This is a genomic window from Amycolatopsis deserti, assembly GCF_014653945.1.
In the GTDB taxonomy this organism is placed as follows: domain Bacteria; phylum Actinomycetota; class Actinomycetes; order Mycobacteriales; family Pseudonocardiaceae; genus Amycolatopsis_E; species Amycolatopsis_E deserti.
Genome location: NZ_BNAU01000004.1, coordinates 1 through 57,671, shown reverse-complemented (window position 1 = coordinate 57,671; position 57,671 = coordinate 1). Strand labels below are relative to the sequence as shown.

General features: G+C 71.4%; 46 protein-coding genes, 1 tRNA gene and 3 pseudogenes (1 of these 50 running past the window's edge). 38 read left to right on the top strand and 12 right to left on the bottom strand.

Going from position 1 to position 57,671, the window contains the following annotated elements:
• The 5 genes in view from IE290_RS18175 to IE290_RS18155 are tightly spaced (at most 55 nt apart) and all read left to right on the top strand, a layout consistent with a single transcriptional unit that may run on beyond the window.
• Positions 1-245: the 3' end of an LLM class flavin-dependent oxidoreductase gene (locus IE290_RS18175; protein WP_191245836.1), read on the top strand. Its footprint begins 685 nt before the window's first position; the window shows 245 of its 930 coding nt (coding positions 686-930); its start codon lies beyond the left edge, outside the window; the stop codon is at positions 243-245.
• A 55-nt stretch (positions 246-300) separates the two neighbouring features.
• Positions 301-3,870 (top strand): transcription-repair coupling factor, encoded by a 3,570-nt coding sequence (mfd, locus tag IE290_RS18170; RefSeq protein WP_373300465.1) that lies wholly within the window; start codon positions 301-303, stop codon positions 3,868-3,870.
• A gap of 8 nt (positions 3,871-3,878) precedes the next feature.
• Positions 3,879-4,163, top strand: a complete 285-nt coding sequence (locus IE290_RS18165) for a GNAT family N-acetyltransferase (RefSeq protein ID WP_191245835.1) — start codon at positions 3,879-3,881, stop codon at positions 4,161-4,163.
• A 51-nt stretch (positions 4,164-4,214) separates the two neighbouring features.
• Positions 4,215-5,195, top strand: coding sequence for a hypothetical protein (locus tag IE290_RS18160; protein ID WP_229874579.1), 981 nt, complete (start codon positions 4,215-4,217; stop codon positions 5,193-5,195).
• The gene (locus tag IE290_RS18155) at positions 5,192-6,148 is read left to right on the top strand and encodes a nucleoside triphosphate pyrophosphohydrolase (protein ID WP_191245833.1); all 957 of its coding nucleotides are present in this window, start codon (positions 5,192-5,194) and stop codon (positions 6,146-6,148) included. The genes IE290_RS18160 and IE290_RS18155 overlap by 4 nt, the downstream gene beginning before the upstream one ends.
• Here the strand turns inward: IE290_RS18155 and efeB are convergent.
• From efeB to efeU, 3 genes are read right to left on the bottom strand one after another with little or no spacing between them, the layout of a single operon-like run.
• Positions 6,121-7,368, bottom strand: a complete 1,248-nt coding sequence (gene efeB, locus IE290_RS18150; protein ID WP_191245832.1) for an iron uptake transporter deferrochelatase/peroxidase subunit — start codon at positions 7,366-7,368, stop codon at positions 6,121-6,123. The genes IE290_RS18155 and efeB overlap by 28 nt on opposite strands.
• Positions 7,365-8,498: an iron uptake system protein EfeO gene (gene efeO / locus IE290_RS18145; RefSeq protein ID WP_191245831.1), complete on the bottom strand. Its 1,134-nt coding sequence runs from the start codon at positions 8,496-8,498 to the stop codon at positions 7,365-7,367. Before efeO ends, efeB begins: the two co-directional genes overlap by 4 nt.
• On the bottom strand, positions 8,495-9,334 hold the full coding sequence (gene efeU, locus IE290_RS18140; protein ID WP_191245830.1) for an iron uptake transporter permease EfeU: 840 nt from the start codon (positions 9,332-9,334) through the stop codon (positions 8,495-8,497). Before efeU ends, efeO begins: the two co-directional genes overlap by 4 nt.
• 200 nt (positions 9,335-9,534) lie before the next feature.
• On the opposite strand from efeU, the gene IE290_RS18135 reads away from it, so the two are divergent.
• On the top strand, positions 9,535-10,200 hold the full coding sequence (locus tag IE290_RS18135; protein ID WP_191245829.1) for a lysozyme family protein: 666 nt from the start codon (positions 9,535-9,537) through the stop codon (positions 10,198-10,200).
• Between the two features lie 151 nt (positions 10,201-10,351).
• Here the strand turns inward: IE290_RS18135 and IE290_RS18130 are convergent, their stop codons facing one another.
• A complete protein-coding gene (locus IE290_RS18130; RefSeq protein WP_191245828.1) occupies positions 10,352-10,756 on the bottom strand; it encodes a tetratricopeptide repeat protein in 405 nt (134 codons plus the stop codon).
• An 84-nt stretch (positions 10,757-10,840) separates the two neighbouring features.
• Between IE290_RS18130 and IE290_RS18125 the strand changes: the two genes are divergently transcribed.
• The 8 genes from IE290_RS18125 (at position 10,841) to IE290_RS18090 (ending at position 20,165) form a co-directional block, all read left to right on the top strand.
• Complete coding sequence (locus IE290_RS18125; RefSeq protein ID WP_191245827.1) at positions 10,841-11,293, top strand: VOC family protein; 453 nt, start codon at positions 10,841-10,843, stop codon at positions 11,291-11,293.
• A gap of 78 nt (positions 11,294-11,371) precedes the next feature.
• Positions 11,372-12,658 carry a phosphopyruvate hydratase gene (gene eno, locus IE290_RS18120; RefSeq protein ID WP_191245826.1) on the top strand — a complete coding sequence of 429 codons (1,287 nt, stop codon included), beginning with the start codon at positions 11,372-11,374 and terminating at the stop codon, positions 12,656-12,658.
• 9 nt (positions 12,659-12,667) lie between these two features.
• Entirely contained in the window at positions 12,668-13,210 is a 543-nt protein-coding gene (locus tag IE290_RS18115; RefSeq protein ID WP_191245825.1) for an FtsB family cell division protein, read from the top strand.
• Positions 13,211-13,352: 142 nt separating this feature from the next.
• Positions 13,353-13,874, top strand: a complete 522-nt coding sequence (locus IE290_RS18110) for a DUF501 domain-containing protein (protein ID WP_191245824.1) — start codon at positions 13,353-13,355, stop codon at positions 13,872-13,874.
• Positions 13,875-14,732: 858 nt separating this feature from the next.
• Positions 14,733-15,818, top strand: coding sequence for a lytic transglycosylase domain-containing protein (locus IE290_RS18105; RefSeq protein WP_229874578.1), 1,086 nt, complete (start codon positions 14,733-14,735; stop codon positions 15,816-15,818).
• A gap of 9 nt (positions 15,819-15,827) precedes the next feature.
• On the top strand, positions 15,828-16,781 hold the full coding sequence (locus IE290_RS18100) for a Ppx/GppA phosphatase family protein (RefSeq protein WP_191245822.1): 954 nt from the start codon (positions 15,828-15,830) through the stop codon (positions 16,779-16,781).
• A gap of 75 nt (positions 16,782-16,856) precedes the next feature.
• Positions 16,857-18,377 (top strand): helicase HerA-like domain-containing protein, encoded by a 1,521-nt coding sequence (locus tag IE290_RS18095; protein WP_191245821.1) that lies wholly within the window; start codon positions 16,857-16,859, stop codon positions 18,375-18,377.
• Between the two features lie 66 nt (positions 18,378-18,443).
• On the top strand, positions 18,444-20,165 hold the full coding sequence (locus IE290_RS18090; protein WP_444541893.1) for a S8 family serine peptidase: 1,722 nt from the start codon (positions 18,444-18,446) through the stop codon (positions 20,163-20,165).
• Between the two features lie 60 nt (positions 20,166-20,225).
• Here IE290_RS18090 and IE290_RS18085 read toward each other — a convergent pair whose 3' ends face one another.
• From IE290_RS18085 to IE290_RS18075, 3 genes are all read right to left on the bottom strand, one after another.
• Entirely contained in the window at positions 20,226-20,435 is a 210-nt protein-coding gene (locus IE290_RS18085) for a hypothetical protein (protein ID WP_191245819.1), read from the bottom strand.
• Between the two features lie 72 nt (positions 20,436-20,507).
• On the bottom strand, positions 20,508-20,771 hold the full coding sequence (locus IE290_RS18080) for a PASTA domain-containing protein (protein WP_229874577.1): 264 nt from the start codon (positions 20,769-20,771) through the stop codon (positions 20,508-20,510).
• Between the two features lie 304 nt (positions 20,772-21,075).
• The gene (locus IE290_RS18075; protein WP_191245818.1) at positions 21,076-22,548 is read right to left on the bottom strand and encodes a S10 family peptidase; all 1,473 of its coding nucleotides are present in this window, start codon (positions 22,546-22,548) and stop codon (positions 21,076-21,078) included.
• On the opposite strand from IE290_RS18075, the gene IE290_RS18070 reads away from it, so the two are divergent.
• The 5 genes from IE290_RS18070 (at position 22,547) to IE290_RS18050 (ending at position 26,442) form a co-directional block, all read left to right on the top strand.
• Positions 22,547-23,287, top strand: a complete 741-nt coding sequence (locus IE290_RS18070) for a uracil-DNA glycosylase (RefSeq protein WP_191245817.1) — start codon at positions 22,547-22,549, stop codon at positions 23,285-23,287. The two genes, IE290_RS18075 and IE290_RS18070, sit on opposite strands and share 2 nt — an antisense overlap.
• 84 nt (positions 23,288-23,371) lie before the next feature.
• The gene (locus tag IE290_RS18065; RefSeq protein WP_191245816.1) at positions 23,372-24,697 is read left to right on the top strand and encodes an NAD(P)/FAD-dependent oxidoreductase; all 1,326 of its coding nucleotides are present in this window, start codon (positions 23,372-23,374) and stop codon (positions 24,695-24,697) included.
• A gap of 69 nt (positions 24,698-24,766) precedes the next feature.
• Positions 24,767-24,840, top strand: a tRNA-Leu gene (locus IE290_RS18060).
• Positions 24,841-24,910: 70 nt separating this feature from the next.
• Positions 24,911-25,657 (top strand): lysyl oxidase family protein, encoded by a 747-nt coding sequence (locus tag IE290_RS18055; protein ID WP_191245815.1) that lies wholly within the window; start codon positions 24,911-24,913, stop codon positions 25,655-25,657.
• 137 nt (positions 25,658-25,794) lie between these two features.
• Positions 25,795-26,442 (top strand): hypothetical protein, encoded by a 648-nt coding sequence (locus IE290_RS18050; RefSeq protein WP_191245814.1) that lies wholly within the window; start codon positions 25,795-25,797, stop codon positions 26,440-26,442.
• Positions 26,443-26,487: 45 nt separating this feature from the next.
• Here IE290_RS18050 and IE290_RS18045 read toward each other — a convergent pair.
• Positions 26,488-26,778 (bottom strand): annotated as a pseudogene (locus IE290_RS18045) (AMP-binding protein); the annotation flags it as partial.
• A 93-nt stretch (positions 26,779-26,871) separates the two neighbouring features.
• Here IE290_RS18045 and IE290_RS38560 point away from each other — a divergent pair.
• The 4 genes and pseudogenes from IE290_RS38560 (at position 26,872) to IE290_RS18025 (ending at position 30,258) form a co-directional block, all read left to right on the top strand.
• Positions 26,872-27,250: pseudogene (locus IE290_RS38560) on the top strand (GlcG/HbpS family heme-binding protein).
• Complete coding sequence (locus tag IE290_RS18035; RefSeq protein WP_191245813.1) at positions 27,247-28,143, top strand: class I SAM-dependent methyltransferase; 897 nt, start codon at positions 27,247-27,249, stop codon at positions 28,141-28,143. The pseudogene IE290_RS38560 and the gene IE290_RS18035 overlap by 4 nt, the downstream one beginning before the upstream one ends.
• Positions 28,144-28,206: 63 nt before the next feature.
• Positions 28,207-28,821 carry a TetR/AcrR family transcriptional regulator gene (locus IE290_RS18030; RefSeq protein WP_191245812.1) on the top strand — a complete coding sequence of 205 codons (615 nt, stop codon included), beginning with the start codon at positions 28,207-28,209 and terminating at the stop codon, positions 28,819-28,821.
• Positions 28,822-28,902: 81 nt separating this feature from the next.
• A complete protein-coding gene (locus IE290_RS18025) occupies positions 28,903-30,258 on the top strand; it encodes a flavin monoamine oxidase family protein (RefSeq protein ID WP_191245811.1) in 1,356 nt (451 codons plus the stop codon).
• Positions 30,259-30,267: 9 nt separating this feature from the next.
• Here the strand turns inward: IE290_RS18025 and IE290_RS18020 are convergent, their stop codons facing one another.
• Positions 30,268-31,446, bottom strand: coding sequence for a PucR family transcriptional regulator (locus IE290_RS18020; RefSeq protein WP_191245810.1), 1,179 nt, complete (start codon positions 31,444-31,446; stop codon positions 30,268-30,270).
• A 177-nt stretch (positions 31,447-31,623) separates the two neighbouring features.
• Here IE290_RS18020 and IE290_RS18015 point away from each other — a divergent pair, with 177 nt between their 5' ends.
• From IE290_RS18015 to IE290_RS17975, 9 genes are all read left to right on the top strand, one after another.
• Positions 31,624-33,606, top strand: a complete 1,983-nt coding sequence (locus tag IE290_RS18015; RefSeq protein ID WP_191245809.1) for an MMPL family transporter — start codon at positions 31,624-31,626, stop codon at positions 33,604-33,606.
• A 32-nt stretch (positions 33,607-33,638) separates the two neighbouring features.
• Positions 33,639-35,213 carry a CocE/NonD family hydrolase gene (locus tag IE290_RS18010; RefSeq protein WP_191245808.1) on the top strand — a complete coding sequence of 525 codons (1,575 nt, stop codon included), beginning with the start codon at positions 33,639-33,641 and terminating at the stop codon, positions 35,211-35,213.
• Positions 35,214-36,146 carry a R2-like ligand-binding oxidase gene (locus IE290_RS18005; RefSeq protein WP_191245807.1) on the top strand — a complete coding sequence of 311 codons (933 nt, stop codon included), beginning with the start codon at positions 35,214-35,216 and terminating at the stop codon, positions 36,144-36,146.
• Positions 36,147-36,152: 6 nt separating this feature from the next.
• A complete protein-coding gene (locus tag IE290_RS18000; RefSeq protein ID WP_191245806.1) occupies positions 36,153-37,574 on the top strand; it encodes an MFS transporter in 1,422 nt (473 codons plus the stop codon).
• Between the two features lie 88 nt (positions 37,575-37,662).
• Positions 37,663-39,336 carry a fatty acyl-AMP ligase gene (locus tag IE290_RS17995; RefSeq protein WP_191245805.1) on the top strand — a complete coding sequence of 558 codons (1,674 nt, stop codon included), beginning with the start codon at positions 37,663-37,665 and terminating at the stop codon, positions 39,334-39,336.
• Positions 39,333-45,470 (top strand): type I polyketide synthase, encoded by a 6,138-nt coding sequence (locus IE290_RS17990; RefSeq protein ID WP_191245804.1) that lies wholly within the window; start codon positions 39,333-39,335, stop codon positions 45,468-45,470. Before IE290_RS17995 ends, IE290_RS17990 begins: the two co-directional genes overlap by 4 nt.
• Positions 45,467-47,059 (top strand): acyl-CoA carboxylase subunit beta, encoded by a 1,593-nt coding sequence (locus IE290_RS17985; RefSeq protein ID WP_229874576.1) that lies wholly within the window; start codon positions 45,467-45,469, stop codon positions 47,057-47,059. Before IE290_RS17990 ends, IE290_RS17985 begins: the two co-directional genes overlap by 4 nt.
• 20 nt (positions 47,060-47,079) lie before the next feature.
• Positions 47,080-48,072 (top strand): alpha/beta hydrolase, encoded by a 993-nt coding sequence (locus IE290_RS17980; protein WP_191245803.1) that lies wholly within the window; start codon positions 47,080-47,082, stop codon positions 48,070-48,072.
• Positions 48,073-48,083: 11 nt separating this feature from the next.
• Positions 48,084-49,301 (top strand): lipase family protein, encoded by a 1,218-nt coding sequence (locus IE290_RS17975; protein WP_229874575.1) that lies wholly within the window; start codon positions 48,084-48,086, stop codon positions 49,299-49,301.
• 1,506 nt (positions 49,302-50,807) lie between these two features.
• On the opposite strand, the gene IE290_RS17970 is transcribed toward IE290_RS17975, so the two are convergent.
• Both IE290_RS17970 and IE290_RS17965 read right to left on the bottom strand, forming a co-directional pair.
• Positions 50,808-51,134 carry a hypothetical protein gene (locus IE290_RS17970; RefSeq protein ID WP_191245802.1) on the bottom strand — a complete coding sequence of 109 codons (327 nt, stop codon included), beginning with the start codon at positions 51,132-51,134 and terminating at the stop codon, positions 50,808-50,810.
• Between the two features lie 155 nt (positions 51,135-51,289).
• Positions 51,290-51,958: an ANTAR domain-containing response regulator gene (locus IE290_RS17965; protein ID WP_191245801.1), complete on the bottom strand. Its 669-nt coding sequence runs from the start codon at positions 51,956-51,958 to the stop codon at positions 51,290-51,292.
• A 176-nt stretch (positions 51,959-52,134) separates the two neighbouring features.
• Between IE290_RS17965 and IE290_RS17960 the strand changes: the two genes are divergently transcribed.
• Positions 52,135-53,160, top strand: a complete 1,026-nt coding sequence (locus IE290_RS17960) for a hypothetical protein (RefSeq protein WP_191245800.1) — start codon at positions 52,135-52,137, stop codon at positions 53,158-53,160.
• A gap of 4 nt (positions 53,161-53,164) precedes the next feature.
• Here IE290_RS17960 and IE290_RS17955 read toward each other — a convergent pair whose 3' ends face one another.
• Positions 53,165-54,739, bottom strand: a complete 1,575-nt coding sequence (locus IE290_RS17955; protein ID WP_191246295.1) for a putative glycoside hydrolase — start codon at positions 54,737-54,739, stop codon at positions 53,165-53,167.
• Positions 54,740-54,866: 127 nt separating this feature from the next.
• Here IE290_RS17955 and IE290_RS17950 point away from each other — a divergent pair, with 127 nt between their 5' ends.
• The 5 genes and pseudogenes from IE290_RS17950 to IE290_RS38555 all read left to right on the top strand — a co-directional run bounded on the left by IE290_RS17950 (position 54,867) and on the right by IE290_RS38555 (position 57,550).
• Complete coding sequence (locus tag IE290_RS17950; RefSeq protein WP_191245799.1) at positions 54,867-55,895, top strand: polysaccharide deacetylase family protein; 1,029 nt, start codon at positions 54,867-54,869, stop codon at positions 55,893-55,895.
• A 24-nt stretch (positions 55,896-55,919) separates the two neighbouring features.
• Positions 55,920-56,627: pseudogene (lepB, locus tag IE290_RS17945) on the top strand (signal peptidase I); the annotation flags it as partial.
• Between the two features lie 59 nt (positions 56,628-56,686).
• Positions 56,687-57,097 carry an IS5 family transposase gene (locus IE290_RS38265; protein ID WP_268246365.1) on the top strand — a complete coding sequence of 137 codons (411 nt, stop codon included), beginning with the start codon at positions 56,687-56,689 and terminating at the stop codon, positions 57,095-57,097.
• 17 nt (positions 57,098-57,114) lie between these two features.
• Complete coding sequence (locus tag IE290_RS38260) at positions 57,115-57,330, top strand: transposase (protein ID WP_268246364.1); 216 nt, start codon at positions 57,115-57,117, stop codon at positions 57,328-57,330.
• A complete protein-coding gene (locus tag IE290_RS38555) occupies positions 57,302-57,550 on the top strand; it encodes a hypothetical protein (RefSeq protein WP_373300464.1) in 249 nt (82 codons plus the stop codon). Before IE290_RS38260 ends, IE290_RS38555 begins: the two co-directional genes overlap by 29 nt.
• The last annotated feature ends 121 nt before the right edge of the window (positions 57,551-57,671 follow it).

Sequence of the window (57,671 nt, the reverse complement as noted above, 5' to 3'; positions counted from 1 at the left end):
CGCTGGAGGAGTACTGCCAGGCGACCTACCAGGCATCACTCGACTGGGTGGGCCGGATCCAGGTGATGATCGCCGGCGGCCCGGACGAGGTGATCGCCCAGCTCAGGCGCTTCGCCGACGCCGGGGCGCGGCACATCCTGCTGCGCATCGCGGCCCTCGACCCGCACGAGATCGACCACCAGCTCGCGGGACTCGCCGAAATTTTGTCGCCCCTGCGACGTACCCTGGAACCCGAGAGCCCCTGATCCCTCCGTGAACCCGGGCAGGGGTGTGCCCGCGTGCTCCAGGGAGATCGTTTCCGTGACCGACCCGCAGTTGTCCGGCCTGCTCTCCGCCGTCCTGCCCGACCCCGCCCTGCGCGCGGTGGTCGAGCGGGCCGGCGCGCCCCTGCTGGAACTGTCCGGCGCCACGGCCACCCGCCAGCTGGTGGTCGCGGCTCTGGCCGCCGACGCCGGTGCGGGCCGCCCGGTGCTGGCCGTCACCGCGACCGGCCGCGAGGCCGAGGAGCTGACGGCCGCGCTGGCGAGCCTGATCGGCGCGGACGCGGTGGCCGACTTCCCGTCCTGGGAGACGCTGCCGCACGAGCGCCTGTCCCCGCGCGCGGACACCGTCGGCCGCCGCCTGGACGTGCTGCACCGCCTGCACACCGACCGCGCCCCGCGCGTGGTGGTGGCCACGGTCCGCAGCCTGATCCAGCCGATGGCGCCGGGCCTGGGCAGCCTCGCGCCGGTCGAGCTGCGCGTCGGCGAGGAGGAGGAGTTCGAGGGTCTGCTGGACCGGCTGGTCGAACTGGCCTACACGCGCGTGGACATGGTGGAGAAGCGCGGCGAGTTCGCCGTGCGCGGCGGCATCCTGGACGTCTTCCCGCCGACGGCCGACCACCCGTACCGCGTCGAGTTCTGGGGCGACGAGGTCAGCGAGGTCCGCGCGTTCGCGGTGTCGGACCAGCGGTCGCTGCCCGGCGAACTGTCCTACGTCTACGCCCCGCCGTGCCGCGAGCTGCTGCTCACGCCGGACGTGAAGGCGCGCGCCGGTGAGCTGGCCGAGCAGTACGCGGCCGACGCGCAGCTGGCCGAGATGCTCACCAAGCTGGCCGGCGGCATCCCGGTCGAGGGCATGGAGGCCCTCATCCCGGTGCTGTGCGAGGGCGAGCTGGAGCTGCTCACCGACGCCATGCCCGAAGGCACCCACGTCGTGCTGGCCGATCCGGAGAAGATCCGCGCCCGCGCCGCCGATCTGGTGCGCACCGGCCAGGAGTTCCTCGAAGCGTCCTGGATGTCGGCCGCCGGCGGGGGCCAGGCCCCGATCGACCTGGGCGCCTCCGCCTACCGCAACCTGGAAGAGGTCGCCAAGCACGCCGGCGAGACCGGCCGCCCGTGGTGGACGCTGTCGCAGCTGACCAGCGAGGACGCCGACGTCATCCAGATCGGCGTGGAGGCCTCGCCCGCCTACCGCGGTGACCTGGAGCGCGCGGTCACCGACCTGCGCGCCCACCTCGCCGCGGGCGGCACCGCGGTGCTGGTGGTGGCCGGGCACGGCACCGCCACCCGCGCGGTCGAGCAGCTGTCCACGGCCGGGATCTCCGCCACGCACGCTGCCGACGGCCTCCACGACCAACCCGCGCCGGGCATCGTGACGGTCGCCTGCGGTGGCCTCGCCGAGGGGTTCGTCGCACCCGAGCTGCGGCTGGTCGTGCTCACCGAGGCCGACCTGACCGGCCGCGGCGCCACGGCCGGATCGGCGACCCGCGACCTGGGCGCGAAGATGCCCTCGCGCCGCCGCAACGCCGTCGACCCGCTGGCGCTCAAGCCGGGCGACTACGTGGTGCACGACCAGCACGGCATCGGCCGGTTCGTGGAGATGGTGCAGCGCACCGTCGGCGGCGCCACCCGCGAGTACCTGGTGCTGGAGTACGCCTCGTCCAAGCGCGGCCACCCGGGCGACCGGCTGTACGTGCCGAGCGACCAGCTCGACGAGGTGTCCCGCTACGTCGGCGGTGAGCTGCCCACGCTGAACAAGCTGGGCGGCTCGGACTGGAAGAACACCAAGGCCAAGGCGCGCAAGGCGGTCAAGGAGATCGCCGCCGAGCTGGTGCAGCTCTACGCCGCCCGCCAGGCCTCGCCGGGCCACCCGTTCGGCCCGGACACGCCGTGGCAGCGCGAGCTGGAGGACGCGTTCCCGTTCACCGAGACCAACGACCAGCTCGCCGCGATCGACGAGGTCAAGGCGGACATGGAGCGCGGAGTGCCGATGGACCGCGTGATCTGCGGTGACGTCGGCTACGGCAAGACCGAGATCGCGGTGCGCGCGGCGTTCAAGGCGGTGCAGGACGGCAAGCAGGTCGCCGTGCTGGTGCCCACCACCCTGCTGGCCCAGCAGCACCTCAACACGTTCAGCCAGCGCATGGCGTCGTTCCCGGTGACGATCAAGGGCCTGTCCCGGTTCACCGACAAGATCGAGGCGGAGGCGACGCTGGCCGGGCTGGCCGACGGCACGGTGGACATCGTGATCGGCACGCACCGCCTGCTGCAGACCGGCATCCGCTACAAGGACCTCGGCCTGGTCATCGTCGACGAGGAGCAGCGGTTCGGCGTCGAGCACAAGGAGCACATCAAGGCGCTGCGCACGCACGTCGACGTGCTGACCATGTCGGCCACGCCGATCCCGCGGACGCTGGAGATGTCGCTGGCCGGTATCCGCGAGATGTCCACGATCCTGACCCCGCCGGAGGACCGGCACCCAATCCTGACCTACGTCGGCGCCTACGACGACAAGCAGGTCGGTGCCGCCATCCGGCGTGAGCTGCTGCGCGACGGCCAGGTGTTCTACGTGCACAACCGGGTGTCCTCGATCGAGAAGGCCGCGCGCCGCATCCGCGAGCTGGTGCCCGAGGCGCGGGTGGTCACCGCGCACGGCCAGATGAACGAGGAGAAGCTCGAAAAGATCATCCAGGGCTTCTGGGAGCGCGAGTACGACGTGCTGGTCTGCACCACGATCGTGGAGACCGGCCTGGACATCTCGAACGCGAACACGCTGATCGTCGAGCGCGGCGACCTGCTCGGGCTGGCGCAGCTGCACCAGCTCCGCGGTCGCGTCGGCCGGGGGCGGGAGCGCGGGTACGCCTACTTCCTGTACCCGCCGGAGACCCCGCTGACCGAGACGGCGCACGACCGGCTCGCGACGATCGCGCAGAACACCGAGCTGGGCGCGGGCATGGCGGTCGCGATGAAGGACCTGGAGATCCGCGGCGCGGGCAACATCCTGGGCGCCGAGCAGTCCGGGCACATCGCGGGCGTCGGCTTCGACCTGTACGTGCGGCTGGTCGGCGAGGCGGTGGACGTGTTCCGCCGCAGCGCCGGTGACGCGCCGGCCGAGGAGGAGGAGCTGCGCGAGGTCCGCGTGGACCTGCCGGTGGACGCGCACATCCCGCACGACTACGTCCCCGGCGAGCGGCTGCGGCTGGAGGCCTACCGCAAGATCGCGGCCGCGGTGGACGACGACGAGCTGCGCGCGGTCGAGGAGGAGCTGATCGACCGCTACGGCCAGCCGCCCGCCCCGGTGCAGCGGCTGCTCGCGGTCGCGCGGTTCCGGCACGTCTGCCGTTCGGCGGGTGTCACGGAAGTTTCCGCGCAGGGCAACAACATCCGGTTCGCGCCGCTGGAGCTGATGGACTCCCAGATGGTCCGGCTCAACCGCCTGTACCCGAAGGCGAACTACAAGGCCGCGATGCGGATGGTGTCGGTGCCCAAGCCGACCGAGGGGCCGGCCGGCGGCCGCATGGGCGCACCCGCGTTGCGTGACGAAGCGTTGCTGGACTGGTGCACCAAGCTACTGATCAACTTGACCAAGAAGCCCGCCCCCGTCGGTTAGGAGAACCCGTGGTCACGCGGAACGAAGAGAAGAGCCGCTACGAGATCTTCGTCGAGGACAAGCTGGGCGGGTTCGCCGAGTACCGCGAGCGCGGCGACAACGTGATCTTCACCCACACCGAGATCGACGACGCGTTCTCCGGGCAGGGGCTCGGTTCGAAGCTGGCGTCCGCGGCGATCGAGGACGCGGTGCGGCGCGGGAAGACCATCGTGCCGCTATGCCCGTTCATCGCGGCCTACCTGCGCAAGCACCCCGAGCACGACGCGCACGTGCGATGGCCGGACGGGCAGTGAGGTTCGCCCGTTCGGGTCGGGTATGAGAGGGTACGCGGTGTGATGCGGATCATGGGTCGCTCCCGGTCGGTGCTCGCCGCGCTCGCTGCCTGCCTGCTGCTCGCCGGGTGCGGGTCCGGGCCGAGCCAGGTGGGCGCCGCGGTGATCTTCAGCGACCGCGAGATCGCCGTCGACCAGGTGCAGGACCTGCTGGACAAGGCCGTGCTGGAGCAGCCGGCCGCGCAGCAGCTGTCCCAGCAGCACAAGCTGGACCTGCTCGGCCGCGAGCTCGTGCGCCAGATGGTGGTCCACGACGTCCTCGCCCGCGCCGCCCAGCGCGAGGGCCTGGCGATCGACCCGCGGCTGCTCGACCAGTTCCTCGCCGACGATCCGCTGGCCGACCCGGTGTCGACGGCCGGCGCGGATCCGTCCCAGCTGGCGCAGCAGATCGCCAACCGTGTGCGCGACCACCGCGAGGTGATCACCGACAGCCTCCTGCTGCAGGCGCTGGGCCAGAAGTACCTCGACCGCATGTCGGTCACCTTCGACTACACCTCGGTGTCCTCCGACCTCGGCGGCGCCCAGCCGCTCGACCGGCGGGAGCGGGCGATCGCCAAGGCGGAGCAGATGGCCGCGAGCCCGACCGCGGCCGCCGAGGTCATCCGCGCCGACGCGGCGGCCGGGGTCCGGACGAGCGTCGGTGAAGCGGTTCCCGCCGCGCAGGCCCCGGACCTCGCCACGCTGGTCCTGTTCGGGGTGCCGCCGGGCACGGTGGTCGCGTTCCAGCCGAGCCAGGAACAGGCGGTGTGGATCGTCGCGATCGTGCGCGAGCGGAACCTGAACGCGCCGTCGTCGGGCGAGCAGGCCGTGCAGCCGTCGCCGGCGCAGCTCGCGGCGATCGGGCAGCGGCTGCTCCAGCCGTACGTCGAGGAGGCCGGCGTTCGCATCAACCCGCGCTACGGCGTGTGGGATCCTGTGGCCATGAACCTCGCTCCGAGCAGCGCCGAGACCACCGGCGTCGTGGTGCCGGTGAAGGGTGCCGCGCAGCCGTGACGGTCGTGCTCCTGCCCTACCCGGACGCCGGGATCCCGCCGGCGGCCGTGCCGTTCCTGCGTGGCGCGCACGCGGTGTACGCGTCGGGCATCGACACTGAGCTGGCCGATCTGCTGGGCGCGAAGCCGGCTCCGGACGACCTGGCCGCCGAGCCCGGTCCGGTGGTGCTGTTCGCCGCGGACGCCGCGGATCCCGCGGTGGAAGCGCTGGTGCGGGCCGGTTCGCGGGTGATCGCGCAGCCGTCGGGGGCGGGCCTGGTCGAGGCCGCGAAGGTGATGGACCGGCTGCGCTCGCCGGGCGGTTGCCCGTGGGACGCCGAGCAGACGCACGACTCGCTGCGGCAGTACCTGGTCGAGGAGACCTACGAGCTGCTGGACGCGATCGAGGAGGGTGACCGCGCCGCGCTGCGCGAGGAGCTGGGCGACGTGCTGCTCCAGGTGCTCTTCCACGCGCGCGTCGCGGCCGAGGACGCCGCCGACCCGTTCGACATCGACGCGGTGGCCGCCGCGCTGGTCGCCAAGCTGGTCGGCAGGCATCCGCACGTGTTCACCGACGCCGAGCGCGTGCACACCGCCGCGCACCAGCAGGTGCGCTGGGAGGAGCTGAAGCAGGCCGAGAAGCGGCGTGAGTCCAGTGTGGACGGTGTGGCGCTCGGTCAGCCCGCGGTGGCGCTGGCGGGCAAGCTGGGGCAGCGCACCGGCCGCGCCGGGCTGCCCGCGGACCTGTTCCCCGGCGGCGACTCGTCCGCCGAGCAGCTGTTCCGGCTGGCCGCTTCCGCACGGCGCTCCGGCGTCGACCCGGAGGGCGAGCTGCGCGCGGTGGCGAAGCGGTTCGCGGCGGACGTGCGCGCGGCGGAGAAGTCGGCCCGCGCGGCCGGCCTGGACCCGGCGGCGATGGACGCCGACGCGTGGCGCGCCCACTGGCCTCAGCCGAACAGCGACTCGCCCCAGTAGCCGGTCTCGGTCACGCCGGGCGGCACAGCGAACAGCGCCGAGCCGGTGTGCTCGATGTACTCCATCATCGCGTCCTTCGCCGACAACGCCTTCTGCATCGGCACGAACTGCGTGCGCGGGTCGCGGTTGAAGCAGATGAAGAACAGCCCCGCCTCGAGGTGCCCGACGCCGTCCGAGCCGTCGACGAAGTTGTAGCCGCGCCGCAGGATCCGCGCGCCGTTCAGGTTCTCCGCGGACGCCAGCCGGATGTGGGCGTCCGTCGCGATCAGCGGTTCGCCGTTCGCGCCGCCGACGTGCAGGTCCACCGGGTCGAACTCGGCGGATTGCCCGAGCGGCGCCCCGGTGCCCTTCGCGCGGCCGACGACCTGCTCCTGCTCGTCCAGCGATGTCCGGTCCCACGTCTCGATGTGCATCCGGATCCGCCGCGCGACCAGGTAGCTCCCGCCGGTCATCCAGTCCGGCCCGTCACCCGGCGCGACCCACACGTGCTGCGCGAGCGCCGCCGGGTCCTCGGCCTTGAGGTTGTTCGTCCCGTCCTTGAAGCCGAACAGGTTCCGCGGCGTCGCTTGCGACGTCGACGTCGAAGCGCTGCGCCCGAACCCGAGCTGCGACCACCGCACCTCGGTCGTGCCGAACCCGATCCGCACCAGGTTCCGCACGGCGTGCACGGCCACCTGCGGGTCGTTCGCGCACGCCTGGATGCACAGGTCGCCGCCGCTGCGCGCGGGGTCGAGGTTGTCCTTCGGGAACGCCGGCAGGTCGGCCAGCGCGGCGGGACGCCGGTCCGCGAGCCCGAACCGGTCGTCGAACAGCGACGGGCCGAACCCGATGGTCAGGGTCAGCGACGCCGCGGGCAGGTCGAGCGCCTCCCCGGTGTCGCCGGGCGGGGCGGCACCCGCGCCACCCACCGCGCCGCCCGGGACGACCTCCTGTCCGCCGGTCATGCGGCGCGCGGCGTCGGTCCACTTGCGCAGCAAGGAAACCAGCTTCGCCCGGTCCTTCGTGGTCACGTCGAGCGCGGCGAAGTGCAGGTGCTCCTGCGCGGGCGTGACGATCCCGGCCTGGTGCTCGCCGTGGAACGGCACGATGTCCGGCGTGGCCTGCGCTTCGGAGGTGGACAGCTCGTGGTCGATCCCGGCGCCGGCCGCCGCGCCGGCTCCGGCGAGAGCGACGCCGGCACCCGCGATCCCCAGCAGCCGGCGCCGGGACACCCGCGTCATCGCGCCACGACCTCCGCGGTCTTGCTCAGCGGCTCGCTCAGCGCGTCCACGGCGGAGGCGAGCTCGCGGATCTGGTCCTGCGTCAGGTCGGTGTAGTACTTGAACCCGTCACCGGCGCGCTGCGCGTCCAGCAGGGTCTGCACGTTCTTGAACTGGGCGTCCACTTCGGACACCAGCTGCGGGTCGCGCTCCTGCAGGACCGGTCGCAGCGCCTGGATCGCGGCCTCGGAGCCGTCCAGGTTGGCCTGGAAGTCCCACAGATCGGTGTGCGAGAAGGTCTCCTCCTCGCCGGTGATCTTGCCGGTGGCGACCTCGTCGAGCAGTTCCTTGGCGCCGTTGGCGAGGTCGAGCGGGGACAGCTCGATCGTCTTGGCCTGCGTCACGAGGGTGGTCACGTCGGCGACGAGCTTGTCGGCGATCTGCGCGCTGTCGGCCTGCAGCCCGGTGACCCACAGGTCCTTCTCCAGCCGGTGGAAGCCGGTGAACTGCTGGCCCTCCTCGAGGTCGGCCTCGCGGACGTCGATGGCCGGGTCGAGGTCGCCGAACTTTTCCGCGACCGGCTCGATGCGCTCGTAGTACACGCGGGTCGGGGCGTAGCGGGCCTTGGCGTCGGCGACGTTGCCGGACTTGACGGCGTCGGCGAACTTCTGCGTCTCGGTCAGCAGCGCGTCGCTCTGGCCGGCGACGTAGGTGGCGTAGCTCTTGGCGGCGTCACCCAGCTTCGTGTTCGCGTCGGCCTGGCGCGTGGCGCCGCCGGTGACGGTGAACGCGCCGCGGATGCCGTCGCCGGACATGCCCGGCTTGCACGCGGTCTGGTAGGTGCCGGCGTCGGGCACCTCGACGGTCAGCTTCCGGGTCAGACCGGGGGCGATGTTCTCGACCTCGCCCATGATCCGGTCGCCCTCGGCGTAGAGGTAGAACTCGGTGACCTTGGTGCCCTTGTTGGTCACCTCGAACGTCAGGTGGCCGGCGTTCGCGGTCGTCGCCGACACGGTGCACGCGGTGTCGGTGGCGTCGACGGTGATCGGGCCGCCCGCGGCGGTGGTGTTCTGGGCACCGCCGGAGCAGGCGGACAGCGCGAGCAGCGCGCCGAGTCCCGCGGCGGCGAGGGGGGTCTTGCGCAAGGTCACTCCTTGGAACCGGCCACCACGGGGGTGGTCTTGGCAGCGGGCCGCCGCAGGAACAGCGGCAGCACGATCACGACGTAGGCGATCCAGGCGATGGCCTGGAGCACGGTCGTCTGTTGCGAGTAGTTGAAGACGCCCTTGAGCAGCGCGCCGTACCACGAGGTCTCCGGGACGGCGGCGGACGCGTCGAAGGCGAGGGTGTGCAGGCCGGGCAGGAAACCGGCCTCCTGCAGGTCGTGCAGGCCGTAGCCGAGGACACCGGCGGCGACGAACACCAGCAGCACGCCGGTGATCGTGAAGAACTTGCCGAGGTCGAAGCGGATCGCGCCGCGGTAGAGGCCGTAGGCGATGGCGACCGCGATGGCGATGCCGACGGCGAACCCGATCAGCGGCTGCGTGGTGCCGCCCTGCGCGGTCTGCACGGCGGCGTAGAAGAAGACGGCGGTCTCCAGGCCCTCGCGCCCCACCGCGAGGAAGGACAGCAGCAGGACCGCGAGCGGGCCGACCGCGAGCGCCTCGTCCATCTTGCCGCGCAGCTCGGCGGCGATGCTCTTCGACGCCTTGCGCATCCAGAAGATCATCGCGGTGACGAACCCGACCGCCACGATCGACAGGCTCCCGCCGAGCAGCTCCTGCTGCTCGAACGACAGCTGGGCCGTGGTGAAGGTCAGGATCGCGCCGACGCCGATCGAGAGGACCACGGCCGCGGCGATGCCCGGCCAGACCCAGCGCAGCGCCGGACGCCGGTCGGTCTTCACGAGGAAGGCGACGAGGATGCTCACCACGAGCGCGGCTTCCAGGCCTTCCCGGAGGCCGATGAGCAAACTCGAGAACAGCAACGGGGCCTCCCTGTACGCATCGGACGGCTTAGGTTTAGGTAAGCCTCACCTGATTGTCCATCCCGATCTTGGCCGGCTGAACGGAGTTACCTCGCAAATCGGGCGCTACTTTCCGTGTTTGCGCAGCTAGCCGCCATGGGAACGGGTCGATAACGAAGTTGTGTGATCCGTTCGGCAGTGCGACTGGATAACCTGTTCGGGTGGCAGAACCCACTCAGCCGGGGGACGCCCGGATCCGGCGGTTTTCACTGCGTGTCCTGATCGGGGCGGCGGTCGCCGGGACCGGGCTGGTGCTCATCCTGACCATCGGCGTGACGCGCCCCGGCGAGGACCCGCAGCCGGTCCAGCCGGCGGTGGCCGCGCGGACCTCGGAGCCGCCGGTGGGCGCGACGGCGCCGCCGCCGGCCCGGCTCGCCCCGGAGGACCGGCCGCGGGAGTCGGACCTGAAGGCGCTGGACACCTGGTCGAACGAGGTCGCCGCGGCGACGAAGCTGCCGGCCCGCTTGATCGCCGGTTACGGCCGGGCGGAGATGTGGATGCGCGCGGAGTGGTCCGGATGCCACCTGTCGTGGGCCACGCTCGCCGCGATCGGCCAGGTGGAAGCGGTCGGCACCGGCCCGCTCCCGGTTCCGGAGGAGACGTGGAAGCAGTGGTCGGCCCGCGCCACGGCCGATGGGAAGCAGCCGGACCCGAAGGACATCGACGACGCGGCGCTGACCGTGGCGAGATCCCTCTGCTCGACGGGCGCCGACCTGGCCACGCCGCAGGGCTGGTGGGCCGCGATCACCAGCGCCCCACCCCTGGCCCCCGACGCGCAGCGAATTTTCGACACCGCCACCACGATCGCCAAGGCCGCCCCCCGCTAGCGGCGCGCCAGCGCCGTGCTTTGCACCCAGCGACCACCCACCCGAGGTGACGTGCCTGCATTCCCCGTCATCCCGGAGCCTGCCCGTCCGGCGAGGACATCTCTTGATCTTTGAACCGCCGCCCAACACGGCGAACAAACCAGCCGGAAGATCAACTCTCCTGAAGACGAACCCGAGCATTCACCTCGGACAACGCGTCCTGGTACTCCGGCACCGGATTCATCGCCCACGCCATGCGCAGCTGTCCCAGAGCTTCGACCAGCCGTCCCAACCTTTGGAGCGTGCGTCCCAGCACGAACCGCGCGTAGTGATCGGACGGATCGAGCTCCAGCACCCGCGTCAGAGCCTGCTCGGCGCGGTTGAGCTGCGCGGAGTGGAAGTAGGCGCGCCCGGCCAGCAGTTGGACGCTCGGCTTGTCCGGTTCGCTTTCCAGCACCGGTTGCAGCGCCTTGAGCGCGTCCAGCGGACGGCGCTTCTCGACGAGATCCTCGGCCTCGCGAAACGCGTGCAGCGGGTGCCGGCCTGCTGTTCCCCGCGGGGTCTCTGAGTCATCCATCTTCTGATCGACGTTACCCCCGACAAGCGGGTTTCGGCAGGGGCGAAGAGGGTGGCTCGGGGCGGCATGATGCACTAACCGGTCATGAGCGAAGAACCGCGGTATCTGGGACTCTCGCCCTACCTGTACTACACGGATGCCACGGAGGCGCTGGACTGGCTGGTGCGCGTCTTCGGCTTCACCGAGAAGGTCCGCTACGTGGACGCCTCCGGCCAGGTCTTCCAGGCCGTGGTGGCCGCCGGTGACGCCGAGATCCTGCTCGCCGCCGTCGGCGCCGACTACTGGGAGGCCAAGGGCGTGGACCGTCCGGTGGGGCAGCTCAACGTCGTGTACGTGCCCGACGCCGACGCGCAGTACGAGCACGTCTGCGCGGCCCTGGGCGAGGGCTGCGACGTGCCGCCGCCGCAGGACCAGCCCTACGGCGCGCGCGTGTTCACCGTGCTGGACTGCGGGGGCAACAGCTGGACGTTCTGGCAGCAGATCTCCGACACCGCGGATCTGCCGTCCGGGTGGCAGGAGGTCCGGGCCGCCGAGTGACGCGTGCCTCCACCGGGTGAACGGCGATGGCGGCTACCCTGGTCGCGTCTTCGCTGGACAAACCGATGAGGAGCAGTTGTGGCGGTCATTGAGCAGGTAGGCGCGCGCGAGATCCTGGATTCGCGTGGCAACCCGACCGTTGAGGTGGAGGTGGCTCTCGACGACGGCACGCTGGCGCGGGCCGCCGTTCCGTCGGGCGCGTCCACCGGCGAACACGAGGCCGTCGAGCTGCGCGACGGTGACCCCAAGCGGTACAACGGCAAGGGTGTCGAGCGCGCGGTCGCCGCGGTGCTCGACGAGATCGGCCCGGAGCTGGCCGGGGTCGACGCCGTCGACCAGCGGATCGTGGACCAGAAGCTGGTCGACCTGGACGGCACCCCGGACAAGTCCCGCCTCGGCGCGAACGCGCTGCTGGGCGTTTCCCTCGCGGTGGCGAAGGCCGCCGCGGAGTCGGCCGAGCTGGAGCTGTTCCGCTACCTGGGCGGCCCGAACGCGCACGTGCTGCCGGTGCCGATGATGAACATCCTCAACGGTGGCGCGCACGCCGACACCGACGTGGACATCCAGGAGTTCATGATCGCCCCGATCGGCGCGGAGTCCTTCCGCGAGGCGCTGCGCTGGGGCACCGAGGTGTACCACTCGCTCAAGTCGGTGCTGAAGGGCCGCGGCCTGGCCACCGGTCTCGGTGACGAGGGCGGGTTCGCGCCGAGCCTGTCCAGCAACCGCGAGGCGCTGGACCTGATCACCACGGCCATCGAGAAGGCCGGTTACGCTCCGGGCCGCGACATCGCGCTGGCGCTGGACGTCGCCGCCACCGAGTTCTTCTCCGCCGGCTCCTACACCTTCGAGGGCAGCAAGCGGACCGCCGAGCAGCTGGGCGCCTACTACCGCGAGCTGGTGGACGCCTACCCGCTCGTGTCGATCGAGGACCCGCTGGCCGAGGACGACTGGGACGGCTGGGTCGCGCTGACCCAGCAGATCGGCGACCGCGTCCAGCTCGTCGGCGACGACCTGTTCGTCACCAACCCGGACCGCCTCGAGGACGGCATCAACCGCGGCGCCGCGAACGCGCTGCTGGTCAAGGTGAACCAGATCGGCACGCTGTCGGAGACCCTCGACGCGATCGCGCTGGCGACCTCCAGCGGCTACAAGTCGATGATGAGCCACCGCTCGGGCGAGACCGAGGACACCACGATCGCCGACCTCGCGGTCGCGACGGGAGTCGGCCAGATCAAGACCGGCGCCCCGGCGCGCAGCGAGCGCGTGGCGAAGTACAACCAGCTGCTGCGCATCGAGGAGACCCTCGGCGACGCCGCCCGCTACGCCGGTGAGCTGGCGTTCCCGCGGTTCTCGACGGAGAGCTGACCGGGGTAGATGACGCAACGCGGAACCCAGCGCGCGAGGCGCCCCCGCCGCACGGAGGGCTCATCGGCCCGGCGTGCGGAGGGTGCGCCCGCGCGCCGTCCGCAGCTGGCCCGGCGGGTCGCCGCCGGGAAGGCGCGCCTGCGCCGGAGCCAGGGGAAGCCCGGTGCCGGCGCGGCGCGCGTGCTGGGGATGTCCACGACGCGGCGGGCCGCGGTGCTCGCGATCGTGGTGTGCGCGCTGGCGTTCACGGTCGCCGTGCCGTTGCGCACGTACCTCGCGCAGCGCGCCGAGGTGACCGAACAGGAGCAGCGGCAGGCGCAGCTGCAGCACGACGTCGCGCTGCTGGAGCAGCGCAAGGCCGCGGTGTCCGACCCGGCGCAGGTGGAGGCGGAGGCACGGCGGCGGCTGCGGTACGTGATGCCGGGGGAGACGCCGTACATGGTGCAGCTGCCCGAGGACGCGCCCAAGGCGGCGGAGGAGGCGCGACCGGACCCGGTGTCCTCCGGCGACGGTGCGTGGTACCAGCAGTTGTGGAGCACCGTCGGCGGTTGAGCCGGCGGTGGTTGCGGGAGGTCGCGCCCGGGACGCGGAAGCTGGTGGGGCTGGACCCGGTGGCCTCCGGTGACGGCGCGTGGTGTCCGCGGTTGTGGAGCACCGTCGGCGGTGAGCGGTCGGTGGCTGCGACAATGGGTTCGTGAGCAAGACGGACCTGCCCTCGTTCGAACCGGTCACCGAGGCCGACCGGATCATCATCTCCGAGCAGCTCGGACGGCCCGCGCGTGCGCTGCGGGCGGTCGCGGCGCGCTGCCCGAGCGGGCACCCGTCCGTCGTGCAGACCAACCCGCGGCTGGAGAACGGCACCCCGTTCCCGACGCTGTACTACTTGACGTGCCCTCGGCTGACGTCGCTGGTCGGGCGGCTCGAGGCGTCCGGGATCATGAAGGAGATGACCGACCGGCTCGCGGTGGACGAGGAGCTCGCCGCGGCCTACCGCCGGGCGCACGAGTCGTACCTCGCCCAGCGGGACGCGCTGGAGCCGCTGGGGCACGAGGTCACGGCGGGCGGCATGCCGGGGCGGGTCAAGTGCCTGCACGTGCACCTCGCGCACAGCCTAGCGATGGGCCCAGGAGTGAACCCCTTCGGCGACGAGACGCTGGAGCTGCTCAAGGAGGACTGGCCCAGCGGCGACTGCGCGGCCGACGCTGCGGAGGGGTAGCGCGCGGATGGACCGCTCGTGTCTGCACGAGGTGACCACTCGCGCCCGCACGAGGTGACCACTCGCGCCCGCGGGAGTGGTTCCGCGCGCGGATGGACCGCTCGCACTCGCATGACCTGACCGTTCGCGCCCGCGTGAACTGGCCGCTCGCGGATGGACCACTCGCACCGGCGCGAGTTGACCATTCGCATGCTCGCGGGTGGACCGCTCGCACCCGCGCGAGGTGACCGCTCGCGCCTGCGTGACCTGACCATTCGCACCTGCGCGAGTTGATCACTCGCGCCTGCGCGACCTGACCGCTCGCACCCGCGCGACCTGACCGCCCGCGCCTGCGTGAGCTGACCGTTCGCGCCCGCGTGAACTGGCCGCTCGCGGATGGACCACTCGCACCGGCGCGAGTTGACCACTTGCACGCTCGCGGGTGCACCGCTCGCACCCGCGCGACCCGGCCACTCGCACCCGCGTGACCTGACCATTCGCACCCGCGCGACCGGCCGGCTCGCACACCGCCGAACGGCCCAACCACCGCACCACTTGAAAGGACCGTTCAACGGCACACCACCGGCAGACCGAGGCTCCACGAGATTCCCACTCGCACCCGCACCAATGGTCCGTTCGTACCAACCAAAACCCGCACCCGGCCGATAAAAAACCCCACCTACTGCGGAACTTCCGGCTAACACTTCCGCCCCCTCTACGCGATGCACCTTTCGGTAACACGGACTTCACATCCCGCGGTTCAGCATCGGATGTGTCGTCTGCTCGGGGAGGGAAGAGAATGTGCGCCGGACTCGTGTGAGGGCCGCCCGCCGCAAGGCGCGAAGAATCGGCCTCGCCCACAAGACCACCCTCGCCGCGATGGGGGGCGTCCTCGCCGTCATCCCGGCCGGCCTGGCAAGCGGGGGCACCGAAACCTGGTCGACCACCACGCCGGTCGACCAGAGCCGCGCGGTCGGTCCGGTCCAGGGGTCACCGCCGGAGATCCTGCGCGTCAGCGTCAACGGCGAACTGCCCAAACCGCCGGAACCGGTGCCGCCCGAGGACCTCCCCACCGGCCCCCTCGGCATCCCCGGCACCGCCCTCAAGGCCTACCGCAACGCGGCCGACCTGATGACCCGAGAACGCCCGGAGTGCCACATCGACTGGGCCCTGATCGCGAGCATCGGCCGCATCGAGTCCAACCACGCGCGCGGCGGGTACGTCGACGCGAACGGCACCACCCGCGAGCCGATCCTCGGCCCGCAGCTCAACGGCGTCGGCCCGGTGGCCGCGATCCCGGACAGCGACGGCGGCCGCTGGGACCGCGACACGGTGTGGGACCGCGCGGTCGGCCCCACCCAGTTCATCCCGACCACCTGGAACTTCTACGCCGCCGACGGCAACCACGACGGCGTCGCCGACCCGAACAACATCTACGACGCCACCCTGGCCACCGCCCGCTACCTGTGCTCCGGAGGTCTGGACCTCGCCGACCCGGCCCAGCTGCGCGCCGCCATCTACCGCTACAACAACTCCGACGCCTACGTGGAAACCGTGATCCGCTGGGCCGAGGCCTACCGCAGCGGCGTCGCCCTGCTGCCGGACAGCGAGGTGCCGATCGGCGCGCCCTCCGCGACCGCCGTCCCCACCCCGCCCCCGGTGGCGCCGCCGCCGTCGATCCTCGCGGCCCCACCGGTCACCACGCTGCCCTCACCGGCCGGGCGCACCGACCTGAACACGACCACGACCACCGGCGGCACCACGACGACGACCACCACCACAACCACCACCACGACGACCACGACACCACCGGAAACCTCGCCGACCTGCGAGACCACCACGTCGCCGACCTCGACCACGACCACCACGACACCCCCGGCCTCGGAGACGCCGTCCCCGTGCGGGCCGCCGGAGACGGAGGCGGAGACCTCGACCACGGGATCGACGACCCGGCCCACCCCGTAGGGTGGGCGCATGCCCCGTGTTGCCGCGATCGACTGTGGAACGAACTCCATCCGTCTGCTGGTGGCCGAGCTGACCGAGCGTCACGACGGCACCTTCGACCTGCGTGACCTGCATCGGGAGATGCGGATCGTGCGGCTCGGGCAGGGTGTGGACGCGACCGGCCGGCTGGCCCCCGAGGCGCTGGAGCGCACCCGCGACGCGCTCAAGGACTACACCATCGCCGCGCGCCGCAAGGGCGTGGAGAAGGTGCGCATGGTCGCCACCTCCGCGACCCGCGACGCGAGCAACCGCGACGAGTTCTTCGCCATGACGCGCGAGGTGCTGGGCGTCGAGGCCGAGGTGATCTCCGGCGACGAGGAGGCCCGGCTCTCGTTCCTGGGCGCGGTCGGCGAGCAGGACCCCGACGACGGCCCGTTCCTGGTGGTCGACGTCGGCGGCGGCTCGACCGAGCTGGTGCTCGGCGACTGGGACGGCAAGCGCGCGTCGATCACCGCGGCCAAGTCGGTGGACATCGGCTGCGTGCGGATCACCGAGCGGGCGCTGAAGTCGGACCCGCCCACCTCCAACGAGATCGTCGCCGCGCGCGAGTTCGCGACCGGCGTGCTGGCCGAGGCGTTCGACGTGGTGGACGTGTCGAAGGCCCGGACGTGGATCGGCGTCGCGGGCACGGTGACCACGCTGTCGGCGGTGGCCCAGGGCCTGCCCGAGTACGACTCGGAGCGGACGCACCTGTCGCGGCTCACCCCGGTCGACATCACCCGCGTGTCCGGCCAGCTGCTGGAGGCCGACCACGAGGCGCGCGCCGCGAACCCGGTGATCCACCCCGGCCGGGTCGACGTCATCGGCGGCGGCGGGCTGATCGTGCAGATCCTCGCCGAGGAGATCGGCCGCCGCGGCGGACCGGCCGAACTGGTGGTCAGCGAGCACGACATCCTCGACGGGATCGCCCTCTCGCTCGCCTGAACCGCGGATTGGCCTGAGCTGCGAATTCGCCGGAACCGGCTTACGCTGGCCGCGCGCAGACGCGGGGAGGCCGGCATGACCAAGGCACAGGAGATCGCGGCGGGGTACGCGACCGACGGCAAGGCCCTCGAACTCGGCGCCGTCATGATCGACGGCACGCCCGATCCGGGCGCCGCGGTCCGGCTGCCGCTGGCGATGCTCAACCGCCACGGGCTGGTCGCCGGCGCCACCGGGTCCGGCAAGACCAAGACGCTCCAGCTGCTGGCCGAGCAGCTGTCCGCGGCGGGGGTGCCGGTGGTGCTCGCCGACGTCAAGGGCGACCTGTCCGGCCTCGCCGAACCCGGGGCCGGGGCGGCGGGCGACCGCGTCACGAAACGGTCGGAGCAGACCGGGGACGACTGGCGGCCCGAGGCGTTCCCGGTCCAGTTCCTGTCGCTCGGCACCGGCGGCAAGGGCGTGCCGATCCGCGCGACGATCACCAGCTTCGGCCCGATCCTGCTGTCCAAGGTGCTCGGTCTCAACGAGACGCAGGAGTCGACGCTCGGCCTGATCTTCCACTGGGCCGACCAGCGCGGACTGGCGCTACTGGACCTCAAGGACCTGCGGTCGGTGATCACGCACCTGACCAGCGACGAGGGCAAGGACGACCTCAAGGGCATCGGCGGGGTCGCCCCGGCCACCGCCGGGGTCATCCTGCGCGCGCTGTCCAACCTGGAGGCCCAGGGCGGCGCGGAGTTCTTCGGCGAGCCGGAGCTCGACGTGCGGGACCTGACCCGGCAGGTGGACGGGCGCGGCGTGCTCAACCTGCTCGAGCTGGACGAGTTGCAGTCCAAGCCGGCGTTGTTCTCCACGTTCCTGATGTGGCTGCTCGCGGAGCTGTTCGAGGAGTTCCCCGAGGAAGGCGACCTGGACGCGCCCAAACTGGTGTTCTTCTTCGACGAGGCGCACCTGCTCTTCGACGGCGCGTCCAGTGCGTTCCTGGACCGGATCGAGCAGACCGTGAAGCTGATCCGCTCCAAGGGCATCGGGGTGTTCTTCTGCACCCAGCTGCCCACCGACGTGCCGAACGCGGTGCTGTCCCAGCTCGGCGCGCGGATCCAGCACGCGCTGCGCGCCTTCACCCCGGACGACCAGAAGGCGCTGAGCCGGACCGTCAAGACCTATCCGGTCACCGACGCCTACGACCTGGAGAAGGCCCTGACCAGCCTGGGGATCGGCGAAGCGATCGTGACCGTGCTGTCCGAGCGCGGGGTGCCCACGCCGGTGGCCTGGACCTTGCTGCGCGCGCCGCGGTCGAAGATGGGCTCGATCGGGGCGGAGGCGGTGCGAGCCGCGGCCGGCGCCTCGCAGCTGTGGGCGAAGTACGGGGAGACGATCGACCGGGAGTCCGCCTACGAGCGCCTCGCGGCCCGGGTCGCACCGGCTGAGCCGGAGCGGGCACCCGAGCGGGCACCCGAGCGGGAACCGGAGAAGGCCGAACCCGGGTTCCTGCGGCAGGCGATGGACAACCCGGCCGTCCGCTCGTTCGTCCGCTCCGCGGCGAGTTCGCTCGGCCGGGAGATCACGCGCGGCCTGTTCGGGACCCGACGAAGGTAGGGTTTTCGTACCGGTTCGCCCGTTCGCGGAGGTAACTTCCTCTTCACCCGGATGAGGAGGAGTTCCTTGAGACGAACCAGGTTGCTCATCGCGGCGCTCGCGGTCCCGCTGATCGGCGGGGCCGTCGTTCTTCCCAGCGCGAGTGCCCAACCCGCCGCGCTGTCCGGGCCGGCCACGGAGTTCACCGTGCTGGCCGCCGGTGAACAGAGCGTCGCCGCCGCCGAGCAGGCCATCCGCGAGGCCGGCGGAACCGTGTTGCGCACCAACGAAGCGGTCGGCCTGATCACCGCGAGCGCCCCGGCGAACGGTTTCGTGCAGCGCGTGTCGGCCGACGAGGACGTCTACGGCGCGGCGAAGGCGATCGCGATCGGCCAGGCGCCCACGGGGAAGGTCGCACCGAAGCGGTCCGACGTGGAGAAGGAAGGCCGCCAGGCGCCGAAGAGCAGCGGCGCGACCACCGGCGCCACCGGCACCGATCCGCTGGACGACCAGCTGTGGGGCCTGAAGTCGGTGCGCTCGGACATGGCGCGCACCGTGCAGCCGGGCGACAAGCGCGTCAAGGTCGGCATCATCGACACCGGTGTCGACGGTTCGCACCCCGACATCGCCCCCAACTTCGACCGCGCCGCGTCCCGCAACTTCACCCGCGACATCCCGACCGACCCGACCGGCGCGGTCGTGGACGGGCCGTGCGAGTTCCGCGGCTGCGTCGACCCCGCCGACCACGACGACAACGGGCACGGCACGCACGTCGCCGGCACGATCGCCGCGGCCGCGGACGGGTTCGGCATCTCCGGCGTCGCCCCGAACGTGACGATCGTGAACCTGCGCGCTGGCCAGGACTACGGGCTCTTCTTCCTCCAGCCGGTCGTCGACGCGCTGACCTACGCCGGCGACGCGGGCATCGACGTGGTCAACATGAGCTTCTACGTGGACCCGTGGCTCTACAACTGCGCGTCGAACCCGGCCGACTCGGCCGAGCAGCAGATCGAGCAGCGCACGATCACCGAGGCCATGACGCGGGCGATGAACTACGCCTACCGCAAGGGCGTCACCGAGGTCGCGGCGCTGGGCAACCAGCACACCGACCTGGGCGCGCCGCAGCCGGACACGACGAGCCCGGACTACCCGGCGTCGTCGGCGCACCCGCGCACGATCGACAACGCGACCTGCCTGTCGTTGCCGGTCGAGGGTCCGCACACCATCGGGGTCTCCGCGTTCGGCCCGTCCGGCGCGAAGGCGGACTACTCGAACTACGGTCTGGAGCAGATCTCGGTGTCCGCGCCGGGCGGCTTCTTCCGCGACGGGTTCGGCACGGACTGGTACCGCACCAACGAGAACATGATCCTGTCCGCGTACCCGCGCAACGTCGGTGTCGCGGAGGGCATGATCGACGCGGACGGCAACGTGACGCCGGATGGTGTGGCCGCGGGCGTGCAGAAGGCGGTCACGAAGGACGGCCGGGTCGCGTACTACCAGTTCCTGCAGGGCACGTCGATGGCCACCCCGCACGCGACGGGCGTGGCGGCGCTGATCGTGTCCGAGTACGGCCGGGCGGGCCGCGGCGGGATCACGATGAGCCCCGACGCGGTGCAGCGGGTGATCGAGGGCACGGCGGCTGAGATGGCGTGCCCGGTGCCGCCGACGGTGGACTACCTGGACGAGGGCCGCGACGCCACGTACACGGCGACCTGCCAGGGGACGCCGTCGTTCAACGGCTTCTACGGCCACGGCGCGGTGGACGCGTACGCCGCGGTGACGCGAGGAGGCGCCTACCTGCGCGGCTGAGGTGCGGAGCTGCGCCGCTGAGTTGTGGAGGGGCCGCTCCCGCGGTGGGAGCGGCCTTTCTCATGCCGAGCGGCTCTGCGCGTACTGCCACCAGCCGATGCCGGCTCCGACAGCGAGACCCGCGATAGGAGCGGCGGCCGCGGAGATGCTCACCCAGCCGATGGCGACGGCCAGCACCGCTGCGAGCAGAGCGACCGTCACCAGGGTCGAGCCCACGCGGAGGCGGTGTCGCATCGAAGCGAGCACCGCTGGGTCCGGCTTCTCCGTCATGCCTGTCGGATTCCCCGTCCGGCGGTGGCTCACTGCTCCGAACGGAGCATTCTCAACGATTGTTGCCCCTGTTCAGCGGTCGGTGTACTTGATCGCGGTCAGGGTGATCACCGTGTCGGCGGTGACCTTCGTGCCCGCGGGTGGGTCCTGGCCGACCTGAACCCAGTTGCTGTCGACGACGAGCACCCGGCCCAGGCCCTTCCCGTCGACTTCGCGCAGGTTGTACAGGCCCGCGGCCTGCATCGTGTCTTGGGCCTGCTGGTGGTTCAGCCCGGACACGTCGGGCACGGTGATCAGCTCCGCCGAGGTGCGTGCCGCGGAACTCGGCGCGCTCACCGGAGCCACCGAACTGCTCGCGGTCTGCCTACCCGGCGTTGTCGGCGAGGTTCCGGTTCCGCACGCACCGACGGCCGCCAGGAGCACCACCGCTCCGGGCGCGGTCGCCCACCGCCACGTTCTCCTGCTGCGCTGCCGCATGTCCGCCTCTTCGGGTTGATCAACGTTCACCCACGGGATATCGGCGCGGCCAGAACGGTCGTTTCGAGAACGTTCACTGGCGTGAGTTGCGAAAGCTGATCGCGCGACGAGAACCGCCATAGCGGTGATCCGCCGGCCCCGCCCGGGCCGGCGGATCACCCGTCTAACGGTTGCTGCTCGACCGCACGAAGTCGGCCAAGTCCTTCGCCTGCTGGAGCCGCGACGGCTCGTGCACGTACATCATGTGCCCGGCCGGGTAGTAGGCCGACTCGATGTTGCCCCGCAGGTTCTCCGGGATCTGCAGGTGCGCCAGCACGTGTTCGGCCGCGTAGTAGGGCGTCGCGCCGTCGTAGTAGCCCAGTGCGACGTGCACCTTCAGGTGCGGGTTCGCCCGCATCGCCGCGCTGAGCGCCTCCACCGCCGACACCGCGCGCCCCTCGAACTCCGAGTACGACCAGTTCCGCACCACGTCCATCGACAGGACCTCGTACGGCAGGTCGTTCTCGTACCCCAGCTCGGACCGGACGTAGTGGTTGAAACCAGCCGAATACGCCCCGATGATCCGCGACACCGACGCGTCGTCGCTCATCAGCTCGCGTCCGCCGTCCGGCTCCCACGTCGTGAAGCGGCCGTCCATCCGGCCCGTGGTCAGCCCGCGCTCCCGCAGCAGCTCGGTGAAGAACCGCACGTGCTCGATCCGCAGGTTCACCCGGTCCACATAGGACTCATCGAGCCCGGTCAGCGACGCCAGCTTCCGCACCGCCGCGGCCTTCTCCTCCGGCGTCAGCCGCGCACCCCGCTGCAGCGCCCACGGCAGCTCGCGCGCGGCGAACTCCTCCGCCTCGGCCAGCACGTCCGCCAGCTTCCGCTTGCCGTGCTTGCCGTGGTAGTGCGCGATCGCCGCGTACGTCGGCACGAACAGCGGGTACGGCTGGTCGTTGCCCTCGGTGAAGCGGATCGTGCCCATGTCCAGCACGGAACTGATGAGCATCAGCCCGTTCAGGTAGAACCCGTGCCGCTCCTGCAGGTGCCCGGCCAGCGCCGCCGCGCGCAGTGTGCCGTACGACTCGCCGGCCAGGTACTTCGGCGACAGCCACCGGCCGTTGCGCGACGTCCACAGCCGGATGATCTCGGCGACCGCCTCCACGTCCGCGGTGAACCCGTGGAAGTCCTTGGCGCTCTCGCCCTTCTTCGGCCGCGAGTAACCGGTGGACACCGGGTCGATGAACACCAGGTCGCTGTGCACCAGCAGCGTCTCCGGGTTGTCGACCACCCGGTACGGCGGCGGCTCGGGCGAGTCGACGTCGCCGGAGACGACCCGGCGCGGCCCCAGCACGCCCATGTGCAGCCACACGCTCGCCGAGCCAGGGCCGCCGTTGAACGCGAACGTCACCGGCCGCGATCCCGGCTCCGCGCCGTCGAGCGTGTAGGAGGTGAGGAACACCTCGGCCTTGGCGGTGTAACCGTCGAACTTGCCGTCGGTGTGCACTTCCTTGCGCAGCACGATTCGTCCGGTCTGGGCGGTGTACGCGAGTTTGCGCCGCTTGACGGTGAGAGTGTGCTGCGTGGTGACGAGGTCGTCGCTCGGTTCGGGCGCGGCCTCGGTCTTCGTCTCCTCTTCGGGGGTTTCCGGCATGATCGCCAACCTAGCGGAGCACACTGACACCGTGACCCGACGAAAGCCCCGCACCCTGGCCGAACTGGACACCGCGGTCACCGGTTGCCGCCGCTGCCCGCGCCTGGTCGCCTGGCGCGAGGAGGTCGCCGCGACCAAACGGGCCGCCTTCGCCGACTGGACGTACTGGGGACGGCCGGTGCCCGGGTTCGGGCCGGCGGACGCGTCGCTGGCCATCGTCGGGCTCGCGCCGGCCGCCCACGGCGCCAACCGCACCGGCCGCATGTTCACCGGCGACCGCTCGGGCGACTTCCTCTACCAGGCGCTTCACGACCTCGGCCTGGCGTCCCAGCCGACGTCGACCCACATCGGCGACGGCCTGGAGCTCAAGGGCGTCCGGATCACCGCGCCGGTCAAGTGCGCGCCGCCGGCCAACAAGCCGCTGCCTTCCGAGCGGGACAACTGCCGTCCCTGGCTGGTGGGGGAGTTCGAGCTGTTACTTCCGACACTCCGCGCGGTCGTGGTGCTCGGCGCGTTCGGCTGGCAGGCCCTGCTGCCGGTGCTCGCGCAGACCTGGACGGTGCCGAAACCGGCGCCCAAGTTCGGCCACGGCGCTCACATCGTCCTGCCGGGAAGCCCGGATCTTCACCTTTTTGGGTCATTTCACGTCTCGCAGCAGAACACTTTCACCGGACGCCTCACCCCGGCCATGTTGCGCGACGTGCTGGGCCGTGCGGCCGCGGTGGCCGGGCTGCTCTGAATCGTTTCGCGCAGGTCCGCGACCCTGGTCACAGGTGGGGAGGGTCTACGAGCGCCCGGCTGGTGGGAGTGGGAAGATGTGCCCATGGCCGCAGCGAAGTCGGAACCGACTCGGATCCTCATTCTGGGTGGCGGTTACGTCGGGCTCTACACCGCGTTGGGACTCCAGAAGAAGCTCCGCGCCAACGAAGCCTCCGTGACGATCGTCGACCCTCAGCCGCACATGACCTATCAGCCGTTCCTGCCGGAAGCGGCGGCTGGGGCCATCGAACCGCGCCACGTCGTGGTGCCGCTGCGGCGCGTGCTCAAGCGTTGCCACGTGCTCACGGCGCGGGTCAACAAGATCGAGCACGAGCGCAAGACCGTCACGGTCGAGGCCGCCGACGGGCACATCGAGCAGCTGAACTACGACGTGCTCGTGGTCGCGCTCGGCGCCGTCCCGCGGCTGCTGCCGATCCCCGGCCTGGCCGAAGAGGGCATCGGCATCAAGACCATCGGTGAGGCCATCTACCTGCGCAACCACGTGCTGACCAAGCTCGACGAGGCGGCCAGCACGCTGGATCCGGAGCTGCGCAAGCGCTTGCTCACCTTCACCGTCGTCGGCGGCGGGTTCGCGGGCATCGAGGCGCTGGCCGAGCTCGAGGACATGACCCGGTTCGCGACGCGGTACTACGAGAACATCCAGCCGGAGGACATCCGCTGGGTGCTGGTCGAGGCCGCCGGCCGGATCCTGCCCGAGGTCCGCGAGACCCTCGGCGTGTGGACGGTCGAGCAGCTGGAGAAGCGCGGCATCGAGGTCTACTTGTCGACCGCGGCGAAGTCGTTCGAGAACGGCCGCGTGGTCCTCTCGGACGGCACCGAGTTCGACAGCGACACGATCATCTGGACCGCGGGCGTGAAGGCCAACCCGGTGCTGGCCAACTCGGACCTGCCGATCGACAAGCGCGGCCGCGTCGAGGCGACCGCCGCGCTGCAGGTCGTCGGCCACCCGGACGTCTGGACCGCCGGTGACAACGCCGCCGTGCCGGACCTGTCGCGCACCGAGTCCGACCCGACGGCCACCTGCCCGCCGAACGCGCAGCACGCGGTCCGGCAGGCGCGGCACCTGGCGAAGAACATCATCAAGGTGCTGCGCGGCGGTCAGCCGACGGACTACTTCCACAAGAACCTGGGTGCGGTGGCCGGGCTGGGCCTGCACAAGGGCGTGGCCGACGCGCTGAACCTCAAGATCAAGGGCTTCCCGGCCTGGCTGTTCCACCGGGGCTACCACCTCAAGGCGATGCCGACGTTCAACCGCAAGGTGCGCATCCTGCTGGACTGGATGCTGGGCGGCCTGTTCCGCCGCGAGGTCGTGTCGCTGGGGCAGATCAACAACCCGAAGGAAGAGTTCGCGCGGGCTTCGAAGTCCTGACCCGCGCGGCCGGCTGTGAAGTGCTGACCTGTGCTGGGGTCGCGGGCGCCGTTCGCCTAGGCTGACGGTGCCCCCGTAGCCCAACCGGCAGAGGCAGTCGACTTAAAATCGATTCAGTGCGGGTTCGAACCCCGTCGGGGGCACTCGGTTTCCCGAGGTGCCCAGCGCTGGGGTTGAGTCTCCGGCGACCACTGACTGTTGCCGGAGGTAACCGTGCTCCGCCGGATCGGGCCGCTCGCGATGGCGGCCGTTCTGCTCATCCTCGCCCCGGGGGTCGCCGGCGCGGCCGAAGAGCTGCGCCCGGACCTCGGCATGGCGCCGCTCACCGACGTGAAGGTCACGACGGGCCCGTCGGGGCAGCGGCAGCTCCGGTTCTCGGCGACGATCGTCAACGTGGGGCGGGGGCCGTTCGAGGTCGAGGCCGCGCGGGCGTCGGTGGACGCGCCGTTCCGGGTCGTGCAGCGGGTGCCGCGGGCGGACGGTTCGCGGGCGGACGTGGGGGTGCCGGCCGGGCTCGTGTACGGCGGTGACGGGCACGACCACTGGCACATCCGCGACCTCGAGACCTACCAGCTCGTGCGGCTGGACGGCGGCGTGGTCAGCGTGTCCGCGAAGGCCGGTTTCTGCTTCTACGACACCAATTCCTACCGGCGGTCCCTGCAGGGCGCCCCGCGGTCCAAAGTGTACCCGGCGAGCGGTTGCGGGAAGCGGGACTGGTTGTCGGTGTCGATGGGGTTGTCGGTCGGCTGGGCGGACCGGTACGCATGGACGCTGCCGGACCAGTTCGTGGACATCACCGGCCTCCCCGATGGCCACTACAGACTCCTCGCCACAGCCGACGCGCAGGGCCTGTTCGTGGAAAGCGACCGCACCAACAACGCCACGTGGGTGGACGTCGCGCTGACGAGCCGGAAGGGCCGGACGTCGGTGCAGGTCCTCGGCCGCGGACCCGCGGCCTGAGCGGTTCGCCGGCCAGGGCAGCTGGTCGTCGGTAGGGACCTCCGCCGCGCGACCCGGTCGTGATGGGCCGGCCGGTGGCCCGGCACCTCCGGTGCGTACCTGTGCGCCCGGCGGTGGCCGATGGTTACCCTTCCGGTGTGGACGGAAGCGGCGGCTGGCAACCGGTGGTGCGGGTCGGCGACCACGGGCTGGTCCTCGGCCTCGCTGGTGACGGGCGGTGGGTCCTCGGCCGCGCCGCGGAGGATTCCCGGCCGCTGGAACAGTACCCGAGGGAACTGCTCCCCGTCCTCGAACAGCGCTACTCCGACGTCGCACGGCTGACCGCCGGGGCGCCGACTCCGCCACCCTGGGACCGGCTCCTCAGGCTCGCGCTGGAGTGGGGTGGCCAGTTCTGGCCGGAACGCGCGCTGGATTGGCTGGATGATGGCTACCCGACCGCCGGGCTGATCGACCTCCTGGAACACCTCGCCAAGGCCGGGGCAACCCAGCGGATCCGGCATCGCGCACGGCGACTTGGCAAGGGTGTCCGCGCGAAGCCGCCGCCGCGGGATGACGCGATCATCCAGCTGCTCCGGCAGCGCGACGGCGTCCTGACGCACGTCGTGCTGCGGGACGGGAAGCGGCTGGACGTGTGGAACATCGCCTGGGGGTACGACCTCGGCGACGAGTACGCCCACGTCACGACCAACATCAGCCCGGACATCGACAGGCAGATCGACTTCTTCTGGACCGTGGACATCACCGCGATCGTGGATCCGGCGACCGGCGAATCCCTACGTCCCTGACAGCACCTCGCGCAGCTTGTCCAGCACCGCGGGGTCCTCGATCGTCGACGGGGCGGCTCTTGGCGGCCCTTCGGGATTCCCGGATCGCGGCAACCGGATGCACACCGCGCCCTCCGACCCGCGCGGCAACTCCGCACCGGACTCCGACAGGATCCGCACGTCGTATCCCGGCATCGGCACGCTCGGCGAACCCGGCTTCAGCGGCAGCGGCTCCAGGCCGCGCGGATTCGCCGCGATCGCTTAGCCCGTTTCCGTCTGCCACCAGTGGTCCACCACCGGCACGCTCAGCGACGCCGAAGCCCACTGGTACGTCTCGGGATCCAGCCGCTCCCCGGCCGCCGCAACCTCCACACAGGACACCGGCGAAGCAGTCGCCATCAACGAGTTCCAGTCGTGCTCCCGCGCGAAGGCGAGGAGATCGGGCAGCCGATGAACGTGGCCGTCGTCGACGACGGCGGGCACCTGATCGCGTTCGCCCGGCAGGACGGCGCGATCCTGGGCAGCATCGACATCGCGATCCGCAAGGCGCGGACGGCGGCGCTGCTGAAGATGACGACGGCCCAGCTGGGGGAGGCGGCCGCGCCCGGTGACCAACGGCGGCCTGGTCATCTTCGGCGGCGGGATCCCGCTGGTCCGGGGCCGGGAGGTGATCGGGGCCATCGGGGTAAGCGCCGGTTCGGTCGAGCAGGACACCGCGGGCGGGGAGGCGGGCGTGGCGGCCTTGCCGAAGCGGGGCGCCGCTGACAGAGTGCGGGCCATGACGGTCTGGCCGATCCGGCGCCCGCCGACCTCTGGGGGTGACCGGTGACCCGCGAGATCCGCTCGGCCGAGGACGTGCTGCGCCTGCTCGACGGGATGGTCGCGCCCGGCGTTTCCCCCGACCGAAGTGGGCCGTTCCTCGTGGACAAGCCGGACGAGAACCTGGTGTCCTGGGTCGAGCGCGGGCTGATCCAGCCGGGGCGGGCGCTGGACGTCGGGTGCGGGGCGGGGCGCAACGCGCGGTGGCTGGCCGCGCGGGGCTTCGACGTGGACGCGGTCGACATGTCGGCCGAGGCGATCTCATGGGCGCGGGAGCGCACGCCGGCGGGCGCTGCGGTGACGTTCCATCGCGGGAACGTGTTCGAGATGTCGTTGCGCGGCGGCTACGACCTGGTCTACGACTCCGGCTGCTTCCACCACCTGGCGCCGCACCGGCGGCTGAGCTACGTGGAGATGCTGCGGCGCGCGCTGGCCCCGGGCGGGCACTTCGGGCTGGTCACCTTCGGCGACGGCGGGTCCGCGTTGTCCGATTCCGAGGTGTACGCGCAAGGCAGCCTCGGCGGCGGCCTGGCCTATTCGGCGGAGGACCTGCGCGAAATCTTCGCCGGGTTCGACCTGGTGGAGCAGCGCGTCATGGCGGACCAGCCGGAGGACTCGGAGCTGTTCGGGAAGTCCATCCTGCGCACGGCGCTCTTCCGCTCCCGGGCGAGCCGGGCGCGGGAGGACCGCGCCACGGTGCTGCGCGGACTGCTGGCGGTCTACGAGCGGCGCCGCGAACTGGTGGACGCCCTGTGGGAGTCGACGGATCCGGCGTCGGCGCAGGCGGCGGTGGAGCGGGTGCTCGGCGTCAGCGAACTGCAGGCGCGCGCGGTGCTGGACCTGCAGTTGCGCCGTCTGACGCCGTGGCAGCGGGAGCTGATCCGCGAGCAGCTCGAGGAGTAGTCGCAGCGGGCGGCGAGGCGGTGTGGCACGATTTCGGTCGCCTGACCGAACCGAGGGGTTGCCGTGGCACATGTCGAGTCGTCCGTTCGTCGTGCGCAACTGATCGCCGCGGCCCGTAGCGCACTCGCGCGCGACGGTGTCGCGAAAACCTCGCTGCGCGCCGTCGCCGCGGAGGCGGGCGTGCCGCTGGGCACGATGCAGTACGTCTTCCGCACCAAGGAACAGCTGCTGCGTGCGGTGATCGAGGACGTGGTCCACGAGATCGCCCAGGTGCTCGAGGAATCCGCGCAGCTCGAGGACGGGCTGGCGCACGCGATCCGCGAGGGGGTCGCCGGCTTCTGGTCCCGGCTGGTCTCCGGCCACACCGGCCTTCAGCTCATGCAGTACGAACTGACCACCTACGCCCTGCGGGCGGCCGGCCAGGAGAGCCTGGCCCGCTGGCAGTACGAGCGCTACGGCGGCGTCGTCGCCGAGTGGTGCCGGCAGGCGGCCGGCCGGGCCGGGGAGACCTGCGCGGTGCCGTTCGACCAGCTCGCCCGGGTCATCGTGGCCGGGATCGACGGGCTGATCCTGCAGCACGTCTGCGACCCCGACGACGCCCGCTCGCGCGGTGACCTCGACGTGATGATCGAGACGTGGGTGTCGCTGGCCGGCGTGCGGCGCGAAAAATCCAGCTGACCCCTTGTCGGTGGCTCGTCGCCGCCCTACTCTCCATGAAACCAGTCATACGACTGACTCGACCTCGAGAGGGTGAGCTGGATGCCGGACGTCGACGTCATCGTGGTGGGCGGGGGCCTGGCCGGCCTCAGCGCCGCGCGCAAGCTGGCTGCCGCCGGCCGGACCGCGACCGTGCTGGAGGCGCGCGACCGCGTGGGCGGCCGCACCGAGGGCGGGGAGATCGAGGGCGCGCCGATCGAGCTGGGCGGCACCTGGCTCGGCGAGGGCCACGACGAGATGTACGCCCTCGTCGACGAGCTCGGCCTCGAGACGTTCCCGACGTGGAACGACGAGGGCGAACTGCTGCTCCAGCTGGGCGGCAAGCGGTCCCGCCTGGCCAGCCACAAGGGCGCGACCCCCAAGTTGCACCCGTTCGCGCTCGCCGACCTCGCCCAGGGACTGCTCCGGTGGCAGCGGCTCGCCCGCAGCATCGACCTCGAGAAGCCCTGGACGCACAAGAAGGCAGCCGTCCTCGACGGCCAGACCTACGAGTCGTGGGTCCGGCGCAACCTGCGGACCGCGAGTGGCCGGGCCTACTTCCGGGTGGTGGCCGAGGCGCTGTTCGCCGCCGACGCGCAGGACATTTCGCTGCTCCACGCGCTGTTCTACACGAAGAGCAACGCCGACCTGGAGACGCTCATCTCCGTCGACCAGGGCGCGCAGCGCGACCGCGTGGTCGGAGGCTCGGTGCTCGTCTCCGAGCGGCTCGCGGAGAAGGTCGACGTGCGTCTGGGCTGCCCGGTCGCCACCATCGCCCAGGACGACCAGGGCGTCACGGTCACCACGCGCTCCGGCGAGACGCTGTCCGCCCAGCGCGTGATCGTCGCCGTCCCCCCGACGCTCGCCGGGCGCCTGCACTACGACCCGGTGCTCCCGGCCTGGCGCGACCAACTGACCCAGAAGCTCCCCGCCGGCACCGTGGTCAAGGTCTTCGCTTCGTACCCGACGCCGTTCTGGCGCGATCGGGGGCTCAACGGCCAGGCGATCTCCGACGAGGGGCCGGTGAAGGTGACCTTCGACGTGTCACCGCCCGAGGCCGAGGTCGGCGTGTTGCTCGGTTTCGTCGAAGGCGGCGAGGCGCGTCGCTGGCAGCGGCTCCCGGACGGCGAGCGTCGCCGTTCCGTGCTCGCCTGTTTCGAGAGGTACCTGGGTCCCGAGGCCGCCGCCCCGACCTCCTACGTCGAGAAGGACTGGAGCGCCGAGGAGTTCACCCGCGGCTGCTACGGCGCCCACTTCGCGCCCGGCGTGTGGACCAGCTACGGAGATGTCCTGCGCGAGCCGGTCGGCCGGATCCACTGGGCCGGTGCGGAGTACGCCGTCGAGTGGAACGGCTACATGGAAGGCGCGGTCCGGTCCGGGCGCCGCACCGCCGACGAGGTGCTCGCGGAGCTCTCCTGACCGCACCACCTACTCCGGCCGCGTCCCCAGCAGGTGGTGCGCCTCCAGCGTGATCTGCATCTTCAGCCGCTCCTCCGGGTCGCCCAGGCGGTCCCCGAACAGCTCCCCGAGCTGGGCCACCCGGTACCGCACCGTCTGCGGGTGGATGTCCAGCAGCCGAGCGATGTCGAGTGTGTTTCCGTTGCACTTGACCCACGCCAGCAGCGTCTCGGCCAGCCGGAGCTGCTGCTTCGGCGTCAGCGGGCCGAACGGCGCCAGTACCCGCGCCGACAGCTCGTCCAGCAGGAACCGGTCCTGCAGCAACCACAACGCCGTCAGGTGGTCCGCGCTGTGCACCACCGGCGCGGCCGGGATGACACCCGCTCCCACCAGCTCCAGCGTCCGCCGCGCCCAGTGCAGCGACGTCGCGGCGTCCGACACCCGCACCCGCGGGCCCACCGCCGCTCGCCAATGCGGCATCTCCGCCAGGTCGCGCGCCGGGTCGGGCGTGAGAAGGCACGGTGAGGCGCCTTCCAGGTCCACCAACACGTCCGCGCCGAGGACGGGCGGGAACTGCTCCTCCGCCAACGGTTCCAGCGCCACCACCGTGACCCACTCGGGCACCTCCCACTGCGCCGCCTTCGCCATCGACGCCACGGCCGCCGGTGACGACGGCGGCGTGGCGAGGATCAGCTCCAGCAACCGGCGCCGCCGACGTTCCAGCGTGCCCGTCGCCCGCGCCTGGGCCAGCGTGTAACCCTCCACCGAGTACGACGAAATCTCGTCCACGTAGGCGAAGATCGCCTCCGCGCTCACGCACAGCATCGGCACCGGCAAGCGCATCGACTGGCCGAAGCTCGACACGTACCGCCACGCCGCCTGACCACCAGCGCGGTAGGCGGCCTGCAACGAGTTCAGGCTCCCGCCGTCGTGGTAGACGCGCCTGCCGACCTCGTGGAACATCCGGCCCCAGTGGTCCGATGTGGACCGCGTGTCCTCGATGCTGTCCAGGCAGCTCAGCACGGCCTGCTCGATCGCACGCACGATCACCTCGCCGAACTGCCCCTCCAGCGGTTTGGCGTACTCGGGCACCGCGTGCTGGATCTCGTCGAGGATCTTCGTCGCCAGCCGGTCCGCGTGCGGGCGGAACCGCCGGGCGAGCTCGGCGGGCAGCGAGAACCACAGTCTGCGTGCCTGACTGGTCGCCATGTCCGGAATCAACGCACATCCTCCCGGACCGCGCAACGCTCGCTAGTCGAGACTGTCACGGCCGGACGCACCCGTCGCGGAAAATGTGTCACCGCCAAGCGAAAAACCTCGTCACCCCTGTTCCCGGCGCGGAACCCGTTGCTAGCTTGGCGCTCCGGCCAGGTTGGGAGGAGGTGGATGGCAGGACTCGCGTCGCGGTGCTTCCGGCACGCGCCCTGGGTGATCGCCGGGTGGCTGCTCGCACTCGCCGGTCTCGTGCTCGCCGCGCAGCACACCGGCGCCGCGTACCGGGACACCGTCGCGTTGCCGGCCGCGGACAGCACGCGCGCCGCCGAGCTGCTGCCCAAGGGCGACACCGAACGCGTGGTCATCGCCACGACGGGCACGATCGACACCGCCCGGGACCAGATCGAGCCGCTGCTCCGAAGACTGTCCCGTGTGGACCGCGTCACGCAGGTGGTTTCGCCCTACGCCGCACCGGAACTGGTGTCGGCCGACCGGCGCACCGCGGTGATCCTCGTCAACTTCGACGCCCCCGCCGAGCAACTCGGCCCCGAGCCGGCCCAGGAACTCCTCGAAGCCGCGCAATCCGACAACCTGACCGTCGGCGTCTCGGGACAGCTCGCCGCGATGACCGTCGGCGCGCCCAACCTCGGCAACGCCGGCATCGGCCTGCTCGCGGCCGCGATCGTCCTGCTGATCACGTTCGGCTCGCTCACCTGCGTGGTGCTGCCCGTGGTGACCGCCGCGGTGTCGGTCGGCTCGGCGCTGGCCGTGGTCGTGTTGCTGTCGCACGTGCTGACCGTGCCGAAGATCAGCACGGAGATCGCCGCGCTGCTCGGGCTCGGTGTCGGCGTGGACTACGCGCTGTTCGTGCTCACCCGGTACCGGCAGGGCCTGCGCGAAAGTATGCCACCGGCCGAAGCGCTGCAACGCGCGGCGGAAACGTCCGGCCGCAGCGTGGTCTTCGCCGGTGTCACCGTTTGCGTCTCGCTGGCCGGCATGTTCACCGTCGGCTTGGCGTTCCTCGACGGCATCGCCATCACCTCGGCCGCGGCGGTCGCCCTCACCATGCTCGCGGCGCTCACACTGCTCCCGGCGCTGCTCCGGCTCACCGGCATGCGCAAGCTGCCCAGACATTCCGCACCGGGCCCCGGCTGGGCCGGGCTGGCCCGCTCGGTCACCCGGCGTCCCGCGCCCTACGCGATCGCCGCTGTGCTGGTCATCGCCGTGCTGGCGGCGCCCGCGCTGGTGCTGCGGCTGGGGGTGCCCGGCGCCGGACACGACCCGCCGGGCAGTCCGACGAAGATCGCCGACACGCTGCTCGCCGAGGGTTTCGGCCCGGGCGCCAACGCCCAGCTCGTCCTCGTCACCGATCGAGCCGACGCAGCGGCGACCCAAGCCCTGCGTGAGATCGTCGCCACCAGGGCTGGGGTCAGCCCGCCGCAGGGACCGGTCCTCACCGTGACGCCCCGCACCGGCCCGGACGATCCGGCCACGGCCGAGCTGGTGACCTGGCTGCGCGAGGTCACCGGCCCGGGGTGGCACGTCGGCGGCGCGGTCGCCGTGCAGACCGACTTCTCGGCGGCGGTGACCAGCCGGTTACCGCTCTTCCTCGCCGCCGTCGTGGCGATTTCGGTGCTGTTGCTGGCTCTGGTGTTCCGCAGCGTGCTGATCCCGCTGACCGCGGCGGTGATGAACCTGCTCACCGCGGGCGCGACGCTGGGCGTAGTGGTGGCGGTGTTCGGCGGCCCGATCGAGCCGTACCTGCCGGTGTTCCTGTTCGCCGGCCTGTTCGGACTGTCGATGGACTACGAGGTCTTCCTGATCTCGCGTATCCAGGAAGACTGGCGCCGCACCGGTCACACGCGTACCGCGATCGTCGAGGGACTCGTCTCGACCGGACGGACGATCACCGCGGCCGCGCTGATCATGGCACTGGTGTTCGCGGCGTTCGCGTTCGTGGACAGTCGCGTGGTTCGCGAGGCCGGCGTCGGGCTGACGGTCGCCGTGCTGGTGGACGCGGTCGTGATCCGCTGCCTGCTCGTGCCCGCCGTCATGGTCCGGCTGGGCGCGGCGAACTGGTGGCCCTCGCGCCGGCGTGAGCATCCCGCCGCGCCAGTTCCTACCGCACGTGACAAAGCCGGGCGGATCCGTTGAGCGGCAAGCATTTGATCGTTAGCGTCGGCCGCATGAAACACCGCGTGACCGCTGTCGTTCTCGCGTTGCTCGGGGCGGTCCTCCCCGGAATACCCGCCGCGGCCGAGGGATTCGACACGGAGTTCCTCGACATCCACACCGCCGACGGAGTCGCGCTGGGATCGATGGTGATGAAGCCCGCCTCGCCGGGACCACACCCGCTGGCCGTCCTCATCGGAGCGTGGGGTGGCGGCCGGACGCAGAACATCATCCCGGCCCGCGACCTCGCGAACCGTGGTTACGTCGTGGTTTCCTACGGTGCCCGGGGTTTCGGCGAATCGACCGGCGAGGTTGAGGTCGCCGGGCCGGACGACATCACCGACGTCACGACCGTGATCGACTGGGCCCTGCGCAACACCGAAGCCGACCCGTCCCGCATCGGCGTAGGCGGGGTGTCCTACGGCGCCGGGATCGCGTTGATCGCCTCCGGGTTCGACTCGCGGATCCGCGCGGTGGCCTCGCTCAGCGGCTGGGCGGACCTGGTCGCCTCGCTGAGCACGAACGACACCCGGCACGGGCTGGCCGGACTGGTGCTCTACCTGTCCGGCAAGGCGAACGGCACCCTCAGCGCGGAAACCGACGCGATGCTGCGGACCTACCTGCAACCGCGGATCTCCGATGCCGACTCCGACGCGGTGATCGCGTGGGCCCGGCCCCGCTCACCGGTCACCTACCTCGATCGCATCAACGCGAACCGGCCCGCGGTGCTGGCCATCCAGACCTGGAGCGAGACCATGTTCCCGCCCGGCCAGATGGCCGCCTTCTACCAGCGCCTGACCGGGCCGAAGCGCGCGGAGTTCCTGCCCGGCGACCACGCCGCCGCCGAATCCGGCGGCCTGCTCGGGCTCCCCAGCGACACCTGGACCTCGGTCTACCGCTGGTTCGACGCCCACGTGGCCGGCACCGACACCTCGATCGCGGGCGAACCACCGGTCGTCACCCGTGCCCGCCCCGGCATGCAGCAACCGGCTTACCAGTCCACTTGGGACGAGGTGCTGGGCGAGCCACGTCGGACCTACCTGGGCGCGGACACCCTGCAGGACCAGCCGGCCGTGTGGACCCGCGGCGTAGCGGCCAACCGGGACACGGTCGCCGACGGCGGGCTGCCGCTGGCGACCTACAGCCTCGAGGCGATGACCGGCAACCCGCCGAACATCTTCCTGCCCCAAGTGGACCCCGGCAGCGGCGCGGTGTGGAGCCAGACGTCCAGCGGCCAACCAGTCGAAATCCGCGGCTCGATGCACGCGCACCTCACGGTGGTCCCGCCCGCGGCCACCGGCACCGCGGTCGCCTACGTCTACGACGTCGACCGCTTCGGCCTGGGCAGCCTGATCAGCTACCTGCCCTACAGCTGGAAGACCGCGACGCCCGGGCAACCGCTGCCGGCCGACTTCGTGTTCACCCCCACCGCCTACACCGTCGCCGCGGGACACCACCTCGCGCTCGTCATCGACTCCAAGGACCCGCTGTTCCTGGACTGGAACTCCGGCGGCGGCCGGCTCGGGTTCGCCTCCACCGCCGCCGATCCGGCCTGGCTCGACGTCCCCGTGCACCCCGGGAGGGCTTGAGTGACCACCACCATCCGCGAGGAGTTCACCGCGTTGCGGGCGGGCGGCCTGAACTGGGACGTCCTGCCGCTGCGCCTGTTCGCCAAGGGCAACGCGAAGTTCTGGAACCCCGCCGACATCGACTTCGGCCAGGACGCGCGGGACTGGGCGGCGCTGTCGGACACGCAGCGGTTCGCCGCGACCATGCTGTGCGCGCAGTTCGCCGGTGGCGAGGAGGCGGTCACGCACGACATCCAGCCGTTCCTGTCCGCGATGGCCGCCGAGGGCCGGTTCGCCGACGAGATGTACCTGACCCAGTTCTGCTTCGAGGAGGCCAAGCACACGCAGGGCTTCCGGCTGTGGCTGGACGCCGTCGGGGTCACCGGCAACCTGCACGAGCACGTCGAGGACAACCCCGGCTACCGCGCCATCTTCTACGACGCGTTGCCCACCGCGCTGGAGCGGCTCAAACACGAGCCCAGCCCGGCCAACCAGGTCCGCGCCTCGGTGGTCTACAACCACGTCGTCGAGGGCGTGCTCGCGCTGACCGGCTACTTCGTGTGGAACCGGGCCTGCCGGGCGCACGGGATCCTGCCCGGGATGCAGGAGCTGATCCGCCGCATCGGCGACGACGAACGCCGCCACATGGCGTGGGGCACCTTCACCTGCCGCCGCCACGTCGCCGCCGACGACGCGAACTGGCAGGTGGTGCAGGACGAGATGCAGGCGTTGCTGCCGCACGCCATCGCGCAGATCGAGTGGACCACGAAGAAGCTCGACGGCGACCCGTTCGACCTGCGGCTGGACGGGGTGATGGAATACGCCGCCGACCACGCGATGCGCCGGCTCAAGGCCATCGAGTCGGCGCGCGGCACGCCGGTGGACCGGATCGACCTCGACTACAGCCCGGAGCAGCTGGAAGAGGACTTCCACGACGAAGACGCGGTGCGGTGAGCGGCGGTGAACCCGGGCCGCACGCTGCTGGTCGTCGCGCTCGGCGCGTTCGTGACGACCCTGGACAACACCATCGTCGCCGCCGGGGTGCCCTCGATCGGGCACGACCTCTCGCTGGACCTCGCGACGCTGCAGTGGGTCAGCATCGGCTACATGCTCCCGTTCGCGGGCCTGCTGCTGGTCGCCGGGACGCTGGTGGACCGGTGGGGGCAGCGGGGGACGCTGGGCGGCGGGCTCGTCGCGTTCGGGCTGGGCGCGGCCGCCGGCGGCTTCGCGACCACCGGTGCGCTGCTGATCGCCGCGCGCGTGGTGCAGGGCGTGGCCGCCGCGTTCCTGGTGCCCGCGCTGCTCAGCCTGCTGCGCACCAACCTGGACAGCAGGCAGCGGGCCATCGGCGCGACCCTGTGGACGGCGTGCCTGGCGGTCGCGCTCGCGCTCGGCCCGACGCTGGGCGGACTGCTGTCCGAGTACGTGGGGTGGAGCTGGATCTTCTTCAGCAACCTGCCGTTCGTGCTGGTCATGCTCGTGCTGCTGCCCGCGACCGCGGGTACCGGCCGGGTGCGCGACGCCCGGCGCCCGGCGCTCGCGGCGATGGTGCTGGTGACGGCCGGGCTCGTGCTGGTCGCGGCCGCGCTGGTCGGGCTGGGCGACGACGCCCGGCTGTCCGAGGCGGCGCCGCTGCTCGGCGGGCTGGCTCTGATCGCGTGGTTCGCCATTCGCGAACGCCGGGCGCGGGACCCGCTCGTACCGCGCGATCTGGTGCGGGAGCGGGTGTTCACCGGCGCGCTGGCCGTGCAACTGTTGTGGGGGCTCGGGGTGTCCGGGATCTTCTTCTTCACGCCGTTGCTGCACCAGGACTCGCTCGGCCTGAGCCCGGTGGGGGCGGGGTTGCCGTTGGTGCTGGTCGCGGTCGCGATCATGGCGGTGACCCCGGCGGTCCCGTGGGTCATGGCCCGCCTCGGTCCACATCGGACCGTGTGCGCCGGGCTGCTGGTGGTGGCTCTGGGACTGCTCGCGGTGGCCGCGATCAACCACATCCCCGAGGTGCCGCCGCGCATCCCCGGGCTGCTCCTGATCGGCGCGGGCTCGGCGTTGACCACACCGTTGACCTCGTATTCGCTGGAAATCACCGAAGAACGGCACGCGGGCACGGCATCGGGCCTGCTGACCGCGTCCCGGGAACTGTCCAGCGCGATGGGAGTCGCGTTGATCGGCGCGGTGCTGACCGCCGTGCGTGCCGCTCGGCTCGACGAAGGCGCCCTGGGCGGGCCCGCCCTCGCCACGGGTTACACGGCCGGGCTGCTCGTCGCGGCCGCCCTGGAAATCGCCGGCGCGGTGCTCGCCCTGTGGGTGTTCCGCGCTCCCGCCCGGAAAGTTCTTCCCGCCGTGACAACGAAGTCCGCCGGATCCTCGTCCCGCGGTGAGTAAACCGATACCGGCCGATTGACACGTTGAACAGCCCGAAAATAACCTCCAGCGCACGGATTTTCGGGCACGGATTTCCCCGAGGGACTCGATGACAGAGAATTCTTCGTTCGCCACCATGCTCGGATACTGGTCCCGCGTGCAGGGCGACGAGATCGCCGTGACGTTCCTGGACTACCGCACCAGCGCCGACGGGCACGCGATCTCCCTGACCTGGCGCGAACTCGACGACCGCGTGAGCGCGGTGGCCGAGCACGCCCGCGAGCTGGCCGAGCCGGGTGACCGCGCGGCCGTCCTGGTGAACCAGTCCGTCGACTACGTGGTGGCCTTCCTCGCCGCGATCCGCGCCGGCCTGGTCGCCGTCCCGTTGTTCGCGCCGTCGCTGCCCGGGCACGGCGACCGGCTGGCCACGGTGCTCGACGACTGCTCGCCCGCGCTCGTGCTGACCACCGACGACGAGCGCGACGACGTGAAGGGCCTGGTGGCGGACCCGGAAATCCTGGTGGTGGACACGGTTCCCGCGAGCTCGGGCACGCGGGAGTGGCCGGCCCCGGACCCGGACGACCTGGCGTACCTGCAGTACACCTCGGGGTCCACGCGCAGCCCGGCCGGCGTGATGCTGACGCACCGCAACGTCGTCACCAACGCACAGCAGGCGTTGCGGGCCTACGGCGGGCGGCGCGGCACCACGTCGACCGTGAGCTGGTTGCCGCTGTTCCACGACATGGGCTTGATCCTCGGCGTTGGTGCGCCGGTGGTCGGCGGCCTGACCTCGGTGCTGATGGACCCGCTGGCGTTCCTGGAGCGGCCGGAACGCTGGCTGCGGGCGCTGTCGGCCAGCCCGGGTGCGATCAGCGCCGCGCCGAACTTCGCCTACGCCTACAGCGCGTCCCGGGTGTCCGAACGGGAGAAGAGCTACCTGGAGCTGAGCCGGGTGGTGTCGTTGATCAACGGCAGCGAACCGGTTCTGCCGTCCACGATCGCGAAGTTCCAGGACGCCTTCGGCGAGTGCGGGTTGCGGCCGGAGGTGCACCGCGCGTCCTACGGCCTGGCCGAGGCGACCGTGCTGGTGTCGGTGACCGACGCCGGAACGCCGTCGCGGCAGGTCACCTTCGACCGGGACCGGCTGGCGGCGGGGACCGCGAGCCCGGCCTCCGGCGGGGCCACCACCACGCTGGTGTCCTGCGGCCGCCCGGTCGGCCAGCGGATCCGGATCGTGGATCCGGACGGTGTTCCGGTGCCGGACGGCACGGTCGGCGAGATCTGGGTCAGCGGCCCGAACATCGGCCAGGGGTACTGGGACCGGCCGGACGCGGCCTTCGGCCGTCGGGCGCCGGGCGAGTCCGGGGACTGGCTGGCGACCGGCGACCTCGGGGTGATCTTCGACGGCGAGCTGTTCCTGACCGGCCGGATGAAGGACCTGATCATCGTCGACGGCCGCAACCACTACCCGCAGGACGTCGAGCAGACCGTGGAAGCGCATCCGGTGGTCCGGCCGCACTCCGCCGCCGCGTTCTCGGTGCCCGGTCTGGACGGTGAAGTCGCCGTGGTCGTGTTGGAGCGAGCCCGCGACGCCGAGGCCGACTTCGACGAGGTGGCCGCGTGGCTGCGGGCCGAAGTCTCCGCTGTGCACGGCCTGCGGCTGCGCGACGTGGTGTTCACCGAACCCGGCGAGGTGCCTCGAACGTCGAGCGGCAAGATCAGCCGGGTCCTGACCCGGCAGCGTTACCTGGACGGCTCGCTCGACGCGCGGCGGCTCGCATGACCGACCTGCGTGCCTGGCTGGTGGACCGGGTGTCCACCATGCTCGGAATCCCCGCTGCCGAGGTCGACCCGGCCAAACCGCTGCGGGAAACCGGGTTGTCCTCGCGCGACGCGATGACGTTGACCGGTGACCTGGGGCGGCTCCTCGACCGGTCCCTGCCCGCGACCCTGGTCTGGGAACACCCGACGATCACGGACCTGGTCGCCGCACTGTCCGAAGTGGAACCGGGGTCACCGGCGCGGTGGACCCCCGAGCCGGGTGAGCCGGTCGCTGTCGTCGGCCTCGGCTGCCGGTTGCCGGGCGGCATTTCGTCCCCGGAGGAGTTCTGGCGGCTCCTGGAATTCGGCGGCGACGGGATCGGCGAGGTGCCCGAAGGTCGCTGGGAGTCTTTCGCGACCGCCACCGAGCTGGCCGCGCTGCCCCGCCGGGGCGGGTTCCTCGACGACGCGCTGGGCTTCGACGCCGCCTTCTTCGGCATCACCCCGCGCGAGGCCGAGGCGATGGACCCGCAGCAACGGCTGCTGCTCGAAGTCGCCTGGGAGGCGCTGGAGCACGCGGGCATCCCGCCCTCGTCGCTGCGAGGCACGCGGACGGGCGTGTTCGTCGGGCTGTCGGCGAGCGAGTACGGCTACCTCACGATGACCGACGTGTCGGCGATCGACGCGTGGTCCGGCACCGGCGCCGCCGCGAGCATCGCCGCGAACCGGTTGTCGTACCTGCTCGACCTGCGTGGTCCGAGCCTCACGATCGACACCGCGTGCTCGTCGTCGCTGGTCGCCGTGCACCAGGCGGTGCAGAGCCTGCAGCGCGGCGAGATCGGTACCGCGCTGGTCGGCGGCGTGAACCTGCTGCTGTCGCCGGGGATCACGGCGAACTTCGCCGAGGCCGGGGTGCTCGCCGCGGACGGCCGGTGCAAGCCGTTCGACGCGGGCGCGGACGGGATCGCGCGCGGCGAGGGCTGCGGGGTCGTCGTGCTGAAGCCGCTGCGCGCGGCCCGCCGTGACGGCGACCGGGTGCTGGCGGTGATCCGCGGCAGCGCGGTCAACTCCGACGGCCGGTCGAACGGCATCACGGCGCCCAACCCGGAGGCGCAGGCCGCGCTGCTGCGCGACGCCTACGCGGCGGCCGCGCTGGATCCGTCCGTTGTGGACTACGTGGAGGCGCACGGCACCGGGACTCTGCTCGGCGACCCGATCGAAGCCGGCGCGCTCAAGCGCGTGCTGGGGCGGGACGCGAACCGGCCGCTGCTCCTCGGCTCGGTGAAGAGCAACTTGGGCCACCTGGAGGGCGCGGCCGGCATCACCGGCTTCATCAAGACCGTGCTCGCGCTGTCCCGCCGCCGGGTGCCGCCGAGCCTGCACTTCCGCGACCCGAACCCGCACATCGACTTCGACGGCCTGCGAGTCGTCACCGAGCCGACCCCGTGGCCGCGCTACTCCGGCGTGGCCAGGGCGGGCGTGTCGGCGTTCGGGTTCGGCGGCACCAACGCGCACGTCGTGCTGGAGGAATGGCCCGCCACCCCGCGGTTCGAAGACATCGAGGGCCCGCACGTCTTCGCCGTGTCCGACCGGTCGGCCGACGGGCTGCGGGACCGGGCCGCGGAGCTGGCCCGGTGGGTCGAGTCGTCGGACGTGCCGCTCAGCGCGGTGGCCTCGACGCTGGCCCACCATCGCGACGACCTGCCGGTGCGTGCCGCCGTCGTGGCCTCCTCGCGTGCGGAGCTGGTTGCCGCGCTGCGCGAGGTGGAGCCGGGGCAGGGCCGGCTGGACGGGGTCGTGTTCGTGTTCTCCGGCTACGGCTCGCAGTGGTCCGGCATGGGACGGCGGTTGCTGGCGACCGAGCCCGCGTTCGCGGCCGAGGTGGACCGGCTCGACGCGGTGTTCCGCGCCGAGGCCGGGCTCTCGCTGCGCGAGATGCTGGCCGGGGAACCGCCGGACCTTGCGGCGACGCAGCTGGCGTTGTTCGGGATGCAGGTCGCCCTCGCCGGGCTGTGGCGGGCGCACGGCGTGACCCCGGCGGCGGTGCTCGGGCAGTCGATGGGCGAGGTCGCCGCCGCCGTGGTCGCCGGGGCGCTGGATGTCGCGGACGGGCTGCGGGTGATGACGACCCGTGCCCGGCTGCTCGGCGAGATCGACGCGGCCGGCGCGGGTGCGATGGCCGTGGTCGAGGCGGCGGCCGCGGAGATCGCGCAGTTTCCCGCGGTCGAGGTCGCGGTGTACGCGTCGGCGACGCAGTGCACGGTCACCGGTGCCGTGGACGCGGTCGCGTCGCTGGTGTCGCATGTGGAGGGTCAGGGCCGGTTCGCGAAGCTGCTGCCGGTGAGCGGGGCCGGGCACTCGCCCGCGGTCGACGCGATCCTGGACCGCTTCCGCGCCGGGCTCACGGTGGATCCGGGCAGTCCGGAGGTGCCGTGCTACACCAGCGTGCTGGACGATCCACGGGACAAACCACTGTTCGATGTGGACTACTGGGCGGCGAACCTGCGCCGCCCAGTGCGGTTCGCCCAGGCACTGGCCGCGGCGGTCGAGGACGGGCACGGCACGTTCGTCGAGATCGCGCCGCATCCGGTGGCCCTGGCGGCGATCGAGCAGGCCGGGGGGACCGGGTTGCCGACCGCGAGCCGCAAGACCGACGAGCGGATCGCGTTCCTGACCAGCCTGGCCCGCCTGCACGTCCTCGGCCATCCTTCGGCGTTGCGGACTCGGGAGCCCGCACAACCGGTCGCCGACCTGCCCGGCACGGTGTGGCGGCACGAGCGGTTCTGGGCTCAGCGGCCGGCGCGGACGGCGGGCCACCCGTTCCTGGGCACGCACGCCGAGGTGCCCGGCAGCAACCAGCGGGTGTGGCGCGGCGAAATCGGCACCGACCGGCACCCCTGGCTCGCCGACCACGCCGCCTTCGGCACCCCGATCTTCCCGGCCACCGGGTTCGTCGAGCTGGCCCTGGCCGCGGCCGGGCCGTGCGTCACCGACGTCGAGCTGCGTCAGATCCTGCCGCTGGGCGCGGAGCAGGAGGTCACGACCTCGCTGGCAGATGGCGTGATCAGCGTGCACACCAAACCGGGCGACTGGGTGTGCCACGCGACCGCCCGGGTCGGCGAGCCGGTGCCGTTGCGGCCGCTGGGGGCCGTCGACGGCGCGCCGGTCGACCTCTACCCGGCGCTGGACGCGATGGGCATGAGCTACGGCCCGGCGTTCCGGCTGCTGCGCGACGTCACCGCGGTGGCCGGGCGCGCGTCGGCGGCCGTCGAGATGCCCAAGCCGGCGGGGCACGTGCTGCACCCGGCGCTGGCTGACGCCTGCCTGCACGCCTTGGCCGCGGCGACCGGTCCCGCGCTGCGCGAGGCGGACGGGTTGTTCCTGCCGATGTCGATCGGGGCGGTCACGGTCGCGGGCGATCCGCGGTCCGGGGTGCGGGCCGTCGCGGTGGTCGAGTCGCTGACCGGCGACGACCTGCGCGGCACGGTTCAGCTCGCCGCCGCCGATGGCAGCGTGCTGGTGGAGTTCCGCGACGTGCACGCCCGCCGGTTCCGGCGGGCCGCGCTGCCGGTTCCGTTGTCCGCCAAGCTGTTCGAGGCCAGCTGGGCGCGGACCGACTTGCCCGGTGCGGCCGAGGAGGACCGGACCTGGGTGCTGCTGCACCACGGCGACCCGGGCCTGCGGTTCGGCGACGACCGGGTGGTCGTGGTTCCGCCCGGCGACCGGGAAGCGCTGCGCGCGGCGCTGGCGACCCGCCCGGACGGCGTGGTGTGGTTCGCGCGGGATGCGGACGGTCCGGCGCTCGTGCACGAGGTCACGCGGGTGGTCGCCGAGCTGGCCGAGTCACCCGCCCGGCTGTGGCTGGTGACCGGCTCGGCGGCCGCGGTCGATCCCGATGAGCCAGGGCGTCCGGACCTGGCGTGCCTGCGGGCGCTGGTCCGGGTGCTCGCGTTCGAGCACCCCGAGCTGCACGCGAGCCTGGTCGACGTCGACCCGGAGTCGCTGGACCGGCTGCCGGACGAGCTGCGCGCGGACGGCCCGGACGACGAGATCGCGTGGCGGCGGGGCGTCCGGCACACCCGGTGGCTGACCCGGCCGAGGCTCGGGGCCGCCGAGCGGCCGGCGGTCCGCGACGGCGCGTACGTGATCAGCGGTGGCCTCGGCGGGCTGGGTCTGGTCGCGGCGCGCTGGCTGGCCGAGCGGGGTGCTTCGCGGATCGTCCTGTCTGGACGGACCGCGCGCGAGGTCGATGTCCGCGGCGCGGTCGTGGTGGCGGGGGACATCGCCGAACCCGGTGTGGCGGAACGGCTCGTCGAGGCCGCGACCAGCGGGGGAGTGCCGCTCCGCGGTGTCCTGCACGCGGCGGGTGTGCTCGCCGACGGTGCGGCGATGTCGCTGACCCCCGAGCAGCTGACGACGGCGTGGCGGCCGAAGGCGACGGGCGCCTGGCGGCTGCACGAGGCCACGCTCGGCCACGACCTGGACTGGTGGCTGGTCTACTCGTCGGCGGCCGCGCTGTTCGGCTCACCCGGCCAGACCGCGTACGCGACGGCCAACGCCTACGCCGACGCGCTGGTCACCTGGCGCCGCGCGCAGGGCCTGCCGGCCGAGACGATCAACTGGGGCGCGTGGGGCGAGGCGGGCGCCGCGGTCGGCACCACGAACCCGGTGCTCGAACCGCTCGGCACCGCCGAGGCGCTGGAAGCGCTGGAGGCCGTGCTGACCCGCGACCGCGTGGCGACCGGCGTGGCCCGGCTCGACGCGGAGGCGGTGCTGGAGCTGTTCCCGCGCCTGGCCGACCGGCCGTTCTTCGACCTGCTCGTGCCGCGGCGCACGGCGGCCCCGGCCTGGCCCGGCCTGGACGCGCTGGAACCGGCGACCGGGCACGCGGCCATCGCCGACCACCTCACGTCGCTGGTCGCCGGGCTGATGGGGTTCGCACCGGAGCAGGTCGACCGGCACGTCCCGCTCACCCAGCTCGGCGTGGACTCGCTGCTCGCGATGCGGGCCCGCGGCGCGGTCGAGCGCGACTTCGGCCTACCGCTACCGGTGCCGATGCTGCTGCGCGGCGCGAGCCTCGCCGAACTGGCGGCCCACCTCGCCGAGCAGGCCGGGTTCTCCACCGGCCCCGCCCCGGTCGCCGAGGTGGTCATCGGGCCGCGGGATCCCGCCGAGCGGTGGGTCGCCCGGCACTGGCACGACGTGCTCGGCCGCTTCTCGGGTGTGCACGAGGACTTCCCCGGTGATCCGGAGCAGTTGCGCGCGGCGATGGCGGCGGAACTCCCGGACCTCCCGGACAACCTGTTCGACCGGCCGACGATCGCCGCGATGGCCGACCTGCTTCGTGCGGAGATCGAGGGTACGGGACCGGTGCGCTGCCTGCGTGCCGGAAGCGGGCGGCCGGTGTTCCTGTTCCACCCCGCGGGCGGTCCGGCGAGCGTCTACACGCGACTGGTGCGCGACCTGCCCGGCGAGTTCCCGGTCTACGGCTTCGAGCGTCTGGACGATGTGGACACCGTCGAGGCCAAGGCTGCCCGGTACCTGGAGATGATCCGGGAGATCCAGCCGCACGGGCCGTACCGGCTCGGCGGGTGGTCGTTCGGCGGCTGCCTTGCCTACGAGTGTGCGCGGCAGCTGGACGAACCGGTCGAGCTGGTGTTCCTGATCGACACCATCCTGCCGCTGCCGGCCGAGACGCCCGCCGAGGAGCTGCTGGACCGGTTCGACCGGTTCGCCACGCACATCTCGCGAACCTACGGCGTCACCCTGGACATCCCGCGCGACGACCTGGCCCGGCTCGGCGAGGACGAGCAGATCAGGCTGGTCATGCGGCAGCTGGCGGAGAAGGTGCCCGGGCTGGGGGAGGGCGTGCTGCACCACCAGTACACGTCCTATGTGGATGCCCGGGTGGCAGAGCGGTACACGCCCCGGCGGTACGACGGTCCGGTGGTGCTGTTCCGCGCGCGGGAGCCGCACCCGTTGACGACCGCGCTCGACCCGCGCTACCTGCGCGAGGACGAGTCGCTGGGCTGGGACGAGTTCTGCCCGGCCCTGGAGATCGTGCCGGTGCCCGGCGACCACGTCTCGATGATCGATCCGCCGCACGTGTCCGTCATCGCGGCGGCGCTCGGCGACCGGATGACCGGGAAGAGGTGAGGTCCGCAGTGGACATCCCGTTCGCCCCGACGACGGCCTACCGGATCGCCGATCTGGCCGCCCGTCAGGACGAGGCCGTGCGCATCGCGGAGAAGCGCGCGATCGACCGGCAGCACGCCAAGGGCAAGCTGACCGCTCGCGAGCGCATCGACCTGCTCGTCGACGACGGGTCCTTCGTGGAGCTGGACCAGTTCGCGCGGCACCGCTGCACCGAGTTCGGCATGGACGGCAACCGGCCCTACGGCGACGGCGTGGTGACCGGGCACGCCACTGTGGACGGTCGGCAGGTGTGCCTGTTCTCGCAGGACTTCAGCGTGTTCGGCGGTAGCATGGGCGAGGTCTTCGGCGAGAAGGTCCTCAAGGTGATGGACCTGGCGATGTCGATCGGCTGCCCGGTCATCGGCATCAACGACTCCGGCGGCGCGCGCATCCAGGAGGGTGTGGTGTCGCTGGCCTACTACGCCGAGCTGGGGCGGCGCAACGCCCACGCGTCCGGGGTGATCCCGCAGATCTCGATGATCATGGGGCCGTGCGCGGGCGGTGCGGTGTACTCGCCGGCGATCACCGACTTCACCGTCATGGTCGAGGACACCTCGCACATGTTCGTGACCGGGCCGGACGTCGTGCACGCGGTGACCGGTGAGCGTGTGACCGCGCAGCAGCTCGGCGGCGCGGCGGTGAACAGCGAGATCTCCGGCAACGCGCACCACCGGGCGGCTGACGAGCGCGACGCGATCGACTGGGTGCAGACCCTGCTCGGGTACCTGCCGCTCAACAACCTGGACGTGCCGCCGGAGTACGCGGACGAGACGTCCCGCGAGATCACCCCGGGCGACCTCGAGCTTGACCGGCTGATCCCGGACTCGCTCAACCAGGCCTACGACATGACCGAGGTGATCCGGCGGCTGGTCGACGACGGCGAGTTCACCGAGATCCACGGCGCGTTCGCGCCCAACATGATCTGCGCGTTCGGCCGGATCGAGGGGCGCTCGGTCGGGATCGTCGCCAACCAGCCGCTGCGGCAGGCCGGGGTGATCGACATCGACGCGTCCGAAAAGGCCGCCCGGTTCGTGCGGTTCTGCGACGCGTTCGGCATCCCGATCCTCACGCTGGCCGACGTGCCCGGGTACCTGCCGGGCACCGAGCAGGAGCGGCAGGGCATCATCCGCCGCGGCGCGAAGCTGATCTACGCCTATTCCGAGGCGACCGTGCCGAAGGTGACCGTGGTGACGCGCAAGGCGTACGGCGGCGGGTACGCGGTGATGGGGTCCAAGCACCTGGGTGCGGACGTCAACCTCGCCTGGCCGACCGCGGAGATCGCGGTGATGGGCGCGGAAGGAGCGGTCGGCGTGCTGCACCGGCACGAGCTGGCCCGACTGTCCACTGAGGATAGTGCCGTTGCTGTGCGGCGGCTGACCGAGGAGTACCGCAAGCACCACGCGAGCCCGTACCTGGCGGCCGAGCGCGGATACGTGGACATGGTGGTGCCGCCGTCGCAGACCCGGCTGCAGGTGGCTCGCGCGTTGCGCACCCTGCGCACGAAACGGCAGACGTTGCCGGCGAAGAAGCACGGCAACATCCCGCTGTGAGAAACACCTGAGGAGAACCGATGAGAACCGATCGGGCCGGGCGCCACCGACGCCGCTGGGTCTTGCTGGTGTTGCCCGTCGTCGCCATGGTCACCGGTACCGCGGTGGCCGCGCCGGTGTCGGCCGTCAGCGCCGACGACGGAGCGAAAGTGGTCACCGAAACCTGGATCGACGACCGGACGGTCGACCTGGAGATCGACTCGCCCGCGCTGGGCAAGACCGGCATGGTGCGGTTGATCGTGCCCGCGAGGTGGCGCGCCGAGCCCGCGCGGACCTGGCCCACGCTGTGGCTGCTGCACGGGTGCTGCGAGCCGGCGGACTACCAGTCGTGGGACCGGTTCACCGACGTGAAGGCGTTCATCGCGGACAAGGACGCGATCGTCGTCATGCCCTCCGACGGCGAGGCCGGCATGTACACGAAGTGGTGGAACTTCGGGCTGAAGTCCACACCGGACTGGGACAAGTTTCACACGGAAGAGGTTCGGCAGATCGTCGAACGCGGGTATCGCGGCGGCACTCGGCGAGCGGTGGCCGGGGTTTCGATCGGTGGTTATGGCGCGCTGGCGTACGCGTTCCTCCACAAGGGAATGTTCGGCGCGGCGGCTTCCTACAGCGGAATTCCGAACACGTTGTTCCCCGGTACACCCGAGGTGATCCAGGGCATCCTGGTCCGGGCCGGGCACTACAACTTCTTCGACCTGTGGGGTGACGAGAAGGCGAGCTGGCCGATCTGGTGGTCGCGCAATCCGTACAACCACATCGACGACCTGCGCGGTACCGCGCTCTACATCTCGTGCGGCGATGGCCGGACCGGCCCGCTGGATCAGCCGGGGCAGTGGGATCCGCTCGAACCGGCGGCGCTGCTCACGTCCCGCAGCTTCACCGACAAGCTGAAGCTGATGGGCGTTCCGGCCACTGTGGACTACTACGGCGCGGGCACGCACAGCTGGCCGTATTGGGAACGGGCACTGCACAACTCGTGGCCGGTGCTCGCTCCGGCTCTTGGTCTGTAAAGGAGAAACGTGTGAAGAACCGTGAATTCCGGCGTCGGCTGCTGGCCGCGCTGGTGGGTTTGATGTTGTTCGCGGGCGGGGCGGTGGCGTTTTCGCCGCCGTCCGCGGTCGCCGCGAGCCCGGTGTTGCCGGGTCCGTTCGACGATTCGTTCTACACCCCGCCGTCACCGCTTCCGGCGGGCAGTCCGGGTGACGTGATCCGCTGGCGGCCGACGGTGCCGCTGATGAACGCGGCGAACGCGGACGCGTGGGAGGTCATGTACCTGTCGACGAACGCGTTGGGGGAGCGGAACGCCGTGACCGGGACGGTGCTGGTGCCGAAGGGGGTGGACCGGTCGAAGGCGCCGATCGTCGGTTTCGCCGTGGGGACGCAGGGGCCGGCGTTCAAGTGCACCCCGTCGAAGGCCATCGAGCGCGGAACGCTGTACGACCAGCCGGCGATCAACGACTCGCTGTCGAGTGGTTACGCCGTGGCGGTCACGGATTACGAGGGTTACTCGCCGAACACCGTGCCCACGTACATCACCGGCCAGTCGATGGGCCCCGCGGTGATCGACTCGGTGCGGGCCGCGCAGCGTTTCTCGCAGGCCGGTTTGTCCGCTGGGGCGAAGGTGATCTTCCAGGGCTACTCGCAGGGCGGCGGGGGAGCGCTGTGGGCGGCGGAGAAGCAGCCGACGTACGCGCCGGAGATGAATCTGGTGGGTGTGGTGGCCGGCGGTGTGCCGGCGGAGTTGACCGAGGTGGCGAAGGGCCTGGACGGGTACCTGGGTTTCGGTTTCCTGGCCTTCGCGGCGGCTGGTTTGGATGCGGCGTATCCCGAGCTGCGGCTGGATTCGTACCTGAATGAGACGGGCCGGAAGGAGATCGCGGCGGCCAAGCAGAACGCGTGTGTGGTGGAGCTGCTGACGAACTACGCGTTCAAGAGAATTTCGGATTACACGACGTCGAACCCGCTGGAGACGCAGGCGTGGCAGGCGCGCCTGGCGGAAAACAAGCTGGGCGCGGCGCCACCACGCGTCCCGGTGTTCCAGTACCACGCGGCGTTGGACGAGATCGTGAACACCCCACAAGCGGACGCGCTGCACAAGCACTATTGCGCGGCGGGCGTGCGGGAACAGTGGAGCACGTACGTGTCGGACCACCTGAGCGGCATCTTCGCCGGCAACGCGGACGCCCACAAGTGGATCACCGAGCGTTTCGCCGGAAGGGAGGCGCCATCAAACTGCTGACAGCGGTTCGTGGCTGGTGGCCCGGTCGCTCCGAGGTCGGTGATCCCGGCTAGCGGCGCTTCGCTCCCTGGGTGCTGGCCCCGCAACAGCGGCTGTTCGCTCCCTGGGTGCTGGCCCCGCAACAGCGGCTGTTCGCTCCCTGGGTGCTGGCCCCGCCCAGCTGGCTCTTCGCTCCCGGGGCGCCGATCCCGCCTAGCGGCTCGTCGCTCCCGCGGCGCTGATCCCGGCTGGTGGCCCGTCGCTCCTGGGGCGCCGATCCGGCCTGGCGGCACTTCCCGCCGGGGGCGCTGATCCACTGACTGACCCAGCCAATCGGAAGCACACTGGGCGGTCCGGTTCCCCACCGGCCCGCCCAGCCTAAACCCCCTCCCGCCTCGCCCGTCGATGAACGACCCGTTCATCCCTTCACGCTTGGCCCACGCACCCATCCCCTGGCGCCCCACCGCGCCCCCGACTCCATGCCCCAGCTCCCCTCGTCGGCATGAACGGCCCATTCATCGCCGCGCGACTGGTCCACTCACCCGCCCGGTGCCCCACCTCCCGGCCGCCGCTCCCTTTACCCGCTCACCGCGTGCATGAACGGTCCGTTCATCGACGCACGACTGGCCCATCCGCGCGACCTGGGCAACTCACCACCGGCCCCAACGCCTATCCCGGCCCCGCGGGGCGTGAACGGACCATTCATCGCTTCACGACTTGCCCATTCATGCGACCCGGGGCGAGCCGATGCGGGCCTCGCCGCGGAGCGCTCGCCCATCGCGGCTGCTGGGTCCGCGTGAACGGCCGTTCAACGCGGCTTGAGTGGTCCACTCACCAGGCCCACGTCTACCCAGCCCGGGCCACCAACCCGCTCGCCCGTGATCAAGGTTGATTCCCAGGCGTAGCGAACAGGGTGGGCACACTGTTCCCGCGCCAGCCGTAGGCGGCAGGGTGTGAAGCCCCCGCGTGTGGGCCCGGCGTCTGCGGCGTCGGCAGGTACTACGTGGTGGATAACGAGCGGAGCGCGGCTGCTCCTCGGTGACCGGTTGACCTCGCGGTCGATCGCGGAGAGTGAGCGACGCTTGTCTCCCGGGGGTCGGCTGGACCCGCGACATTCGAGCGCACGGGGCTGGCTGGGTGACGGCACTCGCTGTGGGGCGGGTAGGCGTGGGGCCTGTTGGCCTCGCTGAGCGCGCCGCGCGCCCGGACCCGCCGAAAATTGCCTCCGCCAAAGTCCCCTGCCCGGGTTAGGCCGAACGGACGCTCGACACCCCCGCCCGAACCCACCGCCCGGGCGCCCAGCGTCGGCGCCCGAACGCCCGCCGTCACCACTAAACAGCATCCGAACCACCGCCCGAACCGCCGGAGTCACCGCTCGAACGGGCACCACCCGACCCAAGCCCGGCCGCCAGGGGTCACCGCTCGAACGGGCGCCCAAACCGAGCCCGGCCGCCCGACGTCACCGCCTGGGCGCCCGGCGTCACCGCCCAGCCGCCCGACGTCACCGCCCGGCCGCCCGAACCAACCTCACGCCCCCGAAGACTCCTGCCGGTGGTGCCGCCCACCGGGCGACAGGTGGTGCCGCCACCGGGCGGGCCGATCGGTCTCGTGGCGGTTGCCCGCTCTCGAGCCGCTGCCCAGGACGTCCGAGGCGGCGACCCACCGCTCCCCGCCGTCCTCGTCGGTCATCGGCACCAGCAGGCCCTCCTCGCCGGTCCGGCACTTCCCGGACACGACACCCACACGCACGGTCACCTTGTCCGGCCCGTCGTTGTCGCGGTCGAGGTACATCAGCCGTTCCCCGACGCCGAAAGCGTCCGCCTGCAGCTGGTGGTCGTGGGACGTGGTCGTCATCCGGGTGCTCCCCTCGCATCGAGCATTCCAACAGCGGGTACCGCCGGGGTCCGGAGCGGATTCCGTCTCCGCCGTCTGCCTGCCTCCTGGCGACGGCGGAACCCGATGCTAACCGGCAAATCTCCGGAACACGACCCTTCGTCCCCCGGAAACCGTCAGAAATCGTTCGGCCGCACCGGGTCGCGGCCGTCGACGATCGCGCGCGCCAGGTCCGCGACCCGCTGGTTGTGGTCGCGCGCGTACCGCCGCAGACCCTCGAACGCAGTGTCCACACCGATCTTGTGCCGCTCGGCCAGCATCCCCTTCGCCTGCTCGATGACGATCCGGCTGTCCAACGCGGTCTGCAGGTGCCGCAACCGCACACCGAGCTGGTGCAGATCCCGTTGGTGGGCCAGGCGAAGCGCCGCCGCGTGCGCCAGCCGAAGCCCCGCCCCGTGCGCGTTCCCGCCGGCGTCGAACAGGCACAGCGCGCCGAAAACCTCTCCATCCACCTGAATTGGCAACGTTTCTACTGAGGAGTAACCGGCTTCCGCGCAGGCAGCGGAAAACCGCGGCCACGGACCACCGCCCGAAGATCCACTGTGGAGGCATTCGCGCACGGGCCCGCCGTGTTCGAGCTGGAACCGCACGAGCGCCTCCGCGGCTCCGGTGCCCGCGACCATCTCCTTCGGCTCGGCCGGGAACGACAACACCACGCCGGCGTCGCGGGCCGGTACGAGAACCGCCGCACGCTCGGCGAGATCCTGCGCGAACCGGTGCACGTCGAAGTCCTCGGATTCGCGCGCCAGCAGTTCGAGCAGGGCGTCGATCAGTTCGGTGCGCATCGGTCGCCCTCCCGGTGTCCGAAAGCCGTACCCGCGTACGGTGCCCGCGGAACTGGGCTGATCGGGTGAACCACGAACGGTGTCCGATCGGCTCTGAACCGTGTTTGACCAGCGTTTACGTCCCCGCCGCGGGCGACCATGCTTGTGTGACGTGCGTTACAGTCCTACCGTGTCGCATGACCACCGCGTTCGACACCGCCAGGGCGATCGGCGACGCCGTCCTGTACCACCCGCGGACGCCGGACTTCGGCGCGCTGATGCCGCCGGCGTTCGCGTCCCCGCGGGCCGGTGACTTCGCCGACTGCCGCGTGGAGTGCCTGCTCGAACCCCGCTCGCACGCCGTGCTGCACGTCCGGCTGCGGTTCCTGCAGAGCCAGGAGTGCGTCGTGTGCCGCCGCCGCGACGACGGCGGGTACGAGCCGGTGACGTCGCTGACCGTGGACGGCACCGAGTACACGAGCTGGAACGGGGCGGTCGAGCGCGAGATCGACGCGGTGCTGCCGCTCGCCGAGCTGACCGGCCAGCGCACCTGCGTCCCGTTCGTCGTCGGCGGCGCCGAGCGGACCGAAATCCTCGGCCAGACCGGGAAACTCGTCCGCCGCAGCTGGTCGGTCACCGGCGAGCTGCGGCTGAGCGCGCAGGTCCTGGGCGGCCGCAACGGAATCCGGTTGCGCGCCGACGTCGTCAACACCACCGAGTGGTACGAGCCGGACTCGCCGCGCGAGGAGGCGCTGCGGCACGCGATGCTGGCCGTCCACGTGGTGCTCGCGGTGAACGCCGGCCGGTTCGTGTCGCTGACCGAGCCGCCGCCGTGGGCCCGGACGGCCGCCGAGCAGTGTCGGAGCCACCGCCTGTGGCCGGTTCTGCTCGGCGACAACGACGCCGCGGTGCTGGCCGCGCCGGTCGCGCTGTACGACCACCCGACCCTCGTTCCGGAGAGCGAAGAGCGCATCCAGTACTTGCGCCGAGGAATCCCGGAGGACACCTGGTGGGACGCCGGCGCGGTGTCACCCGAGACCGACGAGGTGGTGGTCGCCGGCGTCGCGGTGTCCGCCGGTAGCCGGGTTCGCCTGCGTGACGGTCTGATCGGGACAGTCCAGGCGGTACTGTCCGATGAGGAGGGATACCTGCACCTCGAGATCCGGGTGGGCGACCGGTACCGCTACACCACGCCGGACGAGATCGAGCCGCTCCCGCCCTGACCGGTCACGGCGCGAGGTCCGCCGGGTCGTACTTGCACGACGCGTTCCACAGCAGGAACGAATCCATCCCGTTGGCGCGCGCTCCGTCCAGCTGGGCGCGGATCTGGTCGCGTCCGTAGTGGACGGACATGCTGAACGCCTGGATCCACGGGATGATCACGGTCTGCGTCCCGGCCGCCTTCTCGGCGAACGCCGCGAGTGACCGCTGGGTGATCTCCATCGGCTGGGACTCCGGATCGGCGACGCCGTACTCGCCCGCTCCCCAGTGCGACGGGTAGATCATCGGGGAGATGTAATCCACCTTGCGCGCCATGGCGGTGATGTCCTGCCCGATCTGCGTCGGCCGGTTGACCGCGATCCCGAACACCGACGCGCCCAGGTACGCGCCCTCGGCCCGCACGGCGTTGCGGCTCTCGGCGAGGAAGTCCACGATCCCCTCCTCCGGCGTGCCCTCCAGGCCGGGGAACCGCAACTGCTCGATCGGTCCCTCGGGCCGCCGCACGTAGTCGTAGAGGATGTCGTCGAACCCGGCCCGCGCCGCTTCCGTCGCCAGCGCGATGTTGTACTCCCGCACCTCGCGGTTGGCGAAGTTAGTGAACGCGTACTCGCCGTACCCGCCCGCCCACGGCTGCCCGTCGGCGTTCTGGACGACCCGGTCGCGCTCGCCGGACTCCCACGACGCCCGCGCCAGGATCGGATCCCGGAACGCGACCAGCCGCCCGACGACGCGGACCCCCTCCTTGTGCAGCTGCTCGACGACCCCGTGCAGGTCGTAGTAGTTCTTCGCGGCGCCGATCTCCTTCGCCAGCGGCACCTGCGAGGCGTAGCCGACCTCGCCGCTTTCGTCCTTGATGTCCAGCTGGACGGTGTCGATCAGGCCGTCCCGCGCCATCTGCAGCACCGGATCGCGCAGCGCCGGCGCCGTCCACGCCACCGCGGTCATGTGCACGCCGCGCATCCCGGGGTGCCGCGCCCGCACCGGCACCCGGCCGGCCGCGCGGTTGCCCGCCGCGTCCTGCGCGCCGATCTCGATCTTCGCTGGGGGAGTCGGGATGGTCGCGGTGAAGTTGCCGAACTCGTTGACCTTCACCTCCTCGCCCTGCACCGTGACCTTGTCCGCGCCCTTCGCCGTGCCGCGCAGGGTCACCGGCTTGCGTGGATCGCTGATCTCGATCGGCTGGAAGGACAGCTCCGGCGCGGTGTTGTCGACGTGGAAGGTGCGGGACACCTCGGCGTCCGGCAGACCCGGGATCTCGTTCGGCAGCCGGGCGACGAGGGTGTGCTCGCCGTCGCCGATCTTCAGCGGCGGCAGGACCAGCCGGCCGCCGTCACGCTGGGTGGTCACCGGCTGGTCGTCCAGGGTGACCGCGACCCGGTCGAGGTCGCTGTCCCGCGCGGCCAGCACCCGGATGTCCCGCAACGACTCCGCGTTGGTGGTGACCCCGTCGCCGAGACCCTGGATGGCGAGACCGAACGGCAGCGACTGCACCACCGTGGGGGTGGCCGCGATGGCGACCGTGGCGATGATGGCCACGAGGATCAGAACCGTGTTCTGGGACCGTGTCCGGTGCCTGCCCATGTAACCCTCCCGCGCCGGTGTGCCGAGCAGCGGGCACATTCCCCGGATCGAGCGGGTCATTCCGGAATCCATCCCTTCGGGTTACACCCCGTTGCCTCCACGCTACGGACGGCGCACGTTGGAAGGCGTGACACCCAAGCTGGCTTCCCTCGTAGCGGTCCTGTTCCTGATCACCGCGTGCACCACGGTCGTCGAGGGTCACCCGCACGAGCAGAGCGACGGCGGCGAGGAGTGGGCCGCGTTCGCGCCGCTGCGCTCGTCGGCCCCGGCGGCGGTCCCGGCCGCGCCGGCCACGGTGCGCGCCAACGAGCTGGGCCGCGTGCCGGTGCTGATGTACCACCGGATCGTCACCGAACCCGAATCGGTCTACGACCGCACGCCGGACGACTTCCGCGCCGAGCTGGAGCGGCTCGACCGCGAGGGCTACGTCCCGGTCTCGGCCGCCGATTTCACCGCGGGCCGCATCGACGTCCCGGCCGGCACGCACCCGGTGGTCCTCACCTTCGACGACGGCGACCCGAGCCAGTTCGCGCTCGGCCCGGACGGCAACCCGGTGCCGGGCACCGCGGTCGCGATCATGCTCGACTTCGCGCGCAGCCACCCGCGGTTCCGGCCGGTCGCCACGTTCTACGTCAACGCCGAGCCGTTCGGCGACCCCGGCGGCGCCCGGACCATCCCGTGGTTGCTGGACCACGGCTTCGACGTCGGCAACCACACCAAGACCCACGCCAACCTGCGCGAGGCCGACGAGCGGACCGCGCAGGCCGAGATCGGCGAGCTGGACGCGCTGATCCGCCGGGCCGCGCCGCAGGCGAACCCGACCACGATCGCGCTGCCGTTCGGCATCCACCCGCGGCCGAAGGAGCTGGCGTTGCAGGGCACCGGCTACCGCTACCAGGGCGCGTTCCTGGTCGGCTCGAACCCGTCCGCGTCACCGTTCACCGCCGACTTCGACCCGCTCAACATCCCGCGCATCCGTTCCCAGGGATCGACGGGTGAAGAGGCCGAATACGGTTCGGCGGTGTGGCTGGACAAGCTCGGGCAGAGCCCGGACAGCCGGTACACATCGGACGGTGACCCGGCGCGGATCTCCTACCCGAAGTCCGACACCGACGAGGTGGCCGCGAAGTTCCGGGACCGGGTCAACCCCTATTAGCGCCGGTTTCGATAGCCTGGCGCGGTGCCGAACCCGGAGGACGCAGGTCAGGACAGCACCGCCCGGCCGAAGAAATGGTGGCGGCGGAACCGGAAACAGCGCCCGTTCTGGGTCGAACTGCCGATTCTGATCGTCGTCGCGCTGGTGCTGGCGTTCGTGTTCCAGCAATTCGTCGCGCGGGTGTACACGATTCCTTCGGGGTCGATGGAAACGACGCTGCACGGCTGCGCCGGGTGCTACGGCGACAAGATCCTGGTCGACAAGATCACCTACGACTTCACCGACCCGGAACGGGGTGACGTCGTGGTGTTCAAGGGCCCGGAGACGTGGGTGGGGAGCGAGGCGCCGAGCGGGCGGTCGAGCAACGCGGTGGTGCGCTTCTTCCAGGACGCCGGTTCGGTGTTCGGGCTGGCGCCGCCGGACGAGCGCGACTTCGTCAAGCGGATCATCGCCACCGGCGGCCAGACCGTGCAGTGCTGCGACGACCGGAACCGGGTCCTCGTCGACGGCCGGCCGCTGGACGAGCCCTACATCCACTGGCAGGACCCGGCGCGCCAGTGGCAGGACTCCTTCCCGCCGGTCGTCGTGCCGTCCGGTTACGTCTGGGTGATGGGCGACAACCGCAACAACTCATGCGACTCGCGCTGCGAGGACCAGGGCCCCGTCCCGGTGGACAACATCATCGGCAAGGCGCGGTTCATCGTGCTCCCGCCCGGCCGCTGGGGCACCGTGGACTAGGCTTGTCCTGTAATTGATCTAGCTGGGTTGTCTGGTTTGATCTTGGTTCGTGGGTGGGTCGGGGTGAGCTGACGGATCGGGCGTGGGCGCGGGTCGAGCCGTTGTTGCCGGTGTCGGGCCGGGGACGGCGGTGGCGGGATCACCGGCAGGTGATCAACGCGATCCTGTGGAAGCTGTGCACCGGCGCACCCTGGCGTGACCTGCCCGAACGGTACGGCCCGTGGAAGACCGCGCATGAACGGTTGCGGTTGTGGACCGCGGACGGCACCTGGCAGAAGATCCTGGACGAGGTGATCGTCAAAGACGATGCGGTCGGCGACGTCGATTGGGTCATCAGCGTCGACTCCAGTGTGGTCCGGGCGCACCAGCACGCGGCTGGGGCTCGGAAACAGGGGGCTGCACGCCCGCCGTCGAGGCGCTCGCGGTCGACGGGGAAGGGCTCGGCCGGTCCCGGGGCGGACTGAACAGCAAGATCCATCTCATGGTCGACGGTCGAGGCCTGCCGCTGCGGGTACAGCTCACCGGCGGTCAGGCCGGCGACAATCCGCAGCTACTGCCGCTGCTCGACGGTCTTCGAGTAGCCCGGATCGGTCCCGGGCGACCGCGGAGCCGGCCGGAGATGGTGATCGCGGACAAGGCCTATTCGCACCCCTCCACCCCGGCAGGCGATGCGGGACCGGCGGATCCGGTTCACTAGCCCGGAACGGGAGGACCAAATCGCCCGCCGCGCGGCGAAAGGTTCCCGCGGCGGGCGTCCTCCCGCCTTCGATCAGGACCTCTACAAACGGCGCAACGTGGTCGAACGCTGCTTCAACCGGAACAAACAGTTCCGCGACCTGGCCACCCGCTACGCCAAACGCGCCGCCTACTACCAAGCCGAACTCACCATCGCCGCCATCATCCTCAGGCTCAGATGACTTACAGGACACGCCCTAGGTGTGTTGTTCGGGGACGTTGGTGATGGCTGACACGCTGACGATGATCTTGATATGGGTGAGGACCTCCGGGTTCGGTGTGGATTGCGACATCTGCACCCGA

What these genes read in the sequence shown, in the direction of transcription:
- IE290_RS38555 (WP_373300464.1), top strand. Translation starts at nt 57,302, where the DNA reads ATGCGGGACCGGCGGATCCGGTTCACTAGCCCGGAACGGGAGGACCAA.
- IE290_RS38260 (WP_268246364.1), top strand. Translation starts at nt 57,115, where the DNA reads ATGGTCGACGGTCGAGGCCTGCCGCTGCGGGTACAGCTCACCGGCGGT.
- IE290_RS17980 (WP_191245803.1), top strand. Translation starts at nt 47,080, where the DNA reads ATGAGAACCGATCGGGCCGGGCGCCACCGACGCCGCTGGGTCTTGCTG.
- IE290_RS18015 (WP_191245809.1), top strand. Translation starts at nt 31,624, where the DNA reads ATGGCAGGACTCGCGTCGCGGTGCTTCCGGCACGCGCCCTGGGTGATC.
- IE290_RS18115 (WP_191245825.1), top strand. Translation starts at nt 12,668, where the DNA reads ATGACGCAACGCGGAACCCAGCGCGCGAGGCGCCCCCGCCGCACGGAG.
- IE290_RS18160 (WP_229874579.1), top strand. Translation starts at nt 4,215, where the DNA reads ATGGGTCGCTCCCGGTCGGTGCTCGCCGCGCTCGCTGCCTGCCTGCTG.
- IE290_RS17960 (WP_191245800.1), top strand. Translation starts at nt 52,135, where the DNA reads ATGACCACCGCGTTCGACACCGCCAGGGCGATCGGCGACGCCGTCCTG.
- IE290_RS18125 (WP_191245827.1), top strand. Translation starts at nt 10,841, where the DNA reads ATGAGCGAAGAACCGCGGTATCTGGGACTCTCGCCCTACCTGTACTAC.
- IE290_RS18070 (WP_191245817.1), top strand. Translation starts at nt 22,547, where the DNA reads ATGATCGCCAACCTAGCGGAGCACACTGACACCGTGACCCGACGAAAG.
- IE290_RS18065 (WP_191245816.1), top strand. Translation starts at nt 23,372, where the DNA reads ATGGCCGCAGCGAAGTCGGAACCGACTCGGATCCTCATTCTGGGTGGC.
- IE290_RS18085 (WP_191245819.1), bottom strand. Translation starts at nt 20,435, where the DNA reads ATGACGGAGAAGCCGGACCCAGCGGTGCTCGCTTCGATGCGACACCGC.
- IE290_RS18025 (WP_191245811.1), top strand. Translation starts at nt 28,903, where the DNA reads ATGCCGGACGTCGACGTCATCGTGGTGGGCGGGGGCCTGGCCGGCCTC.
- IE290_RS18095 (WP_191245821.1), top strand. Translation starts at nt 16,857, where the DNA reads ATGACCAAGGCACAGGAGATCGCGGCGGGGTACGCGACCGACGGCAAG.
- efeB (WP_191245832.1), bottom strand. Translation starts at nt 7,368, where the DNA reads ATGACGCGGGTGTCCCGGCGCCGGCTGCTGGGGATCGCGGGTGCCGGC.
- IE290_RS18130 (WP_191245828.1), bottom strand. Translation starts at nt 10,756, where the DNA reads ATGGATGACTCAGAGACCCCGCGGGGAACAGCAGGCCGGCACCCGCTG.
- IE290_RS17995 (WP_191245805.1), top strand. Translation starts at nt 37,663, where the DNA reads ATGACAGAGAATTCTTCGTTCGCCACCATGCTCGGATACTGGTCCCGC.
- IE290_RS18100 (WP_191245822.1), top strand. Translation starts at nt 15,828, where the DNA reads ATGCCCCGTGTTGCCGCGATCGACTGTGGAACGAACTCCATCCGTCTG.
- IE290_RS18020 (WP_191245810.1), bottom strand. Translation starts at nt 31,446, where the DNA reads ATGGCGACCAGTCAGGCACGCAGACTGTGGTTCTCGCTGCCCGCCGAG.
- IE290_RS18105 (WP_229874578.1), top strand. Translation starts at nt 14,733, where the DNA reads ATGGGGGGCGTCCTCGCCGTCATCCCGGCCGGCCTGGCAAGCGGGGGC.
- IE290_RS17955 (WP_191246295.1), bottom strand. Translation starts at nt 54,739, where the DNA reads ATGGGCAGGCACCGGACACGGTCCCAGAACACGGTTCTGATCCTCGTG.
- IE290_RS17970 (WP_191245802.1), bottom strand. Translation starts at nt 51,134, where the DNA reads ATGACGACCACGTCCCACGACCACCAGCTGCAGGCGGACGCTTTCGGC.
- IE290_RS18010 (WP_191245808.1), top strand. Translation starts at nt 33,639, where the DNA reads ATGAAACACCGCGTGACCGCTGTCGTTCTCGCGTTGCTCGGGGCGGTC.
- IE290_RS17965 (WP_191245801.1), bottom strand. Translation starts at nt 51,958, where the DNA reads ATGCGCACCGAACTGATCGACGCCCTGCTCGAACTGCTGGCGCGCGAA.
- IE290_RS18075 (WP_191245818.1), bottom strand. Translation starts at nt 22,548, where the DNA reads ATGCCGGAAACCCCCGAAGAGGAGACGAAGACCGAGGCCGCGCCCGAA.
- IE290_RS17990 (WP_191245804.1), top strand. Translation starts at nt 39,333, where the DNA reads ATGACCGACCTGCGTGCCTGGCTGGTGGACCGGGTGTCCACCATGCTC.